The organism is Maribellus mangrovi (assembly GCF_037646455.1).
In the GTDB taxonomy this organism is placed as follows: Bacteria; Bacteroidota; Bacteroidia; order Bacteroidales; family Prolixibacteraceae; genus Draconibacterium; species Draconibacterium mangrovi_A.
On sequence record NZ_JBBIXN010000005.1, the window covers coordinates 57,672 to 115,342 of the forward strand.

Below are 57,671 nucleotides of genomic sequence, written 5' to 3' on the forward strand. Positions count from 1 at the left end.
ACCGATGCCGATCTTGAAAAGGCGCTCGATGCCTGCATCAGCACTTCCACTGTTCCGTATTTTAATGCCCTTGGCGAATACATGAAAAATGGATATGTCTCGGAAGAAGGAAGTCCTTATTCGGTTTCACTCACCCTCGAATATGCCTACAATGACTGGTGCATTGCACAGCTTGCCAAAAAACTTGGAAAAACCGACGTTTACAATGCATACACAAAACGTTCGGAATATTTCCACAATGTGTACGATAAGCAGACTGGTTTTATGCGTCCGAAACACAGCGACGGAAGCTGGCGTGAGGACTTCGATCCGATGGATACGCACGGCCAGGGATTTATTGAAGGCAATGCATGGAACTACGGACTGTATGTTCCGCATCAGATTGATACAATGATTGCTTTAATGGGAGGTAAAGAAAAGTTTGCCGGCCAGCTGGACGAACTGTTTACTACCGAGATCGATGATAAATACATTGAAAAGAACGAGGACATCACCCGCGACGGAATCATCGGTAATTACGTTCACGGCAACGAACCGGGGCACCATATTCCCTATCTCTACAACTGGACCAACCAGCCCTGGAAAACACAGAAACGGGTGCGAATGATCCTGTCGACCATGTACAGCAACAAAGAAGATGGCCTGTGCGGAAACGACGATGCCGGACAAATGAGTGCCTGGTACATTTTTAGTTCGCTTGGCTTCTATCCTGTCCTCCCCGGATCGGATGAATATGCTTTGGGCAGCCCGATGGTAAAATCAGCAACCTTGCGACTTGAAAATGACAAAATCTTAAAAATTGAAGCAGTGAATCAAAGTCCCGAAAATGTGTATGTTGAAAAAGTTGAGCTGAACGGTGAGGTTCTGGATTCACGTTCGATCAAACACTGTGATATTATTAACGGAGGTGAGTTGAAGTTTTTCATGAGCGACCAGCCAAAGATGTAAAAACTTTGAGGCTCTTTGAGTAAATTCTCCGTGGTTCTTCGTGTAAAAAAACAGGTACACAAAGAAGCTCAATGGACCACCGAGTTTGCAATCTAAGATTTTCGTTTGGTTTAAAAATCACCCCTTTGGCTCCCCTCAAGGGGAGAACTGAAATGTTATAGGTATATGTTTGGTTTGATTACTGAATTAGCCTTCCCTGCCAGGTATTTCGTTCAGCAAGGCGTTTTTCAACTTTGGCCACAAACTCAAAGTTTTTGAGCCCCCACTTTGGTGCAATCAACATTTCGGGTGGTGCCTGGCTTATAAACCGTTCAACAATAATTGCCGGATTGAGTAATTCGAGGTAATCGATAACCAGGTCGATATATTCTTCCGCAGAGTATAACTTAAATTGTTCAGGATTCTCACGATACTGTTTTTCGAGCACCGTGCCTTTATGAATCTGCAATTGATGAAGTTTCAGATTTTTAACAGGCAACTGAGAAATAACACGGGCTTGTTCCATCATTTCATCATGGCTTTCACCCGGCAAACCCAAAATCATGTGCGCCCCGTTGTTGATCTCACGTTTGGCTGTTTCCTGCAGCGCCCAAACCGACTCGGCAAAAGTATGTCCCCGGTTGATACTTCCCAGTGTTCGATCAAGGTGTGATTCAAGTCCGAACTCCACCATTACATAAACCTGCTTACTTAAATCTGCCAAGTAATCAAGCAGCGGTTCGTCAACAGCATCGGGGCGGGTAGAAATAACAAGTCCGATTACTTTTGGGTGTTCCAAAGCTTCTTCGTATAGCCGCTTAAGCTCCTCAAGCGGTGCGTATGTGTTTGTATAAGCCTGAAAATAAGCCAGAAACTTCATTGATTTGTATTTCTTCGCAAAAAAATCGATGCCATGTTGCACCTGCTGCGTCACACTTTTTTCGAGATTGCAATAAGTAGGTTTGAATGTTTTATTGTTGCAATACGTGCAGCCGCCAAGGCCTTTCAAGCCATCGCGGTTCGGACAAGTGAATCCGGCGTCCACCGAAACCTTTTGTACACGTTCCGAAAACAGGTTCCGAAAATAGGTTGGAAAATCGTTGTATCGCCGTTCGTGGCCCCAGTAATACACCCCGTTATTCATTAACTTTTAATTAAGGTCACAAAAATAGATAAATTTCTGTTGCTCTCAGGGTTACAAAAACTTATCAACAAATCTTGAAAACTTTCGGCACATTCAACATCAAAATCGGTTTCAATTCAGAAATCAAATCCCTAATTTTAGACAGCATCTTAAATGATACAATATGTTCTCGGAAAAGGATAAGTTACTGATAAAACAAAGAGGGAGTGAGACAAAGACCGTTCTGGCACAAATCGAAAATTTCAAAAAAGGATTTCCATTTTTACAGATAGAAGAAGCCGCATCAGTCGATAACGGCATCATCAAACTAAGCAACGAGACTTTACAAAAAAGGATGGCACTTTACGACGATAAGGTGTCGAAAGGAATAAAGCCGCTAAAGTTTGTCCCGGCATCGGGAGCTGCCAGCCGAATGTTCAAAGCGCTGTTTGAAGCTTCGGAAGCCTGTGATTCGAATCCGGAGAAAGAAGTGCTTAAAACAAATGAAGCAGCAGCACAGTACATTGCAAATCTCGACAAATTTGCGTTTGCCGACGATCTAAAAGCAAGCATTACAAATGCAGGTGCCGATGAATCTGTCAAAAACAAAATTGATTTTCTGCTTAATGATTCCGGCCTTGGTTATGGAAACAAACCCAAAGGACTGTTAAAATTTCATTCGTATAAAAGTGGTGCGCGCACACCATTCGAAGAACATTTGGTGGAAGGAGCCAGGTACGCCTGCGACAAAAACAGAAAAGTAAAAATACATTTCACCGTTTCGCCGGAACACCAGCAAGGCTTTGAAACACTTTTTGCCCTGGTAAAAGATAAATACGAAAAAGAGCTCGATGTAGAATTCGAGGTTAGTTTTAGTGAGCAAAAACCATCTACCGACACCATTGCTGTTGATCTACTAAACGAGCCGTTCAGAAATGAAGACGGCAGTATTTTATTTCGACCTGGTGGACACGGGGCACTCATCGAAAACCTGAACGATTTGAATGCCGATGTTATTTTTATCAAAAACATTGATAATGTAGTTCCCGATCACCTGAAACTGACTACTATTGATTATAAAAAAGCACTGGCCGGGGTTTTGTTAAAATACCAGGAAAAGCTGTTCATGTACCAGAAAGAGCTGAATGAAAAACATCATGTGGCACTTGAGAGCGCTTTTTTGGCAGAAGCAGCTAACTTTCTGGAAAGCACACTAAATACCAAACCGGCGGTTAACCAGTATTACACGGAGAAAGAAGAACTTTACCACTATTTGCGTGAAAAACTCAACCGGCCGCTACGTGTTTGCGGAATGGTGCGTAACGAAGGAGAACCCGGTGGAGGCCCATTCTGGGCAAGAAATGCCGATGGAACGGTTTCACTCCAGGTAGTCGAAAGTTCGCAGATTGATCCGGACAGTGTTCAGCAGCAAAATATTGTTAAACATGCCACCCATTTTAATCCGGTTGATTTGGTGTGTGGAGTGAAAAATTACAGGCACGAAAAATATGATCTAACAAAATATACGGATCCGGCAACGGGTTTTATTTCAAAAAAATCAAAAGACGGGAAAGAGCTAAAAGCACAGGAATTACCGGGCCTCTGGAACGGTGCAATGAGCAACTGGAATACGCTTTTTGTAGAAGTACCAATAAAGACCTTTAATCCTGTTAAAACGGTAAACGATCTGTTGAGGGATCAACATCTGTAACCGGTTTTTGTCTTTACCGCTTAATTATTAATTTCGCGAACTCATTTTTGCCAATGAACGAGGAAAGAGATAATTTTAGGGATGAAGATTGGAGTGAGGCATTAAGACAATTTAAAAGCTCACTTTTATCAGGTAGAAAAAAATATTTTGATGTTTCTGAATTTGAAGGAATCGTCGATCAGTTGATGGAAGAAGGTGACTTAAATGCCTCGGAAATTGCTGCGCGACAAGGTATTCAGATTCACCCTAATGCAGTTCCCCTACAGTTAAAATATGCGCAGATTCTTATTAGCCAGGGCAAATACAAGCAGGCCCATAAATACCTCGATTTTGCTGAACGTGTGGAAGAGCAAAATCCCGATGTTCACTTGCTGAAAGGCTCGGCTTTTTTAATTATGGGTAAGGAAACCGAGGCGCGCCTGTCGTTTAGTAATGCGGTAAAACACGCCGATACAGAAGCCGATGAGATTTTATACCACATCGCTTCGGCCTATATACAGGTTGGCGAAATAAAAAAGGCATTCTCATATCTTCGTCAGGCCAACGAATTCAACCCGGATAACGACCTGGTTTTATACGACCTTGCATTCTTTTCGGATCAGATTGGCGACTACAAAAAAAGCATTGATTATTATAATCGTTTTATCGATAACGATGTGTACAATTACACGGCCTGGTTTAACCTTGGCATTGTATACAACAAAGCCGAGAAGCACAAAAAAGCGATTGAAGCCTACGAATATGCGCTGGCAATTAACGAGAATTTCCACATGGCGCTTTTTAACATTGGCAACGCACTGGCCAACTCGGGGAAATTCGAGAAAGCAATCGAGAAATACGAGGAATACCTTGAACAGGAACCTGATAACGACGATGCCTATTGTTACATGGGTGAATGTTACCTGAACCTGGAAGAGGGACTGAAAGCTGAATCTTGCTACCAAAAAGCGATAAAGATCAATTCGGATAACGACACGGCCTGGTTCGGACTGGGTTTATTGATGTGGATTGAACGCAACTACGATGAAAGCGTGGTTTTCATTAAAAAGGCAGCTAAACTGGATAAAGAAAATTCGGAATACTGGCTTACTTTGGGAAAAGTATACAAAGATGGCGGCCGAATGGAAGAAGCGATAAAAGCGTTTAAGCAAGGTGCAAAAGTCGATTCAGAAAATACCGAACTTTGGTTGACCTGGGCCGAAACGTTTCGTGAAACGGGCGAAAACGAAAAAGCTGTAAAACTTTTGGAAAAAGCTGTTGAGCAAAACGACGATTCAATGTTGAAATACCGCCTGGTATCTTTTTTACTTGAAGACAAAAAACAGAAAGTGGCTTTTGATTGGCTGCGCTCAGCCATGAGTCAGGACTTTGAAAACATCAATTACCTGTTTGATATTTACCCAAAATCGCTAAAAAGCAAACGCCTGAAAAAGGTGGTCGACGAATTCAGGAAAAACAACAACCTGGAATAAATTGTTCCCAGATTAAATAATCATCTCCAAATCCTATCTAATTGGTAGATTTGTGGTGCCCTTGAATTCATAGTCTACTTTTGCGAAAAAAATATTATGTGGGCAATTGCCGGACTAATTTCAGCAATCTTCTTAGGCATTTACGACATTTTTAAGAAAAAGTCGTTAAACGAAAATGCAGTAATTCCGGTATTGTTTTTCTCTACTGTTACCAGTTCGCTTGTTTTTTTACCGGTGGTAATTGGTTCCAGGTTTTTCCCCGAATTCTTTTCTCAAATCGGATTATTCTCGCCCACACTAACTCTTACCGAACATTTGCAGGTACTGCTTAAATCATTCATTGTAGTATTGAGTTGGATACTTGCCTTTTTTGCCCTAAAACATTTGCCGGTTACTATTTTCGCTCCTATTCGTGCCACCGGCCCCCTTTGGACATTGATTGGTGCCATCATTATTTTTCACGAACGACTGAACAGTTTGCAGTGGATCGGAGTGTCACTCACACTCATTTTCTTTTACTTGTTTTCAACTGCAGGAAAACTGGAGGGTATTGAATTTCGCCGAAATAAATGGATTTTTCTGATCATTGGCGCAACTATAATTGGATCTATAAGTGGCTTGTACGATAAGTTCATTATTTCGCGTATCGACCGAATTGCGGTTCAGGCCTGGTTTTCGTTCTATCAGGTGGCCATTTTACTTCCTATTCTTGGATTTCTCTGGTACCCGAACCGCAAAAAAACAACACCATTTCAGTGGCGTTGGACCATCGCTGCCATCGGTATCAGCCTGATCATTGCCGACTTTGTCTATTTCTATGCCCTCAGCATCGAAGGATCGATGATCTCCATGCTTTCAGCTTTAAGAAGAAGCAGTGTTTTGATTGCTTTTGGCCTTGGTGCTTTCCTGTTTAAAGAACAAAACCTGAAAAAGAAAGGCATTTACCTGGTCGGGATTCTTGCGGGTATTTTACTGATTACCCTGGGGAGCCGATAAGTTTTGAGAAGACAAGCGAAGCAAAGGCCACAAAATCAAACATTATTTGTTATTTTCGACCTTCCAAAAATTTAATATGAACAGAACATTTAAAGATTACGCACTGCTCACTTTGAAAGGGATGGGAATGGGTGCAGCCGATGTAGTGCCGGGTGTTTCGGGCGGGACGATAGCATTTATTACCGGTATTTACGAAGAATTGATCAACTCCATAAAGTCGATCAACCTGACTGCTATAAAACTTCTACTCAGCTTTAAGTTGGTTGAATTCTGGAAAGCCATCAACGGCACTTTTCTGCTAAGCGTATTTATCGGCATTGGCATCAGTGTTTTTTCACTGGCCAAAGGACTGGAATACCTGCTTCTCCACTACCCCATTTTGGTGTGGTCCTTCTTTTTCGGATTGATCGTTGCTTCGGCCATTTACGTGGCCCGCTCGATAAAGGACTGGAACATAGGCACCATCATTTCCGGAATTACTGGAATTGCAGTTGCTTACGCCATCACAGTGCTGAGTCCGGCCGAAGCCAACACGGCTTACTGGTTTGTTTTTGTTTCAGGTATGATCGCTATTTGTGCCATGATCTTGCCCGGTATTTCGGGTAGTTTCATCCTGGTTTTGCTGGGCATGTATAAATTCATCCTGGGTGCCGTTGGCGATTTGAACCTGGTTGTGATTGGTATTTTCCTGGTTGGAGCTGCCATCGGGATTATTGCCTTTTCAAATGTTCTGTCGTGGTTGCTAAAAAAATACCACAACCTTACCATTGCCATGCTGGCCGGTTTTATGGTTGGTTCGCTCAACAAAGTGTGGCCCTGGAAAGAAGTTACCGAAACCATAATCGACCGTCATGGTGAGTTAAAGCCGATAGCCGAACGAAATATTTTGCCCGGTACTTACGAACAGATTACCGGACACGAAGCCTGGTTGCTGGGAGCCATTGCTCTGGCGGTTTTTGGTTTTGTGCTTATATTTGTTGTCGAAGGCATCGGTAAGAAGCTGTCGAAATAACAGTTGAAGTTTACGCTTGTCGGTTTTGAACTGTGAAAGAAAATCAATATTCAATAACAAATATCCAACATTCGAATCAGAATTAAAAAGCTTTTGAATATTGAAAATTCTACATTGGAAATTAAAGAATAAACAGATGAAAAAATACGGACTTCTGGGATATCCACTCACGCACTCTTTCTCGAAACGGTTTTTCACCGAAAAATTCGAAAGTGAGAAGATCGATTCAACTTATGAGAATTTTGAAATCGATAGCATCAGTAAATTTCCTGATGTCGTAAAAAATAATCCCGAAGTGGTGGGCTTTAACGTAACCATCCCATACAAAGAACAGGTTATTCAGTACCTCGATGAGTTGAATGATTCAGCTCAGCAAATCGGTGCGGTAAATACCATTAAAGTAAAACGTTCTGGTGATAATGTTTACCTGAAAGGATTTAATACCGATACACATGGCTTCGAAACTTCGCTTCGTCCGCTTTTAAAAGAATACCACAACAAAGCGCTGATACTGGGAACAGGCGGTGCATCGAAAGCATTGAAATATGTGCTTGAAAAACTTGGAATCGAATATATCTCAGCATCCATCGAAGAGTTAAAAGAGAATGAGATTCGGTACGAAGACATCGACAAGCAAATGATGAAGGAACACCTGCTCATTATTAATGCCACGCCGCTGGGAACCTATCCCAAAGTAGATACCTACCCGAATATTCCTTACGATTTCATCGGTAAAAAACATTTGTTATTCGACCTTGTTTACAATCCTGAGGAGACACAGTTCATGGCCAAAGGAAAGGCACAGGGAGCAACCATAAAAAACGGTTACGAAATGTTGCTGAACCAGGCCTTAAAATCTTATGAAATCTGGAACTCGGAAGAATAAGTGTTCAGTTTTCAGTATCAGTTAACAGTTCGGCAACTTCTAGCTTGAGACCTGCAGATAAAAACTATGGAAAAGAAAAAGATACTATTTGTTTGTTTGGGAAATATTTGTCGTTCGCCTAGTGCCGAAGCGGTTTTTACCGGTGTTATTAAAAAGATAGGCAAAACCAATGGTTTTGAGATTGATTCGGCCGGAACTTCGGGTTGGCATGTCGGCGAACCTGCCGACAAGCGTATGCAATCGCACGCCGTAAAAAGAAACTACAACCTGACCAGTATCAGCCGTAAGTTCGATCCACACACCGATTTTGATCACTTCGACATGATCATTGGAATGGACGACAGCAATATTCAGAATTTGAAACAAATGGCCCGCTCAGCATCCGATTTGGATAAGATCTACAAAATGACCGACTTTAGTCGTGAATTTAATTACGACGAAGTTCCTGATCCATACTACGGAGGCGAAGAAGGTTTCGAACTGGTACTTGATCTTCTTGAGGATGCGTGTGAAGGATTATTGGAAAAAATTGAAAAGAGGTAGATTTGAGTACTGAGGTAGAAACTCACTACTCAAATCTAATATCTCAGTTCTGTTTATTCAAAATGATAAAGGAAATTCACCAGCGCATCGTAAGCCGGTTTCTTCTCTCCTTCAATGTCCACTACAATTTTAACCTGAACACGCGCAATTCCGCGAAGGTTTTTAATGTCGTTCAGCGACACTGTGGCCCGGATTCGGTCGTTAACTTTTACGGGCGACTGAAAACGCAGATTTTCAATACCATAATTTACAATCATTTTCACATTGTTCACTTCCACTACATTGTACCACAGGTAAGTCAGCATCGAAAGCGATAAATAACCGTGGGCAATAGTGCTTCCAAACGGCGATTCTTTGGCAGCTCGCTCCGGATCGGTGTGTATCCACTGGTGATCCATCGTTGCATCTGCAAATTTATCTATCTGGTCTTGTGTGATCTCAACATAATCAGATATACCGATTAATTCTCCTTTGAGGGCTTCAAATTCTTCGTAACTGTTAATAATTCTCTTTGCCATAGTATTGAAAATTGAACCGCCAATTTAAACCTTTTTGTAGGTATTCGGCCGCGATTATTGAAAAGAATGCCGATTTTTAAAAAGCCAATATCTCTAATATTTGAATTTTAAGACACCCTGTTCCAATTTTAAACAGAAGCATCGATTATTCCATATTTATTGGCACCTTTACAGCTCATTCTGAATAATGAAAGACCTAATAAAAAGCACCACGTTTTTGGCCATACTAGCCTGCTGGCTTTGGTCCACAGCTTTTGTGGGTGTAAAGATCGGGTTAAGCTACCATACGCCGCTACAGTTTGCCGGGATCCGCTTCTTTATTGCAGGAGTACTTATTTTTCTGTACTTCGGAAGACCCCGAAGGTATTTTGCCCAGTTAAAAGCCAACCTTAGGTTTATATTACAGCTGTCGCTGGTGCAAACCGTAATACAATATTCGCTTTTTTACAGTGGATTGAACCTGGTACCCGGTTCGCTGGCAGCTATGATTATCGGTTCGCAACCACTTTTTATTGCACTTGTGGCCCACTTTACTTTTCACAACGACAAAATGACTCCGTTAAAAACCGGAAGTATTCTCATTGGTGTAGCCGGAATTGCTGTGATCACGATCGGACGATCGCAGGTTGAAATGCAAGGAGCACTGGAGTGGATCGGAATCGGATTATTGCTTATCAATAATGTGGTAGCTGGAACAACGAACGTTATGGTGGCAAAATATTCAAAAGGAATATCCCCCGCCGTTTTAAGCTCTACTTCTCTAATGATTGGTGGTTTTGTTTTGTCGCTGATATCGGTGCCTATCGAGGGGATTCATCTTGGTCCGTTTCCACCAAAATACTGGTATGCTCTGGCCTGGCTCAGCTTTTTATCAGCCGCAGCTTTTACCATTTGGAACACCATATTAAAACGCCCCGGGGTAAAAGTCTCCTTACTCAACGTGTGGAAATTTTTGATCCCTGTTTCCGGAGCTGCCTTAAGCTGGATCCTTATTGCTGACGAAAAACCGGATTTACCATCGCTGATCGGGATGGCTATTATTGCCATTTCGCTGCTCAGCCTGAATTATGCCAACCGCAAGGCACAAAAAGAAAAACCGGTTGTTAAGTAAGCAGTGTTGCTGTCGGTGTATCATGGTAGTCGATAAAATGACAATATAATTTTACTGTATTTTTTGCCCCGTCCTTTAGGGCGGGGCTAATTACAAACAAATTCCAATTAAATAATTGTCGAAATCCCTTATCCGAAATTCATTTTATTCCTCCAAAACCAGTATTTCAATTTTTCTAAAATCAGTGGGCCCACTCTCGGCCTGAATCGAAATTGTACCTTTTGAAATAATAAGATTACCATCTTCGGGAATTAATTTTTGCGCATATTCATCACGCGGATCGTATTGCGGTTCGGTATATGAGAGCACCTCTACACCATTTACAAAATGACGGAACACTTCGCCACCATGAACCTCCACTTCAACAGTTACCCAGTCATCGCCATAAAAAGTCTCCGAATCCGAACTCAGGCAATGTTGCTCGGTTAGAACACCATCCATTACAATATTGGTTCCGGGCGTGCACACATTCAGGTTCGTCCGTGGATCATAACCCTCTTTCCCACGTGTTCCTCCAAGCAACTGCACTTCAATCGAAGTTGGAAAATCCTGATCCAGTTCCATCGATTCAGCACTTTGCCCGTGTAACATCAGTCCGTTATTCCGGTATGCCCAGCCCGGTCCGTTTGTTACTTGTTCGCCAATAAACCGGTACTCAACCCGAAGTTTATAATTCGAAAATTCATCTTTATAAAACAGGTGTCCGAACTTGCCGTTCCAAACTTCCCAGTTGTCATAAGAAACGCGAAGTAAGCCATCTTCCACACGAAAGGTATTGTTGTAGTTTTCTCCGAGTTCTTCACCTTTAAATTTAACATCCCAACCACTGAGATCTTTGCCGTTAAAAAGCTGAATCCAATTTTCAGCCGACTTTTCTTCTGAATTACCTTGTTTAGGTTTCGATTGACAGCCAATCAAATTTATGGCGATCAACATGATTAAAATTTTTTGTAGCATCTGCATGATTTTTCTTTTGTTTATTCGATTTAGTTGTACTCCGATAAAGGTATAACAATTTCAGAAATATGTTATTTAACCAAATGGTTAAACTTTTTAGGTAATTTTCTTGCGTCTTAAATTTTGATGAGCTAAATTTGACCAGTTGGTTAAACCAAAAAGTTAATTTAATAACAATGAATGAATTTAAAAAAGACAATACCGAGGAGAAAATCCTGATTGCCGCACAAAGTGTGTTCATTGAAAAAGGCATGGATGGGGCTCGAATGCAGGAGATTGCCAACCACGCCGGCATAAACAAAGCACTACTTCATTATTATTTCCGAACCAAGCAAAAGCTCTTCGAGGCCATCTTTAAAAAGGTTTTTAAAAGCATTCTTCCCAACATTATGGAAATGGTACATTCTGATCTACCCATTGAAAAGAAGCTGGGAATTTTTATCGAGAAGTACATTGATCTGCTCTTAAAGAATCCATTCGTACCTACGTTTATTTTGAAGGAAATGAACCGTGATCCCGGATTTCTTGCAGCTACGCTTAAAAGCTCAGGAATTCAACCCAGGGAGATTCTGGCCATGTTCGAACATGAAATGGAAGCCGGTAATATACGTAAAATGGATCCTCGCGATCTGATGGCCAACATTCTGGGACTAAGCATTTTTCCAATTGCAGCGGGTCCGCTACTGAACATTCTGTTTTTCGACAATAACAAACAGGAATATGAACGCTTCATACAAAAGCGAAAGGAAACAGTTAAAATCTTCATTCTAAATTCGATAATGTTATGAAACGATTGATACTACTCATTCTGATACTTTACCCCGGTGTGCTTTTAGCACAAAAGGATGTGCCACTGGACACCTGTTACATTTGGGCGCGGCAAAACTACCCTAACCTGAAACAATCCGCAATTTGGGAGCAGATTTCTACATTAAATCAGGAAAATTATAAAACGACTTACTATCCGCAACTGTCATTGAACGGTCAGGTTTCATACCAGTCTAAGGTAACAGAGATACCGGCAGTGATCCCAGGTTTTACAGGCCCAACTGTTCCTAAAGATCAGTACAAAGCCTATGCTGAATTAAAGCAATCGATTTGGGACGGAGGAATTTCATCTGTTAATCGCGAGTTGGAGGATGCACTTTTAAAAAGTCATTTAAGTGAGCTCGAGATTGAGATTTACAAACTTTACGAACAGGTGGCACAGGCCTTTTTTATCACCAAAGTGATCGACCAGCAAAAAGCAGTGGTGGAAGCCCAGGAAAAGGTACTGAATGAACAGTTGAAATCCATTCGTTCAGGCGTGGAAAACGGAATGGTCGAACCCAGTTCAGAGCTTGTGATCAAGGCCGAACTGCTCAACCTGAAACAAAACAAAACACAACTCGAAGCCGCAAAAAATGCTGCCAGGCAAATGCTTGAAGTGCTTACAGGAAAAACAATAACTCCGGAAATGAAGCTCATTTACGCGGGTGGCGAATTGTTTTACGATGCCGAATTGCACCGCCCGGAACTTAAGCTGTATTTCAACCGGGCTAACGTTCTGGAAACACAGATGGAGATGTTGCAAAAAACACGTAATCCTAAGCTTTTTGGCTTTGGACAGTTGGGTTACGGAAAACCCGGATTGAACATGCTCAACGACGGTTTCGATTCGTGGTACATGCTTGGATTGGGTGTTTCGTGGAATGCTTTCGACTGGAAGAAAACCACAAGAAAGAAACAAGTTTTACAGTTAAAACAGGAATCGCTGCAATACAGCGAAGATGTTTTCCGATTAAATACCGAGGTGCTTCAGGTTCAGCAAAAAGAAACCATTGACAAACTCAAACAAATGATTGAAACCGATGAAGAACTGATAGCTCTGCGAACCGAAATTGCCGGAGCTGCAGAGTCGAAATTAGAGAACCAGGTGATCACGGCATCGGATTACATTTCTGAAGTCCAGGCAGAAACCGTGGCCAAATTAAATTACGAATTGCATAAAATACAATTGGATGAGGCACGTGAGAAATACTACCTCATCCAGGGAAAAGTGATCAAGTAAAGCAGACAAAACCATACAATCATGAAAAAGACATACATTTTGATAGTGGGCATTTTTATGTTGTTCTCATGCAGCAACAACGATGAGAAATCGGATGCCTTTGGAAATTTTGAAGCCGATCCGGTTATTATTTCTTCTGAATCGGCGGGGAGGATACTGGAACTGAACATCGAAAAAGGACAAAACGTGGATACAGGAACTGTAGCTGCACTTATCGATACGGTTCAGGTAGCATTAAAGTTAAAACAAACAGAAGCACAAAAGGCTGCTATTGTGGCTAAAAGACAGTCGATCCAATCACAGGTCAGCGTTTTTGAGGAGCAGATAAAAAACCTGCAAACCAACGAAAAGCGGATCAGAAAGATGGTTGAAGATGGTGCTGCTACACAAAAACAACTCGACGATATTACCGGCCAGATCAGCGTACTTGAAAGGCAGATCGAAAACACACGCACGCAGTATGTATCGGTAAACAAGGAACTTGAAGTTTTGGAAGCACAGCAGGCTGCCACAAAAGACCTCCTTGAAAGATGTACCATTGTTACGCCGGCAAAAGGCACAGTCCTGGAAACCTACGTGGAACAAGGAGAAATGACTTCTCCCGGAAAACCGCTGTTCAAAATGGCCAATCTCGAAGATCTTACTCTAAAAGTTTATGTGAGTGGGGCGCAACTGCCTCAAATAAAAATCGGACAGGAAGTAAATGTTATTGTGGATAAATCGGCAAAAGAGAACCAACCTCTTCGCGGAAAAGTGAACTGGATCTCTCCTGAAGCTGAATTCACGCCAAAAATTATTCAAACAAAGGAAGAACGTGTTAAACTCGTTTATGCCGTTATAGTCCTGGTAAAAAACGACGGAACATTAAAAATAGGAATGCCGGGTGAGATCAGTTGGCAGCAGACAGTGAGCAATTGACAGTTAACAAAGTTAATAATGATACAAGTTGAAAATATCGCAAAATCCTATGATGAAACACAAGCTCTGAGAAACGTTTCGTTACATGTTGAAAAAGGTGAGCTGTTTGGCTTAATCGGACCCGACGGGGCAGGGAAAACTACCTTGATGCGAGTTCTTATGACTTTGTTATTGCCTGATTCGGGAGTCGCGAAAATGGATGGTCTGGATGCTGTAAATGACTTTAAGAAAATCAGACACATTGTTGGGTACATGCCAGGCCGCTTTTCGTTATACCAAGACTTAAGCGTAGAAGAAAACCTGCATTTTTTTGCCACCGTATTTAGTACCACCGTTGAAGAGAACTACGACCTCATCCGGGATATTTATTACCAGATCGAACCTTTCAAAACAAGGCGCGCCGGACAACTTTCTGGCGGGATGAAACAAAAGCTGGCACTTTCGTGTGCACTTATCCATAAGCCTAAAATACTGGTACTGGACGAACCCACAACCGGTGTAGATGCCGTATCGAGAAAGGAATTCTGGGAAATGCTGAAAAACCTGCAGAAAAAAGGCATCACCATAATGGTTTCAACACCCTATATGGATGAAGCAAACCTTTGCGACCGTGTGGCACTCATGCAAAATGGTCAAATCCTCGATGTGGATAAACCACAAAACATTACCTCCAAATTTCCCAAAAAGATCATTCGGATTCGCTCGTCCGAAATGTTTCGTCTGATCAAGGATCTGCGTGCTTTTAATAAAACGGGATCTGCATTCGCCTTTGGGCAGTTTGTTCATTTTACCGGGAAAAGCAACGAAGTTGAACCTGCTGAATTGAAGCAATACCTTGAAAAGCTAAATCATAAAAATATTATAGCCGAAGAAGTAGAACCGGATATTGAAGATGTGTTTATGAGTTTGATGGAAAAGTCACAGTAATCAGTCTCAGTTAACAGTTGAATCATAAAAATGAATTAGATATTTATAAACATACAATTATGGATTTCAAAGAACTAATAGTTTATCAGAAGGCCTTTAAACTGGCCATGCACATTTTTGAAGTTTCAAAATCATTTCCAAAAGAAGAACGATATTCATTAACCGATCAAATTCGAAGATCTTCGCGCTCCACATGTACTAACATTGCTGAAGCATACAGAAAAAGAAGATATCCGAAACATTTTCTAAGTAAGCTTACCGACTCGGACGGTGAGAATAGTGAAACAGCTTCATGATTAGATTTTGCTTTTGCCTGTAGATATTTGGACAAAGACTCTCACCAAAAATTCTATAACGAATGTGTGGAAATAGGGAAACTTCTAAATTATATGATGAACCACCCAGAAAAATTCGGAAGCAACAAAGTGCTGGGATGAAAACTGAGACTGAGACTGAGACTGAAAACTAATTTAATGGAAAATATTATAACAGTAAATAACCTCGTAAAAAAGTTCGGCTCTTTTACCGCCAACGACAACTTGTCGTTCGACGTGTACAAAGGCGAAATTTTTGGATTTCTGGGAGCCAACGGTGCCGGCAAAACAACCGCCATCAGAATTTTATGCGGGCTTTCCTCTCCTACTTCGGGCAATGTAAATGTAGCCGGTTTTGATATTTACCGACAAACCGAAAAGATCAAAAAGACCATCGGTTATATGAGCCAGAAATTTTCGTTGTATGAAGATTTGACGGTTGCAGAGAATATCAGATTGTATGCCGGAATTTATGGAATACCACCCAAAAAGCGAAAAGCAAAAATGGCAGAGTTGCTCCAAAAACTGGAGATGGAAAGTGCACGTAATAAACTGATTGCCGGTCTGCCACTGGGCTGGAAACAGAAACTGGCATTTTCAGTGGCTATTTTTCACGAACCCCAAATTGTCTTTCTCGATGAACCAACTGGCGGGGTCGATCCGGTGACAAGGCGAAAATTCTGGGACCTGATCTATGAAGCAGCTAACAACGATATAACCGTGTTTGTAACCACCCACTACATGGATGAAGCCGAATACTGTGATCGCGTATCGATAATGAACGCCGGAAAAATTGAAGCACTGGATACTCCGGCTAAACTTAAAGAAATGTACAAGGCTCAGAATATGGATGAAGTATTTATACAGATAGCAAGATAAGCCGCAGTTGCGAGCTTCAAATCTCAGGTAAAAACGCTTGGAACCTGGGGCTCGAAGCTAAAAGCTAATAAATATGGAACAACTTAGATCATTTATAAGAAAGGAATTTTACCACATCTTTCGCGATCCGCGGACGATGCTCATCTTGTTCGGGATTCCGATAGCGCAGTTGCTCATTTTTGGAACCGTGATAAAAAACGAGATCAACGATGTGCACATTGCCATTTATGATCAGGCCAAGGATGAAACCTCCCAAAAAATAATCAACAAAATTCTTTCATCGGGGTATTTTATTCTTGACAAAAACCTCGAAAATACCAAAGACATCGATGCTATTTTCAGAAAAGGGAAAGTAAAGGAAGTGATTGTTTTTGAAAGCGATTTTGGAGAAAAACTGACTCGGGAGGGACAGGCAAATGTTCAGCTCATCGCCGATGCTTCTGACCCGAACATGGCCCGGCTGGCTATTTCATATACTTCGGGAATCATCAACGACTATGTGAAAAAGCTGTATCCAAATCTGAAATTCCCATTACAAATTGAGCCTGAAGTACGGATGTATTTCAATGAAGAAATGCAAAGCGCATATATGTTTGTTCCGGGAGTTATGGCCCTTATACTTATGCTGATATCAGCTATGATGACCTCCATCTCCATTACCCGCGAAAAAGAACTGGGAACGATGGAAGTCCTGCTGGTTTCGCCCTTACGTCCGGTGCAAATCATTGTCGGAAAAGTACTGCCCTACCTGCTGCTGTCGATTGTTATTGCAGGTATTATAATTCTTATTGGCCACTGGATTTTTCGGGTGCCCATTGCAGGCAGTTTTATCCTGCTGATGCTCGAAAGTGTGCTTTTCATTTTCATGGCACTTTGCCTGGGCATACTTATTTCAACCATAGCTAAAAACCAGATGACAGCTATGTTCATCTCGATGATCGGATTAATGCTGCCCACTATTATATTGTCCGGATTCATTTTCCCCATTCAAAACATGCCGGTCGTATTGCAAGTGTTAAGCCACATTATGCCGGCACGCTATTTTGTAACCATTGTTCGAGCCATTATGCTAAAAGGCGTTGGTTTCTTTTTTATTTGGAAAGAGACGATGATTTTAATTGCAATGACTCTATTTTTTATTGCGCTTAGTGTGAAAAAATTTAAGAAGAGATTAGAATAGCTACGGGCTCATGGCCTCGAGCTACGAGAAAGTTTTATGAAAGTAATAAATCGATAAAAGAACTATTATGAAGAATTTTAAAAATCTCAAAATTTGGCAGAATGGAATTGATTTAGTAGTTGATATTTACAAGAAGACGGAATCCTTTCCAAAAGAAGAAATTTATGGTATTACAAGTCAAATTAAAGGTTCTGCGGTTTCTATTCCTTCAAACATTGCCGAAGGATCAGGACGAGGAACAGATAAAGAATTGAATCGTTTTCTAGATGTAGCTCTTGGTTCATCTTTTGAACTTGAGACTCAATTAATAATAGCAAACAAACTGAATTTCCTGGATGATGAGAATTTCAAAACGTTGAACGATGTATTGGATTCAGAGCAGAAAATGATCATTGGACTACAAAAAAGCCTTAAATAAAAATGAAAGCTCGTGGCTCTTAGCTCACAACTCATAGCTGATTTATGAAAACAATTCTCTATATCCTACAAAAAGAATTCCGGCAGATTTTTCGAAACCGAACCATGTTGCCCATGATTTTCGGTGTGCCGTTGCTGCAAATGCTGGTGTTGGTTTTTGCGGCTACTTTCGATATGAAAAAAATAGATCTGACGGTAGTTGACAAAGATCTTTCGGAAACATCGCGGGAACTGATTGCCAAGTTCGATGCCATTCCCTTCTACCATATAGAATTTGCCGTGCGGGATGAGAGCATAGGAGAAGAAATGCTGCTTTCCGACGACGCCGATGCTGTACTTGTAATTCCGCAGAACATGGAACGCAATCTGGTGCGAAACGATGAAGCACGGATCCAACTGCTTGTAAATGCCATCGATGGAAACTCAGCGCAATTAATTTATGCCTACTCGGCGCAAATTTTAGGCAATTTCAATAAACACCTGATTGCCGAATGGAAAAGAATCCCGGAATTTACACCACCGGCCCAGGTCAATATTTCAGAAAGTTACTGGTACAATTCCGAACTGGAATACAAATGGTACATGGCACCCGGAATTCTCGCTATTTTGGTCACCTTGATTGGCATGTTTTTATCCGGGATGAACCTGGTGCGCGAAAAAGAGATAGGCACCATCGAACAACTGAACGTAACACCGGTAAAAAAATACCAGTTCATTATCGCCAAGCTTGTTCCGTTTTGGTTAATCGCTCTCTTCGACCTTGCATTTGGACTTTTTATTGCCTGGATCGTATTCGACCTCCCGATTGTCGGTAACCTCCTTCTGCTATTTGGCTTTGCCAGCATTTACCTGCTCGGGGTACTCGGACTAGGACTGTTCATTTCAACAGTTTCGGACACGCAGCAGCAGGTCATGTTTATCAGTTTCTTCTTTTTGATGATATTTATTTTGATGGGCGGAATTTTCACACCGGTTGAAAGTATGCCACACTGGGCCCAAACTATTGACCGTCTTAATCCAATTTACTATTTCATGAAAATAATGCGAAACCTGGTACTTAAAGGCTCCGGATTTTTCGATTTGCTCGAAGAATTCATTTCGCTGCTGGTTTTGGGAACCGTCTTTTTGAGCCTCGCAATCTGGAGGTACAGAAAAACAAACTAAGTAAGGATACATTATTTGTATAAGAACAATTTTTCGCACAAAACCGTACGGCCACTGTTACTGCTTTTAACGAATTAGATTAAAGTTCTAAATTTTGTATTTCGCTAAAAAAATCGACAGAATTTGTATTTCAAATCCCTTGGATATAGATCATTCAATCTGAAAAAGGAAAGCTTCGAAAGCGCTTGTAACATTTGGAAACAGACTAAAACCAGCTCTTTCTCATTATTATACTTTTTATAGTCGCTAAGTTCGGATTCGAAAAAAGACGAATGCGGATACTTTCACCTCCAACACTTGAATGAATTTGATTTATTCTGAGTTACTCTTCCCAAGCTGGAAAAATGAATCAGAACATATTAGGCATTCATATGTTTCGTATAGAAAGCATGTTAAATATGCATGAAGTTTTAAATAGATGGCTCAACACAAAACAGATACTTCACACAAGCTGGTATTTTTGCCTAAGATGGATATTCATCAAAACAAATATTACGAACAAAAAAATCAAAGGGTTTTCACCCTTTTCTTTATGGTTTTACGAAAACAAACCAGCAGGTATCGACCACCCTGTTCTTAAATATCCGGACCCTATATTCTCGCAATTCTAGATCCTAACAATAACAAAAAACAACTTTATGACTTTAAAATTGAGGTTAGTCATCATTGTTCTGATGGCTCAAATTACATTATCGTATGCGCAGCACAAACCTGAAATTCATGTAGGTGGAGCACTGCGATTTAACTACAATTTATCATCGTGGAAGGACGGACAAAAAACTCGCGGCGGAGACTTTGGCTACGATGTTTTCAGGGTTAATGCCAAGGCTGCGTACAAAGGGGTGAAACTGAATGCTGAGTACCGTTTGTATTCCACCGGATTTGGTGGAGGCATGTTAAAGCAAGGCTGGGTAGGCTATGATTTTAGCCCCGAGAACAACCTGCAGATTGGATTAACCCAGGTACCATTCGGAATTACCCAGTACAATTCGCACAACTGGTTTTTTGGCATCAATTATTACGTCGGGCTGGAGGATGACCATGACATGGGCGTGAAGTACACTCATAATGGTGATGAGTGGTTTTATGCATTGGCTTTCTTCAAAAATGCGGAAGAATTAAACTTTGGAAGCAATTCCGACGTATCGGACAGTCGTTACTCTTACGATGTCAGTTCATCGGTAGATGGTTTGTATAGAAACAAAGAAGTAAATACCTTTAACGGAAAACTTGCACGAAAATTTACAGGTTCAAACAGCAATCATATGCTTGGAGTTTCAGCACAATACGGAGGTATCTACAACCTCGATACTGAAGAAACCGGTGACCATTACGCACTTGCAGTGCACTACGAATTAACTGCCGGAAATTTCAACCTGAAAGTTCAGGCTACAAAATACGATTACAATACTAAAAATCCTGAAGGGCAAAGCAACGACATGATTGCGATGACTGCATACGGTTATCCCTACATGGTAGCGGCCGAAGCAACAACCTACACCGTCGGACCTGCTTACTCGGTTCCTGTGGAATGGGGTCCCATTTCGAACCTGCAGTTTTATAACGATTTTGGATTCATGGATAAAGCCAACGACGATTTTGAGGACAGCTTTATGAATGTAACCGGAGTTTTGGTAACCGCTGGCCAGGTATATACTTACGTCGACCTGGCGCAAGGCAAAGATCACCCCTGGGTTGGCCCTGTGTGGACCGATGCACTTTCGTCGGGAACTCCTGATGCTGAATGGGAAACACGTTTTAATATCAATATTGGCTATTACTTTTAATTTGAAAACTGAACGTTATGTCTGACAATCGAAAAATTAAAATAAAGGTCGAAGATTTAACCCTGATCTTTGGCAAACGAAAGCAAGATGCCTTAAAGCTTTTACGGCAAGGTGAATCGAAAGAAGAAATTTTAAAACAAACGAAATGCACTGTTGGTGTTAACCGTGCAAGTTTCGAAATAAAAGAACGTGAGATCTTTGTTATTATGGGGCTTTCCGGTAGTGGAAAATCGACGCTGATCCGTTGTTTAAACCGTCTGAATGAACCCACCGACGGGAAAGTAATATTTGACAATCACGACATAACTCGCGATACCAATAAGCAATTGCTGGAAACCCGTCGTACCGAAATGAGTATGGTTTTCCAAAAATTTGGATTGCTGCCACACCGTACTATTATTGAAAATGCCGCTTTTGGTCTCGAAATTCGTGGCGAAGAAAAGCTTGCCCGCGAAGAAAAGGCGAAAAAAGCACTTGAAACCGTGGGACTGCGCGGTTACGAATCGCAGTACCCGGCTGAGTTATCCGGGGGGATGCAACAGCGCGTGGGATTGGCCAGAGCACTTGCAAACGATCCGGATGTTCTGTTGATGGATGAGGCTTTCTCGGCACTCGACCCGTTGATTAAATCGGATATGCAGGACGAGTTACTGGCCATTCAGAACAAACTGCATAAAACCATCGTGTTTATTACTCACGACCTCGACGAAGCCATAAAAATTGGCGATCGGATTGCCATAATGAAAGATGGTGTTGTAGAGCAAATCGGAACTGCCGAAGAAATTCTGACCAGTCCGGCCAGCGAATATGTGGAAGCTTTCGTTGAGAAAGTAGATCGAAAGACCATTATCACTGCCGAAACACTTATGTTTTCGAAATACACTTCAGCAGAACTGTACAAAGACGGCCCCAAAGGCGCCGAACGGAAAATGCGAAGTGTAGGGATCGACATCCTGCCCGTTGTTGACAAAGACAAAAAGTTTCTGGGATTTGTTTGGCTGCGCGACGTCCTGAGACTTGACAAAGCCAAAGAAAAAACGCTTGAGAAGGCACTAAATACCGATGTTGCCAGCGTATACAAGTACAGAACTGTTGAAGAAATGTTACCTCTGATTACCGAAACCCGTACGCCGCTGGCGGTAGTTGAGGAAGACACCGGTAAACTGTTGGGTTTGATTACTCAAACATCGTTGATTATTGAAGCAACACGCTTCGAAGAAAAGGAGATGAAGGAATTAATCGAAAAAGCAACCGACTTATAATATGGAAAAGTTTATAGACATAGGAACGTTTATCGAAAAAGGAATTAATGTTCTGGAAGAAAGCGCCTCGGGATTGTGGGGAGCGATCGACAACATCATCTCCTGGACCGTTGAAAGCATGAATGATCTTTTTCTGTCCATCCCGTTTTTTATCATTATTGCACTTATCACGCTTGGTGCTTACTACGCCAAAGCCGGAAAGCAGGTGTTAGAAAAAGAAGGTTTTAAACAAGCACGCGGTCTGTCGCTGTTTGTTGTGCTGGGTCTGTTGCTGATTTGGGGAATGGGCTACTGGAATGAAGCCATTCAAACCACGACCCTGGTAATCGTATCTACCTTTATCGCCCTCTTGTTTGGTATTCCGTTGGGAATTTGGGCAGCACGCAGCAACACTGCCGATGCTATTATCCGCCCGATTCTCGACCTGATGCAGACCATGCCGGCCTTTGTCTATCTGATTCCGGCAATTTTCTTTTTCAGCGTTGGAAACACTCCGGGAGTGATCTCAACAGTGATCTTCTCGTTGCCACCCGCAGTTCGTCTAACCAGTCTTGGTATCCGAAATGTTCCTGGCGATGTAATTGAGGCGGGACATGCTTTTGGATCGACCGACCGACAGATCTTATTCAAGATACAGTTGCCGCTTGCGAAGACTACTATTCTGGCCGGGATCAACCAGGTAATTTTGCTCGCCCTGTCGATGGTAGTTATCGCTTCGATGGTTGGTGCAAAAGGACTTGGAGCTATCGTTTACCAGGGAATTCAGCAAAACGACATCGCAAAAGGATTCGAATCAGGACTTGGAATTGTTGTCCTTGCTATTATTCTCGACCGTATCACACAATCTATTGGAGGAAAAAATAAATAAACTTAAAAACAAGACATTATGTGTAATTTTAAAAAATTAGGAATGCTGTTGGTTGCTGCAACATTTCTGGTTGCAATGGTTGCTTGCTCAAACAGCGGAAAGAAAAAATCGGATAAAGAAGTCAAAAAAGAAGTAAACATTTTATATCCCAACTGGGGCGAAGGAGTTGCTTTTACGCATTTGGCAAAAGTAGCACTCGAAGCGCATAATTATGACGTGGAAATAACCAACCTCGAACCCGGTTTGATTTATGGTGAATTATCGAAAAGCAATTCGAAAGGCGACGTGTTTATGGATGCGTGGTTGCCCAATACCCACAAAGATTATTGGGCCGATTACGGCGATAAACTGGTTAAACTGGGCGAATCATTTAGTGGGGGAACAACCGGACTGGTAGTGCCTTCGTATGTTACTATCAATTCAATCGAAGAATTAAATGCCAACAAGGATAAATTCGATGGCGAAATTATTGGTATTGGAAGCGGCGCCGGAATTCACGCCAACACCGAAAAAGCAATAAAAGAATACAGCCTTGATTTCGAACAGATCACCTCAAGTGGTCCGGCTATGGTGGCCAGCCTCGAAAAAGCCATTAAAAACAAAGAATGGATTGTTGTTACAGGTTGGAAACCTCACTACAAGTGGGCCAATAACGATTTAAAATACCTCGACGATCCTAAAGGAATTTATCCGACCGATGTTTGTGCAATTGTTTCGCGCCGCGGATTTGAAGAAGACATGCCCGAAGCGGCAACATTCTTTAAAAATTTCAATCTGAAAGAAGATGAGTTGTACGAGCTCATGGCAGACATAAAAACCGATGGAGAAGAGGCGGGTGCACAAAAATTCTATGAAGCGCACAAAGCAATGGTTGACGGCTGGTTTAATTAAGAATCTACCAAAAGTTTAAAAGAGGTTGTCTAAAAAAGTCAGTACGAACGTCATTCTGAATTCATTTCAGAATCTGTGAAAACTGATCACGGACAATTTAAAGATCCTGAAACAAGTTCAGGATGACGAAAACAAGGATCTTTTTGGCAACCTCTTTTTTTGTCCGATTATCTCTCCAAACCTTCTGCCAAATCGAGCAATTTCAAGGTAGTTCTCCAGTTTCGGGTTGTTGCTGAAACCTTGAGCCGGCTTTCAATAAAATTATTGTTGAGTTTAGTTTTTCCGTAACCTCCCGGACAAAACAGATAAACTGCGTCATCGCTAAAAATAATTTCCTCCGTCTCAGCTTTCCTGGTAATTATTTCTTCTTTATCAAATTGTTCCGGCGGCTGAGCCAGAAATGTAACATGTAGATATTTGATATCTTTTGAAGGGTCCCCGGCAAACCTGTTGTTCGCTACAATGTTTCTTAATTTATTAATGCTGAGCAACAACACCGGTACATCGTAACCAAAATCCTCTTGAATTTTCTCCCCGATCATTTTTCCCGGCAAAGTTGACGCTTCCTCTTTAAACTGAAATACAATATTCCCGCTTTGAATGTATGTTGTTACTTTGCAAAAACCGAGTTCCGACAAGCTGCTCCTCAGCTTCTCCATTTTTATGAGCTTCTGGCCGCTGACGTTTATTCCGCGCAGTATACAGATGTAAGTCTTTAATTTCATGCTAAAAGGAAATGCTAAATTTCGATGATCATAACTTTCCAAACATCCTGACCGACTTATTGTTGAACGATAATGAAAATTGCTGTAAATAGTTTTTCCCACTGATTTGCCGTAACTTTATTTATTGGCTCTTCTTCTTCCGGGAAAAACCGGATTGATACTTCCAGTGACAGAAACCAAAAATCGTTGATCATGGGAAAGCAACCTTTAAAATGTGTACTGATCAACCCCACATCCCCGTTATGGCGCGTCAAATCCAAACAAAAACCGGTCAATCACAGCGTATTTCGCTTTTCAATGTTGCCCAGTTTATATGTCGCTGCATCGATGCCACCACACGTGCAAACAGAAATTGTCGACGAAGACGTTGAACCTATTGATTTTGAAACCGATGCAGACATTATAGGCGTTTCGTTTATGACCTACAATGCCCCACGAGCTTATGAAATTGGCGACATTTTCAGGGCCAAAGGTAAAGCCGTAATTTTTGGCGGATACCACCCGTCTTTTATGCCCGAAGAGGCCATTCAGCATGCCGATGCCATTTGTATTGGAGAGGCTGAATATAATGTTCCGAAAATGATTTCCGACTTTCAAAACGGCGGGCTGCAACAATTTTACGAAAGCGATCTTGTGGATCTGGCAAAATTACCAAAACTAAACAGGAACCTCATCAGAAGAAATGCTTATGTAACAACCAATGCCATGCAGGCCACACGCGGCTGTATACATCATTGTGCATTTTGCTCGGTGGCAGCTTTTAACCGCTATAAAATACGTACCCGCCCTGTTGACGAAGTCATTAAGGAACTTAATTCACTGGGGCGCCATGTTTTGTTTATGGACGATAACATCATATTAAATAAAGCATACGCAAAAGAACTATTCAAAGCAATGATACCTCTGAAAAAAAGGTGGTTCAGCCAGAGCGGTATTGGAATAGCTGCTGATGAGGAACTGCTCGACCTGGCCGCTAAAAGTGGTTGCCGGGGCTTGTTTATCGGGTTCGAGTCGCTTTCGGAAGCCACCCTTGAAGCGTATCAGAAACAACCCAACCGCAAAAAAGACTACTGCGAAGTAGTTAGAAAACTTCATAAAGCAGGCATCTCAATTTGTGGAGCGTTTGTGTTTGGAAGCGATGAAGATGGCCCGGATGTTTTCGAAACTACGCTCGACTTTTTACTGGAAAACAATGTTGAGGCACTACAATCTACTCGCTTAACTCCTTTTCCGGGTACGCCGCTTTTTAAAAGCATGGATGAGGAGGACAGAATAATCGACAAAAACTGGAGCCACTACGACTTTTTTCATGTGGTGCATCGACCAAAACTTATGGACACATCAACACTTGACTATGGCACTGCATGGGTTCAGCAACATTTTTACAGTTACAAAAACATTACAAAAAGAGTTACCAGAGCTGGTTCTTACCTCTCGCCCGAAACAATATTTAAAGCGGTTTTACCCCTTAATATCGGCTGGCGATTTAAGCTGAGTAACTATGGTGCTTTCCAACTTGGGCAAAAATTTCGTTCGCACTCAACAGTATAAAAAATGATGTTTTGTGAGCACCATTTCATTTCGTATTTTTAGCCGCTCAATCGTTTAGTTTATGAAGGCAAGTTTTCTTGGAATTTTAATTTTGGCGGCCATCTTTTCAACGCAATCTGCTAAAGCTCAGCAGAAGAGCGAAAATTACTCCGGTCCCAAAGTGGTAGTTGGAATTGTAGTTGAAAATATGCGTCCTGATTATGTTCGACGTTTTTGGAATAAATTTCAGGAAGGTGGCTTTAAGAAACTGTATTCGCAGGGAGCCGTTTGCACGAATGTAAAACTGACGCTTCACTCGCAGAACTATGCCAGTGGAACGGCCACTTTGTACACCGGTGTGCATCCTTCCATTCACGGTATCATAAACAACACCTGGTACGATCGTTTAAAAAAGAAAGAGGTGGAATGTACCGAAGACGATTACTACATTACAGTTGGTGCCGATACGGAAGAAGGAAATGCGTCACCGGTTCAACTGCTGTCGAACACCATAACCAATAATTTGAAGATACTTACCCAGGGAAAATCGAAAATCTTTAGCGCAGCCCTTAACCGCGAATCGGCTATTTTTTCTGCCGGACATGCGGCCGATGGTGCTTATTGGTTCGATATTGAGTCGGGAAGAATGATCTCCAGCTCGTTTTACATCAGTACTTTCCCCGATTGGGTGCGCCTGTTCAACAGCGAAAATTACGCCGCACGTTACAGTTACCGCAATTGGGTAACATTGTTGCCCGAAGTTGAATACACCGAAGCTTTACGTGACGATTACCTGCTCGAAAGCGGTTATTTTGGTGAGTTCAATACTTTCCCTCATACCATTAGCAAATACCTGAAGCGTACTGAAAATTTCAAGCCTTTCAAAACAACTCCGTCGGCCAACCTGATGATCAAAGATTTTGCCTTACAAATGATGGATAACGAAGAAATTGGTCAGGACAATATTACCGATTTTGTGAGTGTTGTGTTTTCGTCGATGGATTATGAGAATGGTGCTTTTGGCCCTGCATCCCTCGAAATGATGGACTCGTACCTGTATCTCGATCAGTACCTGGCTGAATTCATTAGTGGTGTTGAAGACCGCTACGGGAAAGAAAACGTGCTGTTTTTTCTTACTGCAAATACATCGGCCGCATATCCGGTCGATTACCTGAAAAATGAGTTTCATATGCCGGTCGATCATTTTAACATCGAACGTGCCATTGCGCTGCTTACCCTGTTCCTGAACAATACTTACGGCACCGAAAACTGGATAGAACATTATACCGACCTACAGGTTTATCTCGACCATGATTTGATCAAACAAAGAGGACTCGATCTGAACGAGATCAGAAATGCCGCCTCAAACTTTGTGAATCAATTCGAGGGTGTTCAGCTCGCACTGCCTTCCTATCAGCTCGAACAGGGGAGCTCGGCCAATGGTCTTCTCGAACCGCTTTACACATCGTATTACAAAAATCGCTCGGGAGATTTTCTGTATTTATTAAAAGAAGGCTGGCAACCTACCTACAAATTCAAAAATGTGAATTATAGTGACCAGTCACACATTCCGCTGGTATTCTATGGTTATAACATCCAACCTAAAGTAATTAAATCGAAATATCGTGCTGTTGATCTTGTTCCAACGCTTTCGGAATTACTGAATATTCCGGCACCGGATAAGTGCCAGGGAAGATTAATTGATGACGTATTAAAATAGAAGGAAAATTTACTTAAAATCCGATCTGCGTGATGCAGTCTTCTTTTCACTTTGCTCAATACCTGCGCGTAGGTCCGCAACATCAGCATCTTGCTTTTTCTGATTCTTACCTTTTAGTGCAGTGCGTTCGAGTTTAACCACAAAAGTCGTATCTGAAGCCAGTTCCATTTCCCACGACATTTCCTTAAAGCCTTTATTGGCAATCTGCAGATTCACCAAACTATCGCTTAATACCAGCCGGTAAAATCCATTGTGATTCGATATGGTACCAATACCACTGTTCGATTCAAAAATGCTAACGTTCTCCAGCGCCTTGCCGTTGCTGCTATCATTAACATAACCTGAGATGGTGATAAACTGTCCCCAAGTCATGCCCGGGAGGAAACTCAGTAGAAAAAAAGTGTTCGTGAGTAAAATTATTTTCATGACTAAATTGAATAACGTTTTCTGGCTACATAAATATAGACATAAAAAACCTATAAAAGGTTGCGTTAGTTCATAAAAAAGATTAAATAATCTTCAATTTTACATTACTTATTTAGATTAGATAACCCGGTGTTGGCGGTAAAAACATTTTGCATAACATAAGTTCACATGACAAATATTAGTAAATTGAGCCGAAAGAATTACATACCCATAAAAATCAACTCCTTTCATGCTGAATAACATGATGTTAACAAACATTTAATCTGTTTTTTCAAGATCGATGTATGTATTTTTGCTGTAACCGATTGAATAAAAATAGCCAAAAAAAGATGCAGCTAATCAACCGATAAAACGGTCTGACAAGACCGTTATATTTAACAATAACAACTATTAACCATTTTATAATCTTTTTCTCTCATGGATCCAATTCAAACTTTAATCAAAGATTTGGCCGACAAACACGGCCGACAACGGGAGAGTCTTTTGACGATCATTCAGGGAGTAGTGGAAAAGGAAAACTACATCTCGGAAAGATCGATGATCGAAATTGCAAAAGAAGTTGATCTTCCCGCTGCCGACGTTTATGGAACGGCCTCTTTTTATTCTTTCCTGGAAACAAAGCAGACCGGGAAGTACATCATCAGGGTGTGTAAAACCATTACGTGCTCGATGAAAGGTAAAAATCAGATTTTGTTTGCCATTAAGGAAATGCTTAAAATCAAGGAAGGTGAAACAACTCCCGACAAACGTTTTACATTGCTTGAGACCAACTGTCTGGGCTGGTGTCATAAAGCACCTGCCATGCTGATAAACGATGATGTTTACACCGAATTAACACCTGAAAAGGTGCGGGAAATATTATCGCATTACATGAAAAAAGACAATAACAATCATTAAAACAGACAGCATGTCAAATTCACACCAATTAAAGCGTGTCGATTTTATTTTCAGAAATGAAAACGACTGGGAAAAAGTGCTTTCATCAACCATAAAAAAGAAACCGCAGGACCTCATCAACGAATTGATCAGTTCGGAACTAAAGGGCAGAGGCGGTGCCGGTTTTCCTACCGGATTAAAATGGAAACTAACAGCCGAAGCAACTGCCGAAAATAAATATGTGATTTGTAACGCTGATGAGGGCGAACCCGGTACTTTTAAAGATCGCGAGATCCTTTCGAGAGTGCCCTACAAAGTGCTAACTGCAATGGCCATTTGTGGGTACATTACCGGAGCTGCCAAAGGCTACATTTACCTGCGTGGCGAATACAAGTTTTTACAACCTGAGTTACAAAAAACCATCGACGAGTTTCATTACTACTGCAATGAGATAAAGCTCGAATTCAGGATTGAAATATTTATGGGAAGCGGCGCCTACATTTGCGGCGAAGAAACCGCATTAATGGAATCGATGGAAGGAAAACGCGGCGAACCAAGGAACAAGCCTCCTTTCCCAACGCAGGCCGGTTACCTGGGAAAACCAACGGTTATTAATAATGTAGAAACCCTTGTTCACAGTTTTACTATCTTTAAATACGGCGCTAAAAAATTCTACGATCTCGGCGTACAATATTCCCGTGGTACTAAATTATTCTCGGTATCGGGCGATACACCAAAACCGGGAATTTACGAACTCGAACTAGGAATGAGTCTTCAGGATTTTGTGTACGAATTTGGCGATGGCGACACCAAAGCCGTCCAGGTTGGAGGAGCTTCCGGATTTTTGGTTCCGCGCAAAAAGTTTAAAGATGCCGCCATTGGTTTTAAAGGAAAACTAACCGGAATTTCACTTCCAACCGGTGGTTCTATGATGCTCTTTAACAGTTCGCGCTCCATGTACAATGTGCTTGATAATTACCTTGAATTTTTCCGTGAAGAATCTTGCGGACAGTGTACTCCTTGCCGGGTTGGCTGCCAGCAACTTTTGCTGGGAATAAAAGCCGTTAAACGTGGTGATAAGCCGGCCAGTTATCTCGATAAATTGATGCGCCTGACCGAGACCATGCAACTAACTGCCAAATGCGGCCTTGGTCAATCGGTAGCCAACTCATTTTCGTCAATTGTCGAGAACTTCAGGGAAGAAATGATTTATTAATGAACCCGAAAATTCAGAACAATGAGCAAAAAAATAAATATCACCATAAATGGAATGCCTGTCGAAATAGAAAAGGGCAAAACCATTCTTGAAGCCGCCGAATCCGAGGGAATAAAAATTCCTACACTTTGTTTTCATAAAGACCTTTGTGTGGCCGGTAATTGCCGTGTTTGTGTGGTCGAAGTAGCCGGACAACGCCGTCTGTCGGCAGCCTGTGCCACCCCATGCGACGACGGCATGGAGATTCTCACCAACAGCCTCAAAGTACGGAATTCAAGAAAACAGATTATCGAGTTATTGCTTTCGGAGCATAATGCCGATTGCACAAAATGTTACAAAAACGGAAATTGTGAACTGCAAACACTCTCTTCGGAATACAAGATCATGACCCAGGATTTCCTCGAACTGGTTCCGCTGAAAAAGTATTCCATCGATATGTATTCTCCATCGATTATGAAAGACGACAGTAAATGCATCCGCTGCCAACGCTGCGTTAGAACTTGTGCCGAACTTCAGGGAGTAAATGCACTAACAGTTGCACACAAAGGCGACCAAATGAAAATCACCACTTTCTTTGAAAAAGCCATGCGCGATGTAGTGTGTACCAATTGCGGACAATGTGTAAACCACTGCCCCACCGGCGCCCTGGTTGAGAAGAATTACATTGAAGAAGTTTGGGAAGCTTTGGCTGATCCGGAAAAACATGTTGTCGTTCAAACTGCTCCCGCTGTTCGCGTAGGATTGGGTGAAGAACTTGGACAGCAACCAGGCACCCGTGTTACCGGAAAAATGGTTGCGGCCTTAAAACGACTTGGCTTCGATTCTGTGCTCGATACTGATTTTACTGCCGACCTCACCATCATGGAGGAAGGTACCGAGTTGCTCACACGACTAAAAAGAGCACTTATTGATAAAGCAAAAGATGTAAGTCTTCCTATGGCTACTTCGTGCTCACCGGGTTGGATCAAATACATCGAACACATGTATCCCGAACACCTCGCTCATTTGTCGACCTGCAAATCGCCTCAGCAAATGTTTGGAGCGCTGGTAAAAACATATTATGCCAAAGCAAGAAATCTTGATCCGGATAAAATTGTTTCGGTATCGATTATGCCTTGCACAGCGAAAAAGTTTGAAGCCTTTCGTCCTGAAATGTACGACAGTGGCTATCGCGATGTCGATTATGTACTTACCACCCGCGAACTGGCAATCCTGATCAAACAAGCCGGACTCGATTTCAACAAACTCGATCCGGTGAAATACGATCGATTAATGGGTGAATCGAGCGGAGCTGCAGTGATTTTTGGTGCTACCGGAGGCGTCATGGAGGCGGCCTTACGTACCGCCTACGAAATCGTAACAGGCCGCGAAGTGCCGTTCGAAAACCTGAACATCACACCGGTTCGGGGCATGGACGGAATTCGTGAAGCCTCCATAAAAATTGAGAATCCCGTCAAAGACTGGGCATTCCTTGATGGTGTAGAGTTAAAATGCGCCGTAGCCCATGGTTTAATAAATGCAAAAACCGTTATGGATGCCGTTAAAGCAGGCACGGCCGATTACCATTTTATTGAATTTATGGCCTGCCCAGGTGGCTGTTTGGGAGGCGGCGGGCAACCGATACCGACCAATCCTGAAATCAGGCAAAAACGTGCCGAAGCCATTTATGCGGAAGATGAAGGTCTCCCCATCAGAAAGTCTCACGAAAACCCGGAAGTACAAAAATTGTACAAAGACTTCCTGAAAGAACCGCTGGGTGAAGTATCGCATCATTTATTGCATACAAAATATACCAAACGCGAACGGTATTAATTAGCCGCATAAATTCTATAAAAATCCGGTATCTTAGTGGTGCCGGATTTTTTATGGAAAATACATTCTTCACATACCTTTCTTCTCCTGTTGGCTGGCTGAAACTGACCGGTAACTCAAACTCCCTCCTGTCTGTTTCCTTTGAAGAAATGGAAGGAGATGGAAGCTCCGAATTACCTCCCATTCTCAAAAAAAGCAGGCGACAACTGGAAGAATATTTTGAGGGAATCCGAAAAGAATTCGATCTGAAACTATCTCCAGAAGGCACTGATTTTCAACAAAAAATCTGGAAGCTGGTTACCAATGTTTCTTATGGCAAAACAGCCACTTATCATGATATCTCAGTGCAATCGGGTTCAGAAAAAAGCACACGGGCAGTTGGGCTCGCCAATGGTAAAAATCCAATTCCGATTATCATCCCCTGCCACCGGATTATCGGCTCAAACGGTAAACTTACCGGATATGCCGGAGGACTGGAGCGGAAACGTTGGTTACTGCTTCATGAACAACAAAACTCACCCAAACAGGATATGCTTTTTTAGTCCCAATCGTGGACTACTTTCCCAAATAAGAACATCAAGGAACATTCCCTGTTTTTTTATTTCACTGAAAATCAGCGATACACTTTTTTTGGTCCGACTTTTGGCATAGGTGAAATGAAATCAGGAAGATAAAAAGGTAAAAAATTGGGAAACCTTGAAATGGAACTCACACGGGTTCCATTTTTCTTTTGCACACGTTGAGCTTATCTGCTATATTCACAAAAAAAATTTATGGTCCGCACATACATAACATTCGGTTTGTTTTTCCTGCTATCCTTGTCACTTGTGGCCCAAGAAAGATACCAGAGCGACTGGTTTGATGAGATTCGGGTAGAAACCTACACATATACCACAAAGGATGGCGAGAATCTTGATTTGGATATTTATCTTCCACAGGCGGATGCCGAAACCGAACGCGCAACACTGATTTATGTTCATGGGGGAGGTTTTAGTGGCGGAGCCCGTGACCTGGAAGATATCAAAGAATTTTGTAATCGGATGGCCAATTACGGATACGTTGTTGCATCGATTTCATATCGACTTACACGTAAAGGCGAACCTACAGGTTTTGGATGCAACTGCCCGGCTACCGATAAAATAAACACGTTTAATGCGGCGGTTGAAGACGTTCAGGATGCCACTTTCTTTTTGATAGAAAACAGGCATCAGTTTGGGATCGATCCGCAAAAGATCATACTGGCGGGCAGCAGTGCAGGGGCCGAGACGGTTTTAAATACTGCCTATCAACCGCCTTATTGTTACGGACTCGATTCAGGTCCGGTATCGTATGCGGGTGTTATCAGCATGGCAGGTGCCATTCCTGATACTACCGTAATTTATGACGAATCAGCCGTTCCATCCTTGCTCTTTCATGGCACCGACGACGACCTCGTTCCTTATGGCACGGCTCCTCATCATTATTGTGAAAAAGGCAGTCCGGGCTACCTTGTGTTGAATGGTTCGTACCCCATTGCAGAAAAACTGGAAAAATTGAATGTACCCTACTGGCTGCACACCACGTGTGGTGCAGGGCACGAAATAGCCAGTACGCCCATTAAAGAGTACCGCGATGTGATTGTTGAATTCTGTTTTAACTACGTGATTAAAAACGAAGGTGACGATCGGCGAACCATCATCGAAGGAGAACAAAACACCGGTAAGTACGCTCAATATAACTTCTGTACAGAATGAAAAAACTGATTCTTTTTATCATGGTTATCCTGCCCATTGGCTTGTTTGCTCAGCAGATCGATGTGATGTCGTTTAATATCCGCTACAACACATCTAACGACGGCATTAACGCATGGCCGAACAGAATTGAAATGGTAAATGGATTGTTGAATTTTTACGAACCGGGAATTTTTGGTTTACAAGAAGCGCTTTACGGCCAAATTCAGGATATACAAAAAGGACTACCCGATTACAAATGGTTTGGCGTAGGTCGTGATGATGGAGACAAAGCCGGCGAATTTATCCCAATCTTTTATAACACAAAAAAATTTATCCTAATTGAAAGCGGGCATTTTTGGTTATCGGAGAATTGCGAAAAACCGGGTTTAGGCTGGGACGCCGCCTGCAATCGCATAACAACCTGGGGTAAATTTCAATCGAAAGTTACGGGCAAACAATTCTTTGTCTTCAATACCCATTTCGATCATATGGGAGTGGAAGCCCGTAAAAATTCGGCAAAGCTTATTCACGATAAGATCAATGAATTTACGGCTCATTCGGGAATGCCGGTTATCCTGACCGGTGACTTTAACCTCAGTCCTGAAACTGAACCGATTGCGATGATCAAAAAGTATTTATCCGATAGTCGCGAGATTTCGGAGGAAGCACCCTACGGACCCGTTGGAACCTACAATGGATTTAAGCCCGGATCGGAAGGTCAAAACCGCATCGATTATATTTTTGTCAATGATAAAGTAAAAGTGCTGAAATACGCCGCAATCAGCGACACCAAAGAAAACCGATCTCCTTCCGATCATTTACCCGTATTTGTTAAATTGCAGTTGAAATAAAATTGCAATTCTGCGGCATTTCTTCTTTCTTAGTGCGATGTTTGAAAAGATTGGCGAACTCATCATTACGGTCTCCGATGGAATTTGGGGTGCCCCCATCCTCATTCTCTTGCTTGGCGGCGGTTTCTATTTCCTGGTTTATTCGCGTTTGGCACCTTTGCGTTACATAGGTCACGCCCTAAAGATTCTTACAGGAAAATACGACGATCCGAATGAGGCCGGTCAATTGCGCCACTACCAGGCACTCTCTACCGCTCTTGCCGGTACCGTTGGAATGGGAAATATAAGTGGTGTTGCCGTGGCCATAACTATGGGCGGCCCCGGAGCAATTTTCTGGATGTGGATTTCGGCACTGCTTGGCATTAGCACCAAGTTTTTTACCTGTTCGCTGGCCGTTATGTTTCGGGGAAAAGATTCTGCGGGTGAAATTCAGGGTGGTCCCATGTATTACATCACCGAAGGACTTGGAAAAAACTGGCGCCCCGTAGCCGTATTTTTCTCGATAATGGCCATGATAGGTGTATCACCACTTTTCCAGGCCAATCAACTCACCCAGATGATACGCGATGTAGTTTTGGTTCCAAACAACATTGGTGATTCCTTCACTTCCGATCTTGTTACCGGAATTGTAATCGCCATAGTTGTCGGGCTGGTTGTTATTGGTGGTATTAAACGAATTGGAAAAGTTACCGGAAGACTCGTGCCTACAATGGTTGTGGTTTATACAGTAACCGTACTCTACGTTATATTTTCACATCCTTCCGCAATAATTCCTGCATTTAGAACCATTTTCGAAGATGCCTTTACAGGAAATGCAGTCCTGGGAGGATCACTCGGAGCCATAATAATTACAGGTGTGCGGCGTGCTGCTTTTTCAAACGAAGCCGGACTAGGAACCGCGCCAATGGCACATGGCGCCGCCAAAACCAACGAGCCCATTCGCGAAGGATTGGTTGCTATGCTCGGGCCGATAATTGATACCATAATCGTTTGTACCATGACCGCACTGGCTATAATTGTTACGAATACCTGGGTTGAAAGTAGTGCTGACGGAATTACACTCACTGCTCATGCTTTTGATTCGGCCATCCCTTTTGTCGGAAAATACATCCTCTCCATTTGTGCGATTTTCTTTTCCATGTCAACCATGTTTGCCTTTCCGTATTATGGCGTAAAATGCCTGGGTTTTGTTGCCGGAGTAAAGTACCAGCACATCTACAACTATATTTTTGTGGCTGTTATTCTCATCGGTGCGGTTTCAAACTTAAGAGTAATAATTGGTCTCATCGATATTTCATTTGCGCTGATGGCTTTCCCAACAGTAATTACCGCAGTACTGCTTTCGCCACATGTAAAGCGGGCGGCCAAGGATTATTTTATTCGCTTAAAAGCCGAGAAAATGAATTTCTGATCCGGTTTTCCACAATTTTGCGTTGTCAATCTTTTTGTATTCCTTAAATTGGTAAGACCTTAATTTCAATCCTTTCGGTGAATATGGAAAACATTGTTAAAGCCTTCTACCACGACGGATACCAGTTGGGGATGAAAGCTACCAAAAGTGGAATTACCGCAGAAGGCACATTCGACGCACTTCAGGAAATGTATGCTGCTATTGATAATCTGAATGATTCCTTGTTAGATCTTGCCCGCCAGCAAGGTCAGCCCATTCACTGTAAAAAGGGGTGCTCGTGGTGTTGTCACCAACCGATATTCGCACTCGAATACGAACTGGATTATCTGAAAGCTTATATTCTAAACAATTTTTCAGGACAGGAACAAGATGCTATCAGCAAGCGGGCGGCAGCAAAAAACGACAAACTGAAAAACCTGAAAGATGATGCGCTGCTGAATTCAAAATCGCCATGCCCATTATTGAAGGACGGAACTTGTACAACTTACACAGTCCGGCCGATGGCCTGCCGAATATACCTTTCAACGAATGTAGATAGCTGTCTCAGGTTTTACAACCACCCGGAAGATAAATCGAGTTACCCTGCCCTGCTTGATTTCCCGATGCGCGCCGGACGAATGATGAACGAAGGATTTAAAGCTGCATTAAAATCGGCAGGGGCTAAAGTTGAAGAATTTAGAATAGAGGAAAAACTATGCTAATCAAATAGTATTGAAGCGGTCTTAACCTTTTGATAAGCCTAAACATCGTGATTCGACCAGAATATCATCACGTTCTAAATTGTCTCTATTTCAATCCCTGCTTCTCTGAATTTATCCTCCAGTATATCCGGCGAAATGGGTCTTCGGTTACGAGTGAGTACCGATGTAATCTTTGCAGCTACCATCAATTTTTCGTCGCTTTTCCGAACAACCTGCTGATTGAAAATAATACGTAACCGACCTTGCTTAGCCATTTTTAAGCGTACCAGGAAATCATCGGCCGGACGAAGCGGAAACTTGTAATCCAGTTCTGCCCTGATCACTACCGCATCGATTCCTTCATCATGTAATTGCGCAAAATCGAGCCCAACGTGATGCAAAAATTTATGCCGGCAATGCTCAAGGTAATTCTGATACACCGAGTTGTTAACTATGCCCTGCAAATCGCATTCGTAATCGCGTACCTGGAGTTCTATTTCGAAGTGATGATCTCTCATTTTTTAGTGATTTGTTGTGATTGATGGAGATTGATAGAGATTCAAACCTAAAAAACAATAAACCTCTAAAAATCGCAAGCAATCACGTTCTTATTACTTTACCTCAAAATCAAGTAATTTCTTGTTCTCGAGGTATCCTTCCAGGTGATCGCCAATTTGTACCGGGCCAACTCCAGCCGGCGTTCCGGTATAAATCAGGTCGCCAATTTTCAGGGTAATGTATTTCGAAACGTGCGAGATAATCTCATCGAAACCAAAAATCATCAAACCGGAATCGCCTTGTTGCGCAGCTTTTCCATTTATATCTAATTTAAACTGAATGGATTCATCGTCGGGAAAAATGTTTTTCGATAAAAAGTTGCTGCTTATCACAGCTGAACTGTCGAATGCTTTTGATTTTTCCCACGGTAATCCTTTTTCCCTGAGTTGCTGTTGGACATCGCGTGCCGTAAAATCGATTCCCAGCCCAATTTCATCGTAATAACGATGGGCGAAACGCTTTTCAATATTTTTACCGATGCGGTTAATCTTGATCACCAGCTCAATTTCATGATGCAGATCTTTTGTCCATTCAGGAATATAAAACGGATCGTTATTACGCAGCAGCGCTGAATCGGGTTTCATAAAAAAGATCGGTTCTTCAGGCAGATCATTACCAAGTTCTTTGGCATGTTCCACATAATTTCGGCCAATGCAAATAATTTTCATGATCTAAGCTTTTGGCTGCGAGCTTCAAGCCTCAGGCTTTACTTGCTCATCATTTTTAATTTTAACTGTGTAAGCACCTTTTTAGTGTACAATGGAAATTCGCTGTTTAGTATCCATCCAAAATACCCCGGTTGTTCTTCCAAAACCTGTTCAACCGGCACTCCTTTGTTCTTTCCAAAATTAAAAACCGGCACACCATCATCGTTGTACACAATGCGGCCAACAAAATCAATGTTTCGATCATACGATGAGAACTCACTCAGCTGATCCACATCGTTGACTATTGGAGTTGATTTCACGCCTTTATTATCCTCGTATTCAACATCTTTATAAACATCGAGCTGCGATTTCAAAACTTCATAGGTGGCTTTTGTATCGGCCATGGCACTGTGCGCATCGGTAAGTTCCTGGCCACAATAAAATTTGTACGCAGCCGCCAAAGTGCGTTTCTCCATTTTGTGGAAAATAGCCTGCACATCTATAAATTTTCGCTTTTTCAAATCGATATCCGCTTCGGCCCTTAAAAATTCCTCGGCCAGTAAAGGAATATCAAAACGATTGGAATTAAAACCTCCCAGGTCGCAGCCCTCGAGAAATTGTGCCAGTATTTTTGCTACTTCTTTAAAAGTAGGCGCGTCTTTAATGTCTTCATCGTAGATCCCGTGAATTAAAGAAGCTTCTTCAGGAATGGGCATTTCAGGATTCAGCCTGTAAAGCTTTTCTTCCTCTGTGCCATCCACATTCACTTTAATGAGGGCAATTTCTACGATACGGTCGGTAACAATGTTAATTCCCGTAGTTTCGAGATCGAGAAAAACGATCGGATTTTTTAATTGTAACTGCATGAGCTGGTATGAATTAAAAAAGGTACCCTAAAACCTGCTGATTTCCGGATACCTTCTCTCTGTTTCTTAATTGTGATTATGCATTGATCATCATCGGCATTAGCAACATCAACATGTCTTCATCTTCATCATCGGTTTCGGCCGGCAGTAACAATCCGGCTCGCGTGGGATCGCTCAGTTCAACCTGAACATCGCCCGTTGAAATGTTGGTAAGAATCTCCTGCAGGAAGGTGGATTTGAATCCGATTTCAATTTCATCCCCTTCGTACTCGCAACTGAGTTTTTCTACCGCTGAAATTGAAAAATCAATGTCCTGTGCAGAAACCACAAGCTGACCTTCGTTGATGTTCAATTTTATAAGGTTACTGGCCTGATTTGAGAAGACTGAAACCCGCTTCACCGTATTGAAGAAGTTCAAACGGTCGATAATCATTTTATTCGGATTATTGGTTGGGATAACCGAATTGTAACTTGGGTAATTTCCTTCAACCAGCCGGCAAATAAGTTTATAATTACTAAGCGTAAAGAATGCATTTTTTTCGTCGAATTCCATTTTCACATCGAATTCCTCTTTTGGCAACAAACCTTTTAGCAGACTTGCCGGTTTTTTAGGAAGGATGAACGACGATTCAAATTCAGCCTTTGCATCCATTCTTCTGTAGCGCACCAGTTTGTGTGCATCCGATGCCACAAAGCTCATATAATCGGGGGATAATTCAACGTAAATACCGTTCATTACCGGACGCAGTTCATCGTCGGCGGTTGCAAACAAAGTTTTTTCGATTCCTTTTAACAGAGCCATGTGGCTCACTTCAATCGACGAAGCGGCTTCCTCATCCAATTCCGGTTGCTCCGGGAAGTCTTCCGCATCCTGTCCCATGATACTGAACTTACCATTGTCGGAGAAAATCTCAACCTGGAAGGATTCGGCATCAATCTGGAAAGTAAGTGGCTGCTCGGGAAATTCCTTCAAGGTATCGGTTATTAATTTCGCCGGAACCGCAACCGCACCTTCGCCTTCAATATTATCCAACTCAAGACTTGTGATCAGTGTTGATTCGAGGTCGGATGCAGTTATCGTTAATTCTGTTTCGCTAAGCTGAAACAAGAAATTATCAAGGATCGGCATGGTGCTTTTACTGCTGATAACCTTGCTGATTGCCGAAAGATGACTTAGTAATTCGGTGCTGGAAACTACAAACTTCATTTGCTATTTTTTTATTTGAATTAAGCAGAAAATAAAATTCAGTAAAGTGCTAAATTAAGCTCAAAAAGTGAATTTCATTTACAGACTTGTTTCTGTTTTAATTGTTGTTTTTTTGATTTATATCTACCGCGCTGGCTTGTAAAAAGCTCTAATCCTTCAACACGAATATACAAACTTTAATGATATTACCTATCACGAATTTATTGAATTTACCCTGAATTTATGAACGCACGTAACGTCGTTTTCGAATGAAGTTATACAGTACTCCAAAAATCGCCAAAAACAAAATGGGCACCAATACGTTCAGCCACTGCCAAAAGGCTTTTTCTTCGCGCAAAAGCACCTCGTCGAGCAGGCGTAATTTTAAAGTCCGGTTGCGCAGTTGCATCACTCCCCTGTCGTCGTTCAGGTAAAAAATGGTGTTCATCAAAAATTCCTTATTCCCCCAAACACGGTTCGCCACCCGGTCGTAGCCCAACTGCTGTATTTGCGGCGATTGTCCCGAGTAATTCACCTTGTTGGCGATCATGCCGGCATCGGCAATTACCACCATTTTTGTTGGCTTACTTTCGTTGAGCACAGCCGACGATGAAAAACCAAATTGTTCGACCATCCTGTTTTGGTAAAGCGAATTGAACGTGCCTTCAACTAAAACACCTACCGGAATAAAAGATTCGTTAAACAACTCGCGTGCTGGTGGATTATTGATATTTTGGAGACTCACTGATGAAGGCGATTTCACCCGGCGGGCATAAGGAGATGTAGATAAGATCACCGTTTTTCCCAATTGCTCATTGTCCGATACGGTATCAACAGAAGAAACATATTCGGTATACACTTTATTGAGGTTCCGGCTTAGCGGATGATTATCGTTTGGGACCAAAAGCGGCGAGTAATACCACGGATGCGGGGTAAATTGCGGTTGAGCACCAAGAGGTGCTGTGTTCACGACAATTTGGGCACAAACCACGTCTTGCAACAACTCGTAATTTAAGCGAACGCCATATTTAAACAGCTGGTCGCCCAGGTTGATATCGTGCGGAAAGGCAAATGTACGGAATCCGCGCGACAGGCTGTCGGTATTGATTTGCACAGGGTCGATCAACCAAACTACTTTTCCGCCATTCATAATGTACTGATCGATAATGAATTTATCGTCCTCTTCAAAGCGCTCATCGGGCCCGGCCACAATCAGAATATCAAAATTATCGGCATATTCGCCCAGTGTTTGTGTTGAAATTCGTTTCACATCGAAATCGCCCGAAAGCGAGTTAGCGAAATCCATCACCCTGTACATGTCGAATTCGCCATGACCTTCGAGAAAAGCAACAGTCGATTGTTTGGTACGTTGAAGTTTCTGAAATGCATTCACCAATTCAAATTCCACACTTTCAACAGAATGATTGATATTGTATAGGCCGGAAAAATCAAGGTTATTTTTCAAAAAGTTTACGGCAACTTCTTTCCCTCCCATTCGAATCAACGCTCCGGGAAAGATCAGTTTCGAAGTCACGCCCTGGTCGGTTTTATGTCGAAAGCTGGTTGGTTGTATTCCTTTTTCGTACAACTCATCGATCAGTGCTTCACGCTGTTCTTTGTTCCCAATTCGGTACGGATCGGTAATCTTCAGGCGTATAGGTTGGTCGGCATACGAATTTAAAACCGCTATTTTTTCAAGAACTTCGCGCTGCAATTTTTTTAATCCCGGCTCCAATTCTCCTTCCAGAAAAAATTCGATGGAAACCGGTTCGGGAATTTCGGCTGCAATTTGCTTACTCACCGGAGCCAGCGAATAGCGTTTATCGACGGTAAGATCGATGCGATATAAAAAATTAGTTGAGCCAAAAAACACGATCAGTGCGGCCAAACCAATAATTACAGCGCGTTTGCGATGCTTCCATGATTTTAATTTTCCTTTGCGCAACACCAATGTGGTAGCGTACAGAAAAAGAAATGCCATTCCGAGGAAATACACTGTATCCTGCAAATCAATCACACCTCTTGAAGCCGACAAATAATGCTCGTTTATGCTAAACCAAAGTAAAATTTGTTCTAACAAATAGGGAATTTCGGAAGATGCGATAAACTCAAAACCCAGATAGAAAACAAATGAAACCGCCATAGCCAGTATAAAACTCACGATCTGATTATCGTTAATCGACGAAGCAAAAACACCAATAGCTACATAAATGGCAGCCAGGAAAAACAGACCAAAAAACGAGCCCCAGGTTGCTCCAACATCAATACTGCCCACCGGATTCCCGAGGTAGTAAACCGATAAAAAATACAGAAGAGTTGGTATAAGCGAGAAAAGAACCAATACCATACCGGCCAGAAACTTGGCCAGGACCAATTTAAAATCGGATAGCGGGCGGGTCAATAAAATTTCGATGGTGCCGCTTCTTTTTTCGTCGGCAAAAAAGCGCATGGTAATAGCAGGCACTAAAAAAAGATACAACCACGGTGCCAATAGGAAAAGCGGTTCGAGCGTGGCATAGCCGCTGTTGGGAATGTTATAGGTTCCGGGAAACACCCACAAAAACAATCCACTAACAAGCAGGAACACAAAAACAGCCAGGTAGCCGATCAGTGATCCAAGAAAAGTTTTTATTTCTTTTTTAAATAAACTATACACCTTAAGTCAGAATTTATTTTTCAGCATTTAAAGTTAACAGTTCTGTCATTTTTTGTGCAGCGCGTTTCGAACACCCCGGTTCACCCATCAATTCAGCCAATTGCTCGTAATCAGCTAAAATTCGGGTCCGATATTCATCAGAAAAAAGGAGCTTTTGCATTTCGCTTTTTACATTGGCAAAAGTCATTTTCTTTTGCACGTATTCCTTTACTATTTCCCGGTCCATAATGATATTTGGCAAGGAAACTCCGGCCATTTTAAAAATAAAATTTCGAAACACGAAATCTGTCAACCAGCCGCCTTCCACCTTGTAAATTACAGTTTGCGGGACCCGAAACAAAGCGGTTTCGAGCGCAGCAGTACCGGAAGCTACCAAGGCAGCATGTGCATTATTCAGCATATCGTAAGTTTGGTCGTAAATCAACCGCACGCCGGAATCCTTGAGAATATTCTTATATAGATCGCCACCAACACTTTTTACGCCGGCAACCACAAACTGAAAATCGGGGAAAGTAGTTGCGATTCGAATCATTAATGGCAGCGTGCGCTTGATTTCCTGTACCCGGCTTCCGGCCAGTAAGGCTACAACCGGTCTTTCGTCGAGTTGATTACTGGCACGAAATTTTTTTTCGCTCAACGCATTTTCCTTAAAACTTTTGAGTGAATCCATCAAAGGATTTCCCACATAATGAACATCGATGTTATGTTTTTTGTAAAATCCGGTTTCAAAAGGAAAAATGGTGAACATCTCATCAACATATTCCCGGATCTTTTTTACACGGAACTCTTTCCAGGCCCAGAGTTTTGGCGAAATGTAGTAGAAAACTTTTAGGTGATGCTGCTTCACAAATTCGGCAATTCGCAGGTTAAACCCAGGGTAATCGATAAGAATAAGCACATCGGGCTGAAATTGCAGGATGTCTTTTTTACAAAGCTCCAGGTTTTTGCCGATGGTACGCAAATTCAGGATGACATTCAAGAATCCCATGAATGCCATTTCGCGGTAGTGTTTCACCAGTTGGCCGCCAACGGCCTGCATAAGATCACCGCCAAAAAAGCGAAACTCAGCAGATTTGTCTGCAGCGGCTAATTCCTTCATCAGATTTGATCCGTGCAAATCGCCCGACGCTTCACCTGCAATAATGTAGTAGCGCATATTAAAAGGCCCTTGAAATTAACACTACAAATGCGTATAGCAGCGTTGCTGCGAGAACACCGCGGGCAGCTTTCTCGTATTGTAAATGAAGAAAGCCCCAAAATATAGCCAGATTAGCAAAAATACAAAGGCTTCCCACTTTCAACAAAACACGAATTTTCCAGAGACTTTCCAGGTAATCGGAAAATGCTACCGAACTGTCGTTAACGAGGTACACAATAACAAAAATAAACAGTGGCAATACCAAACCGGCCAACATACCAATTCCTAATTTATCAAGTTTATTCCCGCGACTTCGTTGCATATTAAAGTTCCCACTTTTTTAGTTCGTCGAGCGTATTGTAGCAAGTCATATCAACAGAAACGGGTACGACTGAAGCAAAATTGTTTTGAAGTGCATACAAATCTGTTTCAGTGGCTTCTTCTTCAAAATTTTTGAAATATCCTGCTAACCAGTGGTATTCGCGACCATGAGGATCTGTTCGTTTCTCGAACTCCTCCACCCATTTACCGTGAGCCTGCCTGCAAATTTTTATTCCTTTGGGTTTCCCTTTCGGAATATTCACATTCAGACAACTGAACTCGGGAATTCCATTTTCAATTACACTCTGAAAAACTTTTGCAACCACCATTTTTGCTTTCGAGAAATCAGCATCGGGGCTGTAGTCATCCAGCGAAAATCCGATGGAAGGTACTCCATGTAAACTTCCTTCAATAGCCGCTCCCATCGTTCCGCTGTAGATCACACTCACCGAAGCATTCGATCCGTGATTTATCCCCGAAACCACATAGTCCGGAGCCTTTTCAAGCAAATTATTGAAACTTAGTTTTACACTGTCAACAGGCGTACCGTTGCATTTGTAAGTTGGCACCCCATGTATTTTCTCCACCGGTGTTGCGCGCAAAGGATGATCGACCGTGATTCCGCAGGCTTTCCCCGACATTGAAATTTCGGAAGAAATTACAATTACATCCCCAAAAAGCTGCATCACTTCAACTAATTCGCGCAATCCCCTGGCATGAATGCCATCATCGTTCGTTACTAATATTAATGGTTTATCCGACATATTTTAATTTGAGTGAAGCACAAAGATAATTAGAATTTAACAGGGAAAAAGCGTTGCGTTAATTATAGTTTTTAGTAAAAAAAGTTGATGATCCATTCAATCTTTTTAAAGATTCTCGTGGAAATAGACAATCGAGTCCCGGCTCTTATCGAAAAACTGAGCATATTTCTCATTTTTTATTTTCTTTTATTAGTTTCAAGGTTCGAAACCGATTCTACCTGACCTTGAAATTTTTGGCATTACTGAATTTACACAACACCAATTTTATACTTATTACAAGCTATGAAAAAAAGAATTGTAGTATTGGGAGCCGGTCTTGTTGGAAGTGCAATCGCCAGGGACCTTTCAAAATTGCACGACGTAACCAGTATTGACAGTAATCCCGGGGCATTTGAAACGTTCGGCCGATATCCGAATATCAGAACCGTAACAGCGAACCTTGATGATCCACAAAAATTAAAAGCTCTGGTTGCAGATTTCGACCTGGTAGTTGGAGCAGTGCCCGGATTTATGGGTTACCAAACCATGAAGGCAGTTATTGAATCCGGAAAAAATATGGTCGACATTTCTTTTATGCCCGAAGATTTTCTTCAGTTAAACGGGTTGGCACAAAAACACAAAGTGAGTGTTGTTGCCGATTGTGGCGTGGCTCCCGGTATGGGAAACATAATTCTGGGACACCATAATAAATTGATGCAGGTAAAATCGTACGAATGCCTGGTGGGTGGTTTACCCTTAAAACGCGAGTGGCCCTACGAATACAAAGCCGTATTTTCTCCCATCGATGTCATTGAAGAATACATTCGCCCGGCGCGCTTTATCCAAAATTATGAAATGGTCACGCGCGAAGCCCTTTCAGATACGGAATTGGTGCACTTCGATGAAGTGGGTACACTCGAATCGTGGAACTCGGACGGGTTGCGTTCGTTGATGCAAACCATGAAAAATGTTCCCGACATGATTGAAAAAACTTTACGCTATCCGGGTTGCGTTGAATACCTTAAAGTACTCCGTGAGTCGGGATTCTTTTCTTACGAAGAAATGGACGTAAACGGCACAAAAATTCGCCCTATCGATATAACAGCAAAATTGTTATTCCCGAAATGGAAACTCAAGGAAGGCGAAGAAGATTTTACAATCATGCGCATTAAAATTACCGGCATCGAAAATGGCGAAGAGAAAACCTATACCTATAATTTGTTCGACCGTTTCGATCGAGAAAACAAAATTATTTCGATGGCACGAACAACCGGTTATACGTGCACTGCTGTTGCCAACCTTATGGTCGATGGCGGATTTGATGAATTTGGCGTTCATGCTCCCGAAATAGTCGGCGCCGGAGCCGGTAATCTGGCTTACATCCTAAAATACCTCGAAGAACGAAATGTGATTTATAAAATCCGATAATTCATATCACTTAAAAATACGTCTTTTCAACATTTATTCTTACTATGAAAAAAATTACTGCACTCGCCTTATTACTGCACGTCGGCAGCGTTGTATTTGCACAATCCGTGAAACGTCCGTTAACTTTTGACGACATCCTGAAATGGAACCGAATCACTGAAACCCATCTTTCAAACGATGGCAATTATATCGTTTACAAGGAAGAACCATGGAAAGGTGACCCGGTTTTAAAAATTACAACTCCGGATGATGACGAAGTAGAAGCAATAGACTGTGCCACCAATGCGAAAATTACCGCCGATTCAAAATTTGTGATTTTTACGCTGAAGTCTCCCGAGGATAACATTCGAATGTTAAAACTAAAAAAGACCAAGAAAGAAGATCTGCCCAAAGATAAACTTGCGATTTATGAGCTTAAAACAGGAAAGTTAGAAAAGATTGACAGTTTAAAATCGAGGAAGGTTCCTGAAAAATGGAGTGGCTGGATAGCTTATCAAACGATACCTCAAAATGGGGATGACAAGAACGGTAAAAAGTATGCTCCTTTGTTTATCAGAAATCTTGAAAATGGCGAGCTTACCGAAATTCCAGCCGTAAGCAATTACGAACTGGCCGAAGAAAAAGAAGTGCTGGCCTATATTTCGGAAGGCGATAGTACATTTGATGCGGGTGTCTATGTAGTCGACCTCATTAAAAATGAGCAACAAAAAGTGCTGGATGGCAAGGGAAAGTTCGAACAGCTAACATTGAATAAAACCGGAGAAAAACTAGCTTTTTTAGCAGATACTACTGGTTCTGAAGAAGCAGAATATTCGCTTTACCTATCCGCTGGCGAAACGGCCCAGATCATCCTTGATAATTCGGATGCAGCAATTCCCGGGAATTGGATCATCAGCGAAAACGGTCGTCTTTCGTTCTCTGAAAATAACAAGCGACTGTTTTTTGGGACAGCTCCGGCAAAAGCGCCAAAAGATACCACCATTTTGGAAGAAGAAATTCCGGTACTGGATATCTGGCACTGGAACGAGGAAGAACTCCACACTGTTCAGCTTAATAACAAATCGGGCGATGAAAAAAAGACTTACCTGGCCGTGGTTCATCTTGATGAAAAGCACACCGTACAGTTAGAGACCGAATTTTTTACAGGTATTCGTCCCATTAAAGATGGCGATGCCGATCAACTGCTGGCCTGGTCCAACCGCCCTTATGCCGTTCAATCGATGTGGGAAGGAAGTCCCCGTCATCTCGATTTCTACCTCATAGATATTAATACCGGCGAGGCAGAAAAGTTTAAAGAGGATTGCCGCGCACGCCCGATGGTTTCGCCCGAAGGAAAATTTGTTTACTGGTACGACGCCATGGATACCACCTGGATTACCTACGACATTGCCAACGGAAAAGAATATTGCATTACAACTTCTGAAACGGTCCAGGTAGCCAACGAATTAAACGATATTCCCAATCCACCCGGCTCTTACCGGACAGCCGGATGGATGGAAAATGATGAAGCGCTTTTGGTGTACGACCGTTTTGATATCTGGAAAGTGGATCCAACAAATTCCATTAAACCGGAGAATATTACCAAAAACGGAAGAGCATCGAAAGTGAATTACCGGCTGGTTCGTTTTAATCCTGAACCAAATGAAGGAATCGATCCCGACGAAGAGCTGATTTTAAAAGCCCACAACGAAGTAACACGTGCAGACTCTTATTTCACTTTCGATCCGGAAAAACCCGGCACTCAGAAAGTTTTACTGGCCGAAAACATGAAGCTGGGAACACCTAAAAAAGCAAAAGAAGCCGGGTTAGTTGTATTCACTGAGGAAAATTTCGAAACCTATCCCAACCTGCTGGCCAGCGACCTGAGTTTCAAAAATCAAAAACAGATCTCTGATGCGGCTCCACAGCAAGTTGAATTTATATGGGGAACTGCGGAACTGGTGAGCTGGCGCTCGTTAGACGGGCTGGAACTGGAAGGAACTTTACACAAACCCGAAAACTTTGATCCCGACAAGAAATACCCGCTTATCGTCAATTTTTATGAAAAGAGTTCGCAGGGATTGCTAAACTATCGCATGCCGGAGAACAATCGCTCAACCATTGATTACCACTACTACACCAGCAATGGTTATGTCATTTTCAATCCCGATGTGTATTACAAAGAAGGTTATCCGGGCGAATCGGCATTTAACTGTGTTATGCCCGGTGTAAACAAAGTGGTTGAAATGGGATTTATTGATCCCGAACGGATTGGTGCGCAAGGACATAGTTGGGGAGGCTATCAAGTGGCTTACCTAGCCACACGAACCAACATGTTCGCCGCTATTGAATCGGGAGCTCCGGTTGTTAATATGTTCAGTGCCTATGGTGGTATTCGCTGGGGATCAGGACTCAACCGCTCCTTCCAGTACGAGCACACACAAAGCCGGATTGGAAAATCGATTTGGGAAGCACCACTACGCTACCTCGAAAATTCGCCCTTATTCACTGCCGATAAAATTGAAACTCCGATCCTTATCATGCACAACGACGACGACGGAGCCGTGCCATGGTATCAGGGAATCGAGTTTTTTATTGCCTTGCGCAGAATGGGAAAACCAAGCTGGTTACTTAATTACAATGAAGCCGATCACTGGCCATTAAAAGTGCGTGACAAGCATGATTTCCAGATCCGAATGGCGCAGTTTTTTGATCATTATTTAAAAGGCCATCCCATGCCAATATGGATGAAAGAAGGTGTTCCAGCCACTAAAAAGGGCATTGAAATGGGTTACGACCTCGAAGATTAGAATGACACTGTTTTAAATAAGAAAGGCTGTATCAGAATTCACAATGGACTTCATTACTTCTGATACAGCCTATTTTATTGAGTTGAATATCTCTATTGCCTCCGCAACATCCTCTTCCATTACACGGAGTTCAATTCCGATATTTGTTGGGCTACCTCGATAAATACCGTCAACGGTACTGGTAATCTCATTCACCAGCATATACCGGATACCAGCTTCATCCAGCATTTCTTTAAACAGAATGTATTTCATATCGAAATTACTGGTAAATGAAGCTATGGTTACAGGATTGCTCATTTTAGTTTTTGTTAATGGTTCTGCTCAATCTACGAATTATTTTCAAGATAAGATTTTAAACGTTCCCGAATAAAAAACTCCCAGCCTCCAACACAACTTTCGCGCTTAAATTCGGGAATATCATCCGGAAAATCTTCAAGCACTTTCATGGTCAGGATCAGTTCTGTATGGCCGGATTTTTCTTCCAGTTCGAAAATTACAATGGAATCTCCGGGGTATTCAGCGTATTTCCAGTTTACGACCAGTTTTTTGCCGGGTATAGCTTCTTCTACTTCCCACAAATGGGTAAAAATCCGATCTCTGGATACGACTTCAAATTTAGATCTGGCCCCCACTTCCGCACGAAACGCATCGATATTATCGAAATACCACTGTTTCATCTCTTCAAGAACGGTAAGCACTGCCCACACTTTTTCGTCAGAAGCAGCAAAAGATTCTCTAATTATTACCGGTTCCATAAATATTTTGAGATAAAAAATTAAGTGAAGATTTTACTACTCATCGCCGCCTTTACGGGTTTCGATGATTACTACACCGTTAGCCCCACGTGAGCCGTAAATGGCCGAACTCCCATCTTTAATGATATTGATGCTTTGAACATTAGTGGGAGACAACGCTTCTAAAATGGCTTTATCCGTAGGTACTCCATCAACAACGATAAGGGCCGCACTGCTCAGGTTGATCGAATTCTGACCACGAATAATGATATCTCCATTAGCGTCGACCTTAACACCTGCAAAACGCCCTCTGATTAAATCGTACATATTGGTGTACTGCGAAAAATCCACATCATTTCTTGTAAGTTGAGCCAGTGCATTCAGTTTTTCAGCATCTTTTACATAGCCGTATCCAATGGCATATTCCCGGGCATTTTCGGTAGGTTTAAGTTTCAGATTGATCATCACCAACTTGGTTTTATCTTCCAGTTTTACATTCTGAGTATAAAATCCTTTGGCCGTTACTTTTAACCGGTCTTTGCTATCAACCAAAACCGAAAAACGCCCCAAAGTATCGGTCGGCACAACCTGTTTTGTACTCTTTACTATTACTTCGGCACCAATCAATGGAATGCTGTCGAAAGTAGTTACCAGCCCCTGGATTAACCTATCCTGTGCTCCGGCCGATAAGGCTGAACCGATTATAAGAATTGCAATAAATGCGGATCTTAACTTTGTCATGATGATTTTAGTTTTTATTTTATCAGAAGTCCTTTAGACTATAGACAGTCTACAATAATCATACCCCTAATAATCCGCTCAAGATAATCAGATTGAACATAAATTGCAACGAAATGTAACGCTCACAACATCGCAATTTACTTTTCGATGGCGGGGCTGACATTTTTAACCCGGTATGGTTTCTTTTTCTGCGATTCGAAATAAGTACGCATTTGTACCTCGGCTATAATACCCGTTGTTATAAACTGAATACCTCCCAAAACCAATAAGATGCCAAGAAGCAACAGAGGTTTTCCCCAGATATCGTTACCCATTATTTTCAGGATAAGCAGGTAAAAATTGATGAGCACTCCGATTCCAAGTGTTATAATCCCAATGTTTCCGAAAAAGTGCATGGGTCGTTGCATGTATTTTTTAAAGAAAACCATAAGGATAAGGTCACTCATTACACGCGTTGTACGACTCAGGTTGTATTTTGAACTGCCAAACTCACGGGGACGATGGTTCACATCGGTTTGCGTAATTTTAGTAGCTCCTTCCAGTGTAATTAATGCCGGAATATAACGGTGAAGTTCTCCATAAATATGAATGCTCTTTATGGTTTCGTTTGTAAAAATTTTGAGCGTGCATCCAAGGTCTTTCATATGAATTCCGGTAGCTCTGCGAATTAAATAGTTCGCCACTTTCGAAGGTACTTTTCTCAGAAACATCCCGTCCTGTCGGTTGGCTCTAACACCGGCTACCATGTCCCAACCTTCATTTTCTATCATCTTCAGCATCCGTGGCACATCGGCCGGATCGTTTTGAAGATCGCCATCGATCAGTGCAATGTACTCGCCTTCGGCCTGATCGATACCGGCCTGCAATGCTGAGCTTTGTCCGTAATTGCGTTTCAATTCAACAAGGATAAAGCGCTCGTCATTGATTTTTCTGATCTCTTCGCGCGTGTTATCGGTTGATCCGTCGTCGACAAAAACGGCTTCGTAATCAAGACCATCCAATGCTGCCTTAATCTGATCGGAAAGTGGTTTAATGTTTGGCTCTTCATTCCAAACACATATTACCAGGGATAGCTTCTTCATGATTCTATTAAATTTGTAGCTCCTTCTTTGTTTAAATTTCCATAAATCGGAAACGATGCAAACTTACGCAATCTTGCCTGAAAATAAGGACTATTTGACAGGATTTAACTTCCAGATAAAAGAGAAACGAATGGTTCGGTATAACCAATCGTGCAATCCGTGTTGATATTGTATCCTGAATGCTTTTTTCTCGTAGTCCTTTCGTACTTCAGTATTCAATTGCATAGGCCGGTCGCCGTTGTTTTTGTATCCGTAGTAGCCTGACCACGAACCAGTAATTCTCCAACCATTTTTTTTCAAATCGGCTCCAACTCCATACAAAAGTGCATCATTCTGCAGCATAAGTTCGTCGTTGGTTTGCCAACTATAGAAACCAATCATACCATAAGGCCGAAAAACCATATGTTCTGCTGATCCGAAATCTTCCGAAATACTAAGATCGAAGAAATACCCCGGAGCATCGGAATAACGTACGGCCTCCAAATTGGTACCCGAAGCCGTTTTTAATGCTGCCCTTAATAAGGTATTCGGAAACTTTCGGTCTTTTACCAATTGAATTAAGGTAGTAAAATAAAAATCGCCAATAGCAGTTCCCTTACCGTCCTTATCGCGAGAAACTCGTTCGTTTCTTATTTCTTCAGTGTAGGCATAATGCTCGAACAGTACTCCGTACATTTCGATGGCAATTTTCCCGTTGGCAAACGGGATGTAGGCTGTTCCCGACAAATCCTGCGTGGGATCGCCACCATGGAAATGATTGGAAGCGGTCAGTTCGATTTCTGATTCGTTGCTAAGAAACCCGCGTTTAACCTCGGGAACAGGCAAAGCATTCGGTCCGAGATAGGCAGGCGAAATCGTCAGCCAGTTTCGCCAACCCGGCATGCCCGATTCCCAACCATGCAGGTCGTTCCACCAGCTCCAGTCTTCCTGGGCCGACAGACCGGTACTTATAAAAACCAATAAAATGATTAAGAAATTCCTCATTTCGACGAATTGAGCCCCAAAGATAAAAAAACCCTTCAGAAAAAATCTGAAGGGTTTCCTATTTGAACTAAAGCTCAAGCTTTTCTCTTATACTCTGGGGTATACCGTCCTTGTGCACCATAATGCACATTGTTTTGTAAGTCACATATGGTTTCGAGGCGTAAAAATATCCGTTGTATTTGTTGTAATCGCCCCACGAATTTTTCACTTTATAAAACACATCACCTTCCTGATCGGTAGCCGTTCCAATAATGTGCATTCCATGATCATCAGTTGTTTGGTAATTGTCGAACGCCGACTGACGCATAGCTTGCGTAACATTTAATTCCGGAACCGGTTGATCAAGCTTATACAATTCTTTTTCCTTTTCTTTTTCAGGCAGCGATTCCCAACGGGCAATTTCAGCATTGTCCATATCTTCGCTTGGTGCTGCCGGTAAAACCGCAACGCCTTTGTTACTGGTGGCAAATCCCTTCTCGCTAACATCGGCTGCCCACGCTACGGTGAATCCGTTGTTTAACGAGTAATCTATAATCGAATCTAACTCTTCGAGTGGTACATTATACACCTGATCCCACGACCAGTTGTCCGGTACTTCAAGGATAAATTTCGAATAAAAGGGATGATGTGTGTATGAAGTAATCTCGACGTAATCATCCATATTCAAACCAACATAATCGCTGGCAAAACTTTGTGGCGTATATTGTTTTCCTTCGTATTCAAATTTTTCGGGAAGTTCACCCAGGTATGAATTCAGGGTTTCTTCAATAGAGTGATGCCAGGCAGTGCTGAGTTTACGGTTTTTATTCTCAACAACCGCATCAACATGCTGCTTCAAAACACGATCCATTTCTCCGTGCACGTGTTTCTCTTCTCCGTATTCCAACCCGTCGTAAACCGATTCAGGAACAATCCCGAATTGTTTGATCATGTTGGTAACATCGTGAAATGCACCTCCGGCCGAGAAATTCAGATTACCATGAACGCGCACATGCTTTTTCGCTTTTTCCGAATAAGTGTGCCAAACGACAAACATTTCAGAAAGATCGACTTTGGGTTTACCCAAACGTAACATCTCGGATTCTAAAAATGATAAAGCCGAAAATGACCAACATGTACCCGACCGGTACTGGTCTTTTACCGAAGTTGATGGCAGGTCGATATCTTCTTCAAAGACATAACCTTTAATTTTGTCCTTTTTATCAGATTCGTTTTCAGCATATAAACTTAATGTGATGACCGTAAGAACTACGGTTAACAAACAACGCAAATTCTTCATAAAAATTACCCCTCTAACTCAACAGGAAACAAAAATAATAATTTATTTGAATTGAGAAAAAATCTGTTAAAATTTGAAAAGAGTCTAAATATAAACAGTGAATCAAACAGTTAGGTTTTTCTGGACTTCATTGTACCGGTGACAATATGTCAAGTGATCGTTCACCATTCCTGTAGCCTGCATGTGGGCGTAAATTACGGTTGAACCCACAAATTTAAAACCGCGTTTTTTAAGGTCGGCTGAAATGCGATCTGATAATTCGGTTTTTGCCGGAAGCTCTTTTATCGATTGAAAAGAATTAACAATGGGTTCATAATTCACAAAGCCCCAGATGTATTTATCGAAGCTGCCAAAATCTTTTTGAATCGCCAAAAATCGCTGCGCATTGTTTACGCAGGCAGCTATTTTTTGCTTATTTCTGATGATGGATTTATCCTGAACTAGTTCGGCCAGTTTATTTTCGTCGTATGCAGCCACAATCTCAGGATCGAAATGATCGAAAGCCCTTCGGAAGTTCTCGCGTTTGTTCAACACGATCTGCCAGCTTAATCCGGCCTGAAAACCTTCGAGCACAAAAAATTCAAATAATTTCTGATCGTCGTGAAGCGGCACTCCCCACTCTTCGTCGTGGTATTTTATCATTAATTCGTTCGAGGTTCCCCAGTCGCATCGTTTACACATAGATCTTGATATATATTTTTTACTCAAATTGTAGCCTTCCGTCTTATGTGATCCTTTTTAAAAATCGGACAGTTTAAATTTAGACAATTTATTAATTTTAAACTGTACTATGATGAAATCAACTATTTGTGAAAAAAATCCGATTGCCCAAAATTCGACAATCCCGGAAAAAACGTTTACCATTTTAGTTGATTTTAATTCGTACATTTATTGAAATACTATAATTTAAAATGAGATAGAACATTAGGCTTATCAGACGTCTCCCAACCACATATTTTGTTTTAGTTCATTTACAAATTGAATAATATTTCTGCTATACCTTTACCAAAATATTTATCATGAATATATTTTTGTGCAACAGAATTTTACACTATATAAAATTTCAAAGGTGGCTTAAGATAAAGTTTTTTCTTCTAGGTCTGGTTATTGGACTCACTGTTTGCGCCAAAGACAAAAATAATACATCGAAATCTGACACGCTGGATTATTCATGGGAACGTTTTTCCTTTGATTTTGGTGGTTATCTAACAGGATTAAACAGCGATATTCAACTTGAAAGTCAAAAGGTTGGATTAGGTGTAAATGTTAATTTTGAAGATGCGCTTGGGTTAAAAAACACATCCACGGTTTTACGCAGTGAGATACATTATAATTACGGAAAAAGGAGGCAGCATACAGTAGATTTGGAGTATTTTGGTTTATTCAGGTCGGCCCATAAGGTTTTGAAATCAGATATTGAAATTGGAGATCAGGTCTTTCCTGTTGGCACTGAATTGAACAGTAGATTTAACTTGCAAATCTATAAAGCCAAATACTCTTATGCCTATTTCCAGGATAAGCGTGTGAAACTGGATGCATCGTTTGGTTTATATGTTATGCCAATCACCTTTTCTGCTAAGGCATTGAATTTGAATGGAACAGCGACTAAATTTGTTGCTCCATTACCAATAGTTGGTATTGGAAGTACATTTGCCATTACACCAAAATTATATCTTGAACAAAATATTGATTTTTTATACCTGAAAATATCAAACTTCAAAGGACTTATTACTGATATCAATTTTCGTATTGAATACAATGCCTGGAAACATTTTGGATTTGCAACAGGCATTAATAGTTTTCATTTATATGTAAATGCATATGACTCGAAACATAAATTTCTAGATTTTAAAGGTACATTAAAAACAAGTCATACTGGATTGTTATTTTACGCGAAATATTATTTCTAGAATGGATCCGACACATACAATACTGAACAGGTTAGCCTTAAATCTCATTCTTTTGATTGGGGTAAATATAGTAATGATTCTAAATCAATAAATGCCAGATGAATTTAATAAAACGTTCCGGATCGAATTGATTAAAAGCTCTTCGAAAATTTCTGGGTCTAATCAATACAAAACAACTCTATCAGGAATAAAAACTTTCGACCATAATAAACTTAATCTATTTTTGAGTGCTATACTGCGAAATCCCCACTCTTCGTCTTGGTATTTGATCATTAAATCATTCTTGGTTCCCCAATCGCATCGTGTACACGTAAAAACATTTTTGCTAAAAGTTAAATAAAATTAAGCAGAACAACAGCGGAGCCCCTAAAATGTTATTTTTGTTTGTTCAGTAAAAAACAGGATGAAGAAGATATCGATAATTTTCATAATGCTGCTGTCCTTCAGTTTTTTGGCAGAGGCACAATTAAACATCAATCATTTTATACGGGTAGGTCGCACCCGGATTTCGATTGGGAATTATACAGGGGCTATTGAATATTTCAACATTGTAATTGAATTTAAACCTTATCTGGCCGAAGCTTATTTGTACCGGGGTGTGGCCAAGCATTCGCTCGAAGATTACCGTGGAGCCATTGAAGATTACGACAAAGCCATTGAAATAAAACCTTATTACCCGATGGCCTACAACAACCGCGGAATGGCTTATCACAATCTTCGCCGATACGATAAAGCCATTGAAGATTACAACCGGGCACTGGAATTCGATCCGAACGATGAAACCATTTACAACAACCGGGGAATTGCCAAACTCGCGCTTAAAAATATGGAGGGTGCCATTGAGGATTACAACAAGGCGCTTGATATAAATCCGAAATCGACACACGCATTAATGAACCGCAGCAATGCAAAAATTGTAAACGGCGATATCGAGGGAGCGATAAAAGACCTGAATCAGGTAATTATCATTCGTCCGCACTATGCCGCAGCTTATTTAAACCGTGGTCTTGCCCGTTTCGAACTGGAAGATTATGCTTCGGCATTGCGCGATTACGATCAGGCCATTCGGTTCGATCCGGAAAATGCACTTGCTTTTAATAACCGGGCCATTGTAAAACATAAGTTGGAAGATTACGAAGGCGCCGTTATGGATTACGATATGGCCATCCAGCTGAATCCCGAAATGGCGAGTGCTTATTTTAACCGTGCTATGGCTCGCGAAATACTTGGTCGCCCGGGGTTTGAAAACGACTACCAGATTGCAGCGAAACTTAATCCGCAATTCGATTTAAGCCGCCGAAGAATTGATGCCGAACAACTGGCACAACAACAAAAGCAACAGTCGGGGAATTCGCAGCAGCAGAATTCAAACACACAACAGCAAAACGCCGCTAATTCGGCAGGACAGACAACGGCCCAAAATAATGCAGAAAAAGACAACAAGCAAAGCGATGAAGATACAAAGGAACGCGCCGAGAAGGAACGCGCCGAAGAACGCCGTCGCCGCCAAATTGTGCGTGACCTCGTAATTGAAGATACCCGGGATCTTCCGGAAGAAGTAGAGGTGGATGACGGACGCATTCAGAATAAAAACATAGTCATTGAATTGCAGCCGCCCTTTTTTATATCGGCCTTCGAAAAAAATGCCGTGGATTACGATCGCTTCCAGTATTACAACCTGGCCATCGACGATTTGAATGCCGAAAATAATTACAATCCACTGTTATCGATCACCAA

At 41.8% G+C, this 57,671-nt stretch carries 55 protein-coding genes (2 of these 55 cut by a window edge); 35 read left to right on the top strand and 20 right to left on the bottom strand.

Annotation, left to right across the window (positions count from 1 at the left end; genetic code table 11):
* A protein-coding gene (locus tag WFY05_RS17965) for a GH92 family glycosyl hydrolase (RefSeq protein WP_340114299.1) crosses the window boundary here: on the top strand, window positions 1-948 show its final stretch. The gene continues 1,374 nt to the left of window position 1, outside the view; 948 of the gene's 2,322 nt are visible here — the last part of the coding sequence; the start codon falls outside the window, past its left edge; the stop codon is at window positions 946-948.
* A gap of 178 nt (window positions 949-1,126) precedes the next feature.
* Here WFY05_RS17965 and mnmL read toward each other — a convergent pair whose 3' ends face one another.
* Window positions 1,127-2,071 (bottom strand): tRNA modification radical SAM protein MnmL/YtqA, encoded by a 945-nt coding sequence (gene mnmL / locus WFY05_RS17970; protein WP_340114300.1) that lies wholly within the window; start codon window positions 2,069-2,071, stop codon window positions 1,127-1,129.
* 163 nt (window positions 2,072-2,234) lie between these two features.
* Here mnmL and WFY05_RS17975 point away from each other — a divergent pair, with 163 nt between their 5' ends.
* From WFY05_RS17975 to WFY05_RS18000, 6 genes are all read left to right on the top strand, one after another.
* The gene (locus WFY05_RS17975) at window positions 2,235-3,761 is read left to right on the top strand and encodes a DUF4301 family protein (RefSeq protein WP_340114301.1); all 1,527 of its coding nucleotides are present in this window, start codon (window positions 2,235-2,237) and stop codon (window positions 3,759-3,761) included.
* Window positions 3,762-3,814: 53 nt separating this feature from the next.
* Window positions 3,815-5,233, top strand: a complete 1,419-nt coding sequence (locus tag WFY05_RS17980) for a tetratricopeptide repeat protein (RefSeq protein ID WP_340114302.1) — start codon at window positions 3,815-3,817, stop codon at window positions 5,231-5,233.
* A 96-nt stretch (window positions 5,234-5,329) separates the two neighbouring features.
* Window positions 5,330-6,229 carry an EamA family transporter gene (locus WFY05_RS17985; protein ID WP_340114303.1) on the top strand — a complete coding sequence of 300 codons (900 nt, stop codon included), beginning with the start codon at window positions 5,330-5,332 and terminating at the stop codon, window positions 6,227-6,229.
* Window positions 6,230-6,305: 76 nt separating this feature from the next.
* Window positions 6,306-7,241: a polyprenyl-phosphate transporter gene (locus WFY05_RS17990; protein WP_340114304.1), complete on the top strand. Its 936-nt coding sequence runs from the start codon at window positions 6,306-6,308 to the stop codon at window positions 7,239-7,241.
* A gap of 136 nt (window positions 7,242-7,377) precedes the next feature.
* On the top strand, window positions 7,378-8,127 hold the full coding sequence (locus WFY05_RS17995; RefSeq protein WP_340114305.1) for a shikimate dehydrogenase family protein: 750 nt from the start codon (window positions 7,378-7,380) through the stop codon (window positions 8,125-8,127).
* A 66-nt stretch (window positions 8,128-8,193) separates the two neighbouring features.
* The gene (locus WFY05_RS18000) at window positions 8,194-8,670 is read left to right on the top strand and encodes a low molecular weight protein-tyrosine-phosphatase (RefSeq protein ID WP_340114306.1); all 477 of its coding nucleotides are present in this window, start codon (window positions 8,194-8,196) and stop codon (window positions 8,668-8,670) included.
* A gap of 53 nt (window positions 8,671-8,723) precedes the next feature.
* Here WFY05_RS18000 and WFY05_RS18005 read toward each other — a convergent pair whose 3' ends face one another.
* Entirely contained in the window at window positions 8,724-9,188 is a 465-nt protein-coding gene (locus tag WFY05_RS18005; protein WP_340114307.1) for a MaoC family dehydratase, read from the bottom strand.
* A 187-nt stretch (window positions 9,189-9,375) separates the two neighbouring features.
* On the opposite strand from WFY05_RS18005, the gene WFY05_RS18010 reads away from it, so the two are divergent.
* Window positions 9,376-10,299: a DMT family transporter gene (locus WFY05_RS18010; RefSeq protein WP_340114308.1), complete on the top strand. Its 924-nt coding sequence runs from the start codon at window positions 9,376-9,378 to the stop codon at window positions 10,297-10,299.
* Between the two features lie 144 nt (window positions 10,300-10,443).
* Here WFY05_RS18010 and WFY05_RS18015 read toward each other — a convergent pair whose 3' ends face one another.
* Window positions 10,444-11,256 (bottom strand): 3-keto-disaccharide hydrolase, encoded by an 813-nt coding sequence (locus WFY05_RS18015; protein ID WP_340114309.1) that lies wholly within the window; start codon window positions 11,254-11,256, stop codon window positions 10,444-10,446.
* 176 nt (window positions 11,257-11,432) lie between these two features.
* Here WFY05_RS18015 and WFY05_RS18020 point away from each other — a divergent pair, with 176 nt between their 5' ends.
* From WFY05_RS18020 to WFY05_RS18080, 13 genes are all read left to right on the top strand, one after another.
* Complete coding sequence (locus WFY05_RS18020) at window positions 11,433-12,044, top strand: TetR/AcrR family transcriptional regulator (protein ID WP_340114310.1); 612 nt, start codon at window positions 11,433-11,435, stop codon at window positions 12,042-12,044.
* A complete protein-coding gene (locus tag WFY05_RS18025; RefSeq protein WP_340114311.1) occupies window positions 12,041-13,306 on the top strand; it encodes a TolC family protein in 1,266 nt (421 codons plus the stop codon). The genes WFY05_RS18020 and WFY05_RS18025 overlap by 4 nt, the downstream gene beginning before the upstream one ends.
* Before the next feature lie 21 nt (window positions 13,307-13,327).
* Complete coding sequence (locus tag WFY05_RS18030) at window positions 13,328-14,224, top strand: HlyD family secretion protein (RefSeq protein ID WP_340114312.1); 897 nt, start codon at window positions 13,328-13,330, stop codon at window positions 14,222-14,224.
* An 18-nt stretch (window positions 14,225-14,242) separates the two neighbouring features.
* Window positions 14,243-15,151: an ABC transporter ATP-binding protein gene (locus WFY05_RS18035; protein WP_340114313.1), complete on the top strand. Its 909-nt coding sequence runs from the start codon at window positions 14,243-14,245 to the stop codon at window positions 15,149-15,151.
* A 59-nt stretch (window positions 15,152-15,210) separates the two neighbouring features.
* Window positions 15,211-15,447, top strand: a complete 237-nt coding sequence (locus WFY05_RS18040; protein ID WP_340114314.1) for a four helix bundle protein — start codon at window positions 15,211-15,213, stop codon at window positions 15,445-15,447.
* Window positions 15,448-15,624: 177 nt separating this feature from the next.
* Complete coding sequence (locus tag WFY05_RS18045; protein WP_340114315.1) at window positions 15,625-16,344, top strand: ABC transporter ATP-binding protein; 720 nt, start codon at window positions 15,625-15,627, stop codon at window positions 16,342-16,344.
* Window positions 16,345-16,417: 73 nt separating this feature from the next.
* Complete coding sequence (locus tag WFY05_RS18050) at window positions 16,418-17,524, top strand: ABC transporter permease (RefSeq protein WP_340114316.1); 1,107 nt, start codon at window positions 16,418-16,420, stop codon at window positions 17,522-17,524.
* Between the two features lie 67 nt (window positions 17,525-17,591).
* Entirely contained in the window at window positions 17,592-17,942 is a 351-nt protein-coding gene (locus tag WFY05_RS18055; protein WP_340114317.1) for a four helix bundle protein, read from the top strand.
* Window positions 17,943-17,986: 44 nt separating this feature from the next.
* Window positions 17,987-19,105 carry an ABC transporter permease gene (locus WFY05_RS18060; RefSeq protein ID WP_340114318.1) on the top strand — a complete coding sequence of 373 codons (1,119 nt, stop codon included), beginning with the start codon at window positions 17,987-17,989 and terminating at the stop codon, window positions 19,103-19,105.
* A 638-nt stretch (window positions 19,106-19,743) separates the two neighbouring features.
* The gene (locus WFY05_RS18065; protein ID WP_340114319.1) at window positions 19,744-20,892 is read left to right on the top strand and encodes a putative porin; all 1,149 of its coding nucleotides are present in this window, start codon (window positions 19,744-19,746) and stop codon (window positions 20,890-20,892) included.
* Window positions 20,893-20,909: 17 nt separating this feature from the next.
* Window positions 20,910-22,154 (top strand): quaternary amine ABC transporter ATP-binding protein, encoded by a 1,245-nt coding sequence (locus WFY05_RS18070; RefSeq protein WP_340114320.1) that lies wholly within the window; start codon window positions 20,910-20,912, stop codon window positions 22,152-22,154.
* A 1-nt stretch (window position 22,155) separates the two neighbouring features.
* A complete protein-coding gene (locus WFY05_RS18075; RefSeq protein WP_340114321.1) occupies window positions 22,156-23,022 on the top strand; it encodes an ABC transporter permease in 867 nt (288 codons plus the stop codon).
* An 18-nt stretch (window positions 23,023-23,040) separates the two neighbouring features.
* Complete coding sequence (locus tag WFY05_RS18080) at window positions 23,041-23,913, top strand: glycine betaine ABC transporter substrate-binding protein (protein WP_340114322.1); 873 nt, start codon at window positions 23,041-23,043, stop codon at window positions 23,911-23,913.
* Between the two features lie 167 nt (window positions 23,914-24,080).
* Here WFY05_RS18080 and WFY05_RS18085 read toward each other — a convergent pair whose 3' ends face one another.
* Window positions 24,081-24,638, bottom strand: coding sequence for a DUF1697 domain-containing protein (locus WFY05_RS18085; protein ID WP_340114323.1), 558 nt, complete (start codon window positions 24,636-24,638; stop codon window positions 24,081-24,083).
* A 192-nt stretch (window positions 24,639-24,830) separates the two neighbouring features.
* Between WFY05_RS18085 and WFY05_RS18090 the strand changes: the two genes are divergently transcribed.
* A complete protein-coding gene (locus tag WFY05_RS18090; RefSeq protein WP_340114324.1) occupies window positions 24,831-26,189 on the top strand; it encodes a B12-binding domain-containing radical SAM protein in 1,359 nt (452 codons plus the stop codon).
* Between the two features lie 61 nt (window positions 26,190-26,250).
* Window positions 26,251-27,888 carry an alkaline phosphatase family protein gene (locus tag WFY05_RS18095; protein WP_340114325.1) on the top strand — a complete coding sequence of 546 codons (1,638 nt, stop codon included), beginning with the start codon at window positions 26,251-26,253 and terminating at the stop codon, window positions 27,886-27,888.
* A 9-nt stretch (window positions 27,889-27,897) separates the two neighbouring features.
* Here the strand turns inward: WFY05_RS18095 and WFY05_RS18100 are convergent, their stop codons facing one another.
* Window positions 27,898-28,314: a carboxypeptidase-like regulatory domain-containing protein gene (locus WFY05_RS18100; protein ID WP_340114326.1), complete on the bottom strand. Its 417-nt coding sequence runs from the start codon at window positions 28,312-28,314 to the stop codon at window positions 27,898-27,900.
* A 417-nt stretch (window positions 28,315-28,731) separates the two neighbouring features.
* Between WFY05_RS18100 and nuoE the strand changes: the two genes are divergently transcribed.
* The 8 genes from nuoE (at window position 28,732) to WFY05_RS18140 (ending at window position 36,893) form a co-directional block, all read left to right on the top strand.
* A complete protein-coding gene (gene nuoE / locus WFY05_RS18105) occupies window positions 28,732-29,211 on the top strand; it encodes an NADH-quinone oxidoreductase subunit NuoE (RefSeq protein ID WP_340114327.1) in 480 nt (159 codons plus the stop codon).
* A gap of 10 nt (window positions 29,212-29,221) precedes the next feature.
* Complete coding sequence (locus tag WFY05_RS18110) at window positions 29,222-30,406, top strand: NADH-ubiquinone oxidoreductase-F iron-sulfur binding region domain-containing protein (protein WP_340114328.1); 1,185 nt, start codon at window positions 29,222-29,224, stop codon at window positions 30,404-30,406.
* A 21-nt stretch (window positions 30,407-30,427) separates the two neighbouring features.
* Complete coding sequence (locus WFY05_RS18115; RefSeq protein WP_340114329.1) at window positions 30,428-32,218, top strand: NADH-dependent [FeFe] hydrogenase, group A6; 1,791 nt, start codon at window positions 30,428-30,430, stop codon at window positions 32,216-32,218.
* A 53-nt stretch (window positions 32,219-32,271) separates the two neighbouring features.
* Window positions 32,272-32,760 carry a methylated-DNA--[protein]-cysteine S-methyltransferase gene (locus WFY05_RS18120; protein ID WP_340114330.1) on the top strand — a complete coding sequence of 163 codons (489 nt, stop codon included), beginning with the start codon at window positions 32,272-32,274 and terminating at the stop codon, window positions 32,758-32,760.
* A gap of 285 nt (window positions 32,761-33,045) precedes the next feature.
* The gene (locus WFY05_RS18125; protein ID WP_340114331.1) at window positions 33,046-33,951 is read left to right on the top strand and encodes an alpha/beta hydrolase; all 906 of its coding nucleotides are present in this window, start codon (window positions 33,046-33,048) and stop codon (window positions 33,949-33,951) included.
* Complete coding sequence (locus tag WFY05_RS18130) at window positions 33,948-34,781, top strand: endonuclease/exonuclease/phosphatase family protein (RefSeq protein WP_340114332.1); 834 nt, start codon at window positions 33,948-33,950, stop codon at window positions 34,779-34,781. The genes WFY05_RS18125 and WFY05_RS18130 overlap by 4 nt, the downstream gene beginning before the upstream one ends.
* A gap of 37 nt (window positions 34,782-34,818) precedes the next feature.
* Window positions 34,819-36,192: an alanine/glycine:cation symporter family protein gene (locus WFY05_RS18135; RefSeq protein ID WP_340114333.1), complete on the top strand. Its 1,374-nt coding sequence runs from the start codon at window positions 34,819-34,821 to the stop codon at window positions 36,190-36,192.
* Between the two features lie 83 nt (window positions 36,193-36,275).
* A complete protein-coding gene (locus WFY05_RS18140) occupies window positions 36,276-36,893 on the top strand; it encodes a YkgJ family cysteine cluster protein (protein ID WP_340114334.1) in 618 nt (205 codons plus the stop codon).
* 74 nt (window positions 36,894-36,967) lie between these two features.
* On the opposite strand, the gene WFY05_RS18145 is transcribed toward WFY05_RS18140, so the two are convergent.
* The 8 genes from WFY05_RS18145 to surE form a co-directional block, all read right to left on the bottom strand.
* Window positions 36,968-37,390: an acyl-CoA thioesterase gene (locus WFY05_RS18145; RefSeq protein WP_340114335.1), complete on the bottom strand. Its 423-nt coding sequence runs from the start codon at window positions 37,388-37,390 to the stop codon at window positions 36,968-36,970.
* A 93-nt stretch (window positions 37,391-37,483) separates the two neighbouring features.
* Window positions 37,484-38,098 carry a fumarylacetoacetate hydrolase family protein gene (locus WFY05_RS18150; RefSeq protein ID WP_340114336.1) on the bottom strand — a complete coding sequence of 205 codons (615 nt, stop codon included), beginning with the start codon at window positions 38,096-38,098 and terminating at the stop codon, window positions 37,484-37,486.
* 38 nt (window positions 38,099-38,136) lie between these two features.
* Complete coding sequence (locus WFY05_RS18155) at window positions 38,137-38,943, bottom strand: exonuclease domain-containing protein (RefSeq protein ID WP_340114337.1); 807 nt, start codon at window positions 38,941-38,943, stop codon at window positions 38,137-38,139.
* Between the two features lie 76 nt (window positions 38,944-39,019).
* The gene (dnaN, locus tag WFY05_RS18160) at window positions 39,020-40,150 is read right to left on the bottom strand and encodes a DNA polymerase III subunit beta (RefSeq protein WP_340114338.1); all 1,131 of its coding nucleotides are present in this window, start codon (window positions 40,148-40,150) and stop codon (window positions 39,020-39,022) included.
* Window positions 40,151-40,370: 220 nt separating this feature from the next.
* The gene (gene gldG / locus WFY05_RS18165; protein ID WP_340114339.1) at window positions 40,371-42,785 is read right to left on the bottom strand and encodes a gliding motility-associated ABC transporter substrate-binding protein GldG; all 2,415 of its coding nucleotides are present in this window, start codon (window positions 42,783-42,785) and stop codon (window positions 40,371-40,373) included.
* A 13-nt stretch (window positions 42,786-42,798) separates the two neighbouring features.
* Window positions 42,799-43,941, bottom strand: coding sequence for a lipid-A-disaccharide synthase (lpxB, locus tag WFY05_RS18170; RefSeq protein ID WP_340114340.1), 1,143 nt, complete (start codon window positions 43,939-43,941; stop codon window positions 42,799-42,801).
* A gap of 1 nt (window position 43,942) precedes the next feature.
* Window positions 43,943-44,245, bottom strand: coding sequence for a hypothetical protein (locus WFY05_RS18175; RefSeq protein ID WP_340114341.1), 303 nt, complete (start codon window positions 44,243-44,245; stop codon window positions 43,943-43,945).
* A 1-nt stretch (window position 44,246) separates the two neighbouring features.
* Window positions 44,247-45,008, bottom strand: a complete 762-nt coding sequence (gene surE, locus WFY05_RS18180) for a 5'/3'-nucleotidase SurE (protein WP_340114342.1) — start codon at window positions 45,006-45,008, stop codon at window positions 44,247-44,249.
* 282 nt (window positions 45,009-45,290) lie between these two features.
* On the opposite strand from surE, the gene WFY05_RS18185 reads away from it, so the two are divergent.
* Together WFY05_RS18185 and WFY05_RS18190 are read left to right on the top strand one after the other, a co-directional pair.
* Entirely contained in the window at window positions 45,291-46,415 is a 1,125-nt protein-coding gene (locus tag WFY05_RS18185) for a saccharopine dehydrogenase family protein (protein WP_340114343.1), read from the top strand.
* 44 nt (window positions 46,416-46,459) lie between these two features.
* Entirely contained in the window at window positions 46,460-49,204 is a 2,745-nt protein-coding gene (locus WFY05_RS18190; protein WP_340114344.1) for an alpha/beta hydrolase family protein, read from the top strand.
* A gap of 69 nt (window positions 49,205-49,273) precedes the next feature.
* Here WFY05_RS18190 and WFY05_RS18195 read toward each other — a convergent pair whose 3' ends face one another.
* From WFY05_RS18195 to WFY05_RS18225, 7 genes are all read right to left on the bottom strand, one after another.
* Complete coding sequence (locus tag WFY05_RS18195; RefSeq protein ID WP_340114345.1) at window positions 49,274-49,501, bottom strand: putative signal transducing protein; 228 nt, start codon at window positions 49,499-49,501, stop codon at window positions 49,274-49,276.
* Between the two features lie 29 nt (window positions 49,502-49,530).
* The gene (locus WFY05_RS18200) at window positions 49,531-49,959 is read right to left on the bottom strand and encodes an SRPBCC family protein (protein ID WP_340114346.1); all 429 of its coding nucleotides are present in this window, start codon (window positions 49,957-49,959) and stop codon (window positions 49,531-49,533) included.
* 36 nt (window positions 49,960-49,995) lie between these two features.
* On the bottom strand, window positions 49,996-50,679 hold the full coding sequence (locus tag WFY05_RS18205; protein WP_340114347.1) for a TonB-dependent receptor plug domain-containing protein: 684 nt from the start codon (window positions 50,677-50,679) through the stop codon (window positions 49,996-49,998).
* 137 nt (window positions 50,680-50,816) lie between these two features.
* A complete protein-coding gene (locus WFY05_RS18210; protein ID WP_340114348.1) occupies window positions 50,817-51,761 on the bottom strand; it encodes a glycosyltransferase family 2 protein in 945 nt (314 codons plus the stop codon).
* Window positions 51,762-51,851: 90 nt separating this feature from the next.
* A complete protein-coding gene (locus tag WFY05_RS18215; RefSeq protein ID WP_340114349.1) occupies window positions 51,852-52,745 on the bottom strand; it encodes a hypothetical protein in 894 nt (297 codons plus the stop codon).
* 67 nt (window positions 52,746-52,812) lie between these two features.
* A complete protein-coding gene (locus tag WFY05_RS18220; RefSeq protein WP_340114350.1) occupies window positions 52,813-54,024 on the bottom strand; it encodes a C1 family peptidase in 1,212 nt (403 codons plus the stop codon).
* A 102-nt stretch (window positions 54,025-54,126) separates the two neighbouring features.
* Entirely contained in the window at window positions 54,127-54,705 is a 579-nt protein-coding gene (locus WFY05_RS18225) for a DNA-3-methyladenine glycosylase I (protein WP_340114351.1), read from the bottom strand.
* A 338-nt stretch (window positions 54,706-55,043) separates the two neighbouring features.
* On the opposite strand from WFY05_RS18225, the gene WFY05_RS18230 reads away from it, so the two are divergent.
* Together WFY05_RS18230 and WFY05_RS18235 are read left to right on the top strand one after the other, a co-directional pair.
* On the top strand, window positions 55,044-55,934 hold the full coding sequence (locus tag WFY05_RS18230) for a hypothetical protein (RefSeq protein WP_340114352.1): 891 nt from the start codon (window positions 55,044-55,046) through the stop codon (window positions 55,932-55,934).
* A gap of 403 nt (window positions 55,935-56,337) precedes the next feature.
* Window positions 56,338-57,671 carry the 5' portion of a tetratricopeptide repeat protein gene (locus tag WFY05_RS18235; RefSeq protein WP_340114353.1) on the top strand. The gene runs 625 nt beyond the window's last position, so the window shows 1,334 of its 1,959 coding nt (coding positions 1-1,334); its start codon is at window positions 56,338-56,340; the stop codon falls past the right edge of the window.

Coding starts and splice junctions, on each gene's coding strand:
- mnmL (WP_340114300.1), bottom strand. CDS start 2,071: ATGAATAACGGGGTGTATTACTGGGGCCACGAACGGCGATACAACGAT.
- WFY05_RS17975 (WP_340114301.1), top strand. CDS start 2,235: ATGTTCTCGGAAAAGGATAAGTTACTGATAAAACAAAGAGGGAGTGAG.
- WFY05_RS17980 (WP_340114302.1), top strand. CDS start 3,815: ATGAACGAGGAAAGAGATAATTTTAGGGATGAAGATTGGAGTGAGGCA.
- WFY05_RS17985 (WP_340114303.1), top strand. CDS start 5,330: ATGTGGGCAATTGCCGGACTAATTTCAGCAATCTTCTTAGGCATTTAC.
- WFY05_RS17990 (WP_340114304.1), top strand. CDS start 6,306: ATGAACAGAACATTTAAAGATTACGCACTGCTCACTTTGAAAGGGATG.
- WFY05_RS17995 (WP_340114305.1), top strand. CDS start 7,378: ATGAAAAAATACGGACTTCTGGGATATCCACTCACGCACTCTTTCTCG.
- WFY05_RS18000 (WP_340114306.1), top strand. CDS start 8,194: ATGGAAAAGAAAAAGATACTATTTGTTTGTTTGGGAAATATTTGTCGT.
- WFY05_RS18005 (WP_340114307.1), bottom strand. CDS start 9,188: ATGGCAAAGAGAATTATTAACAGTTACGAAGAATTTGAAGCCCTCAAA.
- WFY05_RS18010 (WP_340114308.1), top strand. CDS start 9,376: ATGAAAGACCTAATAAAAAGCACCACGTTTTTGGCCATACTAGCCTGC.
- WFY05_RS18015 (WP_340114309.1), bottom strand. CDS start 11,256: ATGCTACAAAAAATTTTAATCATGTTGATCGCCATAAATTTGATTGGC.
- WFY05_RS18020 (WP_340114310.1), top strand. CDS start 11,433: ATGAATGAATTTAAAAAAGACAATACCGAGGAGAAAATCCTGATTGCC.
- WFY05_RS18025 (WP_340114311.1), top strand. CDS start 12,041: ATGAAACGATTGATACTACTCATTCTGATACTTTACCCCGGTGTGCTT.
- WFY05_RS18030 (WP_340114312.1), top strand. CDS start 13,328: ATGAAAAAGACATACATTTTGATAGTGGGCATTTTTATGTTGTTCTCA.
- WFY05_RS18035 (WP_340114313.1), top strand. CDS start 14,243: ATGATACAAGTTGAAAATATCGCAAAATCCTATGATGAAACACAAGCT.
- WFY05_RS18040 (WP_340114314.1), top strand. CDS start 15,211: ATGGATTTCAAAGAACTAATAGTTTATCAGAAGGCCTTTAAACTGGCC.
- WFY05_RS18045 (WP_340114315.1), top strand. CDS start 15,625: ATGGAAAATATTATAACAGTAAATAACCTCGTAAAAAAGTTCGGCTCT.
- WFY05_RS18050 (WP_340114316.1), top strand. CDS start 16,418: ATGGAACAACTTAGATCATTTATAAGAAAGGAATTTTACCACATCTTT.
- WFY05_RS18055 (WP_340114317.1), top strand. CDS start 17,592: ATGAAGAATTTTAAAAATCTCAAAATTTGGCAGAATGGAATTGATTTA.
- WFY05_RS18060 (WP_340114318.1), top strand. CDS start 17,987: ATGAAAACAATTCTCTATATCCTACAAAAAGAATTCCGGCAGATTTTT.
- WFY05_RS18065 (WP_340114319.1), top strand. CDS start 19,744: ATGACTTTAAAATTGAGGTTAGTCATCATTGTTCTGATGGCTCAAATT.
- WFY05_RS18070 (WP_340114320.1), top strand. CDS start 20,910: ATGTCTGACAATCGAAAAATTAAAATAAAGGTCGAAGATTTAACCCTG.
- WFY05_RS18075 (WP_340114321.1), top strand. CDS start 22,156: ATGGAAAAGTTTATAGACATAGGAACGTTTATCGAAAAAGGAATTAAT.
- WFY05_RS18080 (WP_340114322.1), top strand. CDS start 23,041: ATGTGTAATTTTAAAAAATTAGGAATGCTGTTGGTTGCTGCAACATTT.
- WFY05_RS18085 (WP_340114323.1), bottom strand. CDS start 24,638: ATGAAATTAAAGACTTACATCTGTATACTGCGCGGAATAAACGTCAGC.
- WFY05_RS18090 (WP_340114324.1), top strand. CDS start 24,831: ATGGGAAAGCAACCTTTAAAATGTGTACTGATCAACCCCACATCCCCG.
- WFY05_RS18095 (WP_340114325.1), top strand. CDS start 26,251: ATGAAGGCAAGTTTTCTTGGAATTTTAATTTTGGCGGCCATCTTTTCA.
- WFY05_RS18100 (WP_340114326.1), bottom strand. CDS start 28,314: ATGAAAATAATTTTACTCACGAACACTTTTTTTCTACTGAGTTTCCTC.
- nuoE (WP_340114327.1), top strand. CDS start 28,732: ATGGATCCAATTCAAACTTTAATCAAAGATTTGGCCGACAAACACGGC.
- WFY05_RS18110 (WP_340114328.1), top strand. CDS start 29,222: ATGTCAAATTCACACCAATTAAAGCGTGTCGATTTTATTTTCAGAAAT.
- WFY05_RS18115 (WP_340114329.1), top strand. CDS start 30,428: ATGAGCAAAAAAATAAATATCACCATAAATGGAATGCCTGTCGAAATA.
- WFY05_RS18120 (WP_340114330.1), top strand. CDS start 32,272: ATGGAAAATACATTCTTCACATACCTTTCTTCTCCTGTTGGCTGGCTG.
- WFY05_RS18130 (WP_340114332.1), top strand. CDS start 33,948: ATGAAAAAACTGATTCTTTTTATCATGGTTATCCTGCCCATTGGCTTG.
- WFY05_RS18135 (WP_340114333.1), top strand. CDS start 34,819: ATGTTTGAAAAGATTGGCGAACTCATCATTACGGTCTCCGATGGAATT.
- WFY05_RS18140 (WP_340114334.1), top strand. CDS start 36,276: ATGGAAAACATTGTTAAAGCCTTCTACCACGACGGATACCAGTTGGGG.
- WFY05_RS18145 (WP_340114335.1), bottom strand. CDS start 37,390: ATGAGAGATCATCACTTCGAAATAGAACTCCAGGTACGCGATTACGAA.
- WFY05_RS18150 (WP_340114336.1), bottom strand. CDS start 38,098: ATGAAAATTATTTGCATTGGCCGAAATTATGTGGAACATGCCAAAGAA.
- WFY05_RS18155 (WP_340114337.1), bottom strand. CDS start 38,943: ATGCAGTTACAATTAAAAAATCCGATCGTTTTTCTCGATCTCGAAACT.
- dnaN (WP_340114338.1), bottom strand. CDS start 40,150: ATGAAGTTTGTAGTTTCCAGCACCGAATTACTAAGTCATCTTTCGGCA.
- lpxB (WP_340114340.1), bottom strand. CDS start 43,941: ATGCGCTACTACATTATTGCAGGTGAAGCGTCGGGCGATTTGCACGGA.
- WFY05_RS18175 (WP_340114341.1), bottom strand. CDS start 44,245: ATGCAACGAAGTCGCGGGAATAAACTTGATAAATTAGGAATTGGTATG.
- surE (WP_340114342.1), bottom strand. CDS start 45,008: ATGTCGGATAAACCATTAATATTAGTAACGAACGATGATGGCATTCAT.
- WFY05_RS18185 (WP_340114343.1), top strand. CDS start 45,291: ATGAAAAAAAGAATTGTAGTATTGGGAGCCGGTCTTGTTGGAAGTGCA.
- WFY05_RS18190 (WP_340114344.1), top strand. CDS start 46,460: ATGAAAAAAATTACTGCACTCGCCTTATTACTGCACGTCGGCAGCGTT.
- WFY05_RS18195 (WP_340114345.1), bottom strand. CDS start 49,501: ATGAGCAATCCTGTAACCATAGCTTCATTTACCAGTAATTTCGATATG.
- WFY05_RS18200 (WP_340114346.1), bottom strand. CDS start 49,959: ATGGAACCGGTAATAATTAGAGAATCTTTTGCTGCTTCTGACGAAAAA.
- WFY05_RS18205 (WP_340114347.1), bottom strand. CDS start 50,679: ATGACAAAGTTAAGATCCGCATTTATTGCAATTCTTATAATCGGTTCA.
- WFY05_RS18210 (WP_340114348.1), bottom strand. CDS start 51,761: ATGAAGAAGCTATCCCTGGTAATATGTGTTTGGAATGAAGAGCCAAAC.
- WFY05_RS18215 (WP_340114349.1), bottom strand. CDS start 52,745: ATGAGGAATTTCTTAATCATTTTATTGGTTTTTATAAGTACCGGTCTG.
- WFY05_RS18220 (WP_340114350.1), bottom strand. CDS start 54,024: ATGAAGAATTTGCGTTGTTTGTTAACCGTAGTTCTTACGGTCATCACA.
- WFY05_RS18225 (WP_340114351.1), bottom strand. CDS start 54,705: ATGTGTAAACGATGCGACTGGGGAACCTCGAACGAATTAATGATAAAA.
- WFY05_RS18230 (WP_340114352.1), top strand. CDS start 55,044: ATGAATATATTTTTGTGCAACAGAATTTTACACTATATAAAATTTCAA.